57 protein-coding genes (1 of these 57 running past the window's edge) are annotated in these 55,103 nt (G+C 64.6%); 24 read left to right on the top strand and 33 right to left on the bottom strand.

Annotation, left to right across the window (positions count from 1 at the left end; all coding sequences use genetic code 11):
- A protein-coding gene (locus JQ586_RS23300) for a C-terminal binding protein (RefSeq protein WP_212396949.1) crosses the window boundary here: on the bottom strand, nucleotides 1-885 show its 5' portion. 159 nt of this gene lie to the left of the window's left edge; only the first 885 of its 1,044 coding nucleotides appear in the window; it begins with the start codon at nucleotides 883-885; its stop codon lies beyond the left edge, outside the window.
- Between the two features lie 274 nt (nucleotides 886-1,159).
- On the opposite strand from JQ586_RS23300, the gene JQ586_RS23295 reads away from it, so the two are divergent.
- On the top strand, nucleotides 1,160-2,845 hold the full coding sequence (locus JQ586_RS23295; protein ID WP_212396948.1) for a methyl-accepting chemotaxis protein: 1,686 nt from the start codon (nucleotides 1,160-1,162) through the stop codon (nucleotides 2,843-2,845).
- Nucleotides 2,846-2,910: 65 nt separating this feature from the next.
- On the opposite strand, the gene JQ586_RS23290 is transcribed toward JQ586_RS23295, so the two are convergent.
- Both JQ586_RS23290 and JQ586_RS23285 read right to left on the bottom strand, forming a co-directional pair.
- Entirely contained in the window at nucleotides 2,911-3,858 is a 948-nt protein-coding gene (locus tag JQ586_RS23290; protein ID WP_212396947.1) for a DMT family transporter, read from the bottom strand.
- A 114-nt stretch (nucleotides 3,859-3,972) separates the two neighbouring features.
- Complete coding sequence (locus JQ586_RS23285) at nucleotides 3,973-4,818, bottom strand: metal-dependent phosphohydrolase (protein ID WP_212397010.1); 846 nt, start codon at nucleotides 4,816-4,818, stop codon at nucleotides 3,973-3,975.
- 130 nt (nucleotides 4,819-4,948) lie between these two features.
- Between JQ586_RS23285 and JQ586_RS23280 the strand changes: the two genes are divergently transcribed.
- On the top strand, nucleotides 4,949-5,350 hold the full coding sequence (locus JQ586_RS23280) for a DUF1330 domain-containing protein (RefSeq protein WP_212396946.1): 402 nt from the start codon (nucleotides 4,949-4,951) through the stop codon (nucleotides 5,348-5,350).
- A 54-nt stretch (nucleotides 5,351-5,404) separates the two neighbouring features.
- Here the strand turns inward: JQ586_RS23280 and JQ586_RS23275 are convergent, their stop codons facing one another.
- Nucleotides 5,405-6,022, bottom strand: coding sequence for a TetR/AcrR family transcriptional regulator (locus JQ586_RS23275; protein ID WP_212396945.1), 618 nt, complete (start codon nucleotides 6,020-6,022; stop codon nucleotides 5,405-5,407).
- Nucleotides 6,023-6,093: 71 nt separating this feature from the next.
- Here JQ586_RS23275 and JQ586_RS23270 point away from each other — a divergent pair, with 71 nt between their 5' ends.
- Entirely contained in the window at nucleotides 6,094-6,498 is a 405-nt protein-coding gene (locus JQ586_RS23270) for a hypothetical protein (protein ID WP_212396944.1), read from the top strand.
- A gap of 5 nt (nucleotides 6,499-6,503) precedes the next feature.
- On the opposite strand, the gene JQ586_RS23265 is transcribed toward JQ586_RS23270, so the two are convergent.
- From JQ586_RS23265 to JQ586_RS23245, 5 genes are all read right to left on the bottom strand, one after another.
- Nucleotides 6,504-7,658 carry an alpha-hydroxy acid oxidase gene (locus JQ586_RS23265; protein ID WP_212397009.1) on the bottom strand — a complete coding sequence of 385 codons (1,155 nt, stop codon included), beginning with the start codon at nucleotides 7,656-7,658 and terminating at the stop codon, nucleotides 6,504-6,506.
- 101 nt (nucleotides 7,659-7,759) lie between these two features.
- Nucleotides 7,760-8,569: an MlaD family protein gene (locus JQ586_RS23260; RefSeq protein ID WP_212396943.1), complete on the bottom strand. Its 810-nt coding sequence runs from the start codon at nucleotides 8,567-8,569 to the stop codon at nucleotides 7,760-7,762.
- 224 nt (nucleotides 8,570-8,793) lie between these two features.
- Nucleotides 8,794-9,720 carry a DMT family transporter gene (locus tag JQ586_RS23255; protein ID WP_212396942.1) on the bottom strand — a complete coding sequence of 309 codons (927 nt, stop codon included), beginning with the start codon at nucleotides 9,718-9,720 and terminating at the stop codon, nucleotides 8,794-8,796.
- A 345-nt stretch (nucleotides 9,721-10,065) separates the two neighbouring features.
- Nucleotides 10,066-10,455: a hypothetical protein gene (locus JQ586_RS23250; RefSeq protein ID WP_212396941.1), complete on the bottom strand. Its 390-nt coding sequence runs from the start codon at nucleotides 10,453-10,455 to the stop codon at nucleotides 10,066-10,068.
- A 21-nt stretch (nucleotides 10,456-10,476) separates the two neighbouring features.
- On the bottom strand, nucleotides 10,477-11,523 hold the full coding sequence (locus tag JQ586_RS23245; RefSeq protein ID WP_212396940.1) for a LysR family transcriptional regulator: 1,047 nt from the start codon (nucleotides 11,521-11,523) through the stop codon (nucleotides 10,477-10,479).
- 96 nt (nucleotides 11,524-11,619) lie between these two features.
- On the opposite strand from JQ586_RS23245, the gene JQ586_RS23240 reads away from it, so the two are divergent.
- The 4 genes from JQ586_RS23240 (at nucleotide 11,620) to JQ586_RS23225 (ending at nucleotide 14,943) form a co-directional block, all read left to right on the top strand.
- The gene (locus JQ586_RS23240; protein WP_212396939.1) at nucleotides 11,620-12,834 is read left to right on the top strand and encodes a GNAT family N-acetyltransferase; all 1,215 of its coding nucleotides are present in this window, start codon (nucleotides 11,620-11,622) and stop codon (nucleotides 12,832-12,834) included.
- A gap of 4 nt (nucleotides 12,835-12,838) precedes the next feature.
- On the top strand, nucleotides 12,839-13,432 hold the full coding sequence (locus tag JQ586_RS23235) for an isochorismatase family protein (protein ID WP_212396938.1): 594 nt from the start codon (nucleotides 12,839-12,841) through the stop codon (nucleotides 13,430-13,432).
- A complete protein-coding gene (locus tag JQ586_RS23230) occupies nucleotides 13,425-13,661 on the top strand; it encodes a hypothetical protein (RefSeq protein ID WP_212396937.1) in 237 nt (78 codons plus the stop codon). Before JQ586_RS23235 ends, JQ586_RS23230 begins: the two co-directional genes overlap by 8 nt.
- Before the next feature lie 76 nt (nucleotides 13,662-13,737).
- Nucleotides 13,738-14,943: a CynX/NimT family MFS transporter gene (locus tag JQ586_RS23225; RefSeq protein ID WP_212396936.1), complete on the top strand. Its 1,206-nt coding sequence runs from the start codon at nucleotides 13,738-13,740 to the stop codon at nucleotides 14,941-14,943.
- An 80-nt stretch (nucleotides 14,944-15,023) separates the two neighbouring features.
- On the opposite strand, the gene ybaK is transcribed toward JQ586_RS23225, so the two are convergent.
- Nucleotides 15,024-15,506 carry a Cys-tRNA(Pro) deacylase gene (gene ybaK / locus JQ586_RS23220; protein WP_212396935.1) on the bottom strand — a complete coding sequence of 161 codons (483 nt, stop codon included), beginning with the start codon at nucleotides 15,504-15,506 and terminating at the stop codon, nucleotides 15,024-15,026.
- 345 nt (nucleotides 15,507-15,851) lie between these two features.
- Between ybaK and JQ586_RS23215 the strand changes: the two genes are divergently transcribed.
- The 4 genes from JQ586_RS23215 (at nucleotide 15,852) to JQ586_RS23200 (ending at nucleotide 20,038) form a co-directional block, all read left to right on the top strand.
- Nucleotides 15,852-17,144, top strand: a complete 1,293-nt coding sequence (locus JQ586_RS23215; protein WP_212396934.1) for an adenylosuccinate synthase — start codon at nucleotides 15,852-15,854, stop codon at nucleotides 17,142-17,144.
- 34 nt (nucleotides 17,145-17,178) lie between these two features.
- A complete protein-coding gene (locus JQ586_RS23210; protein ID WP_212396933.1) occupies nucleotides 17,179-18,768 on the top strand; it encodes a hypothetical protein in 1,590 nt (529 codons plus the stop codon).
- Nucleotides 18,769-18,942: 174 nt separating this feature from the next.
- A complete protein-coding gene (locus JQ586_RS23205) occupies nucleotides 18,943-19,374 on the top strand; it encodes a DUF5413 family protein (RefSeq protein WP_212396932.1) in 432 nt (143 codons plus the stop codon).
- A gap of 118 nt (nucleotides 19,375-19,492) precedes the next feature.
- Nucleotides 19,493-20,038, top strand: coding sequence for a DUF4112 domain-containing protein (locus tag JQ586_RS23200; protein WP_249147993.1), 546 nt, complete (start codon nucleotides 19,493-19,495; stop codon nucleotides 20,036-20,038).
- A 72-nt stretch (nucleotides 20,039-20,110) separates the two neighbouring features.
- On the opposite strand, the gene JQ586_RS23195 is transcribed toward JQ586_RS23200, so the two are convergent.
- The 10 genes from JQ586_RS23195 to napE form a co-directional block, all read right to left on the bottom strand.
- Entirely contained in the window at nucleotides 20,111-20,401 is a 291-nt protein-coding gene (locus JQ586_RS23195; RefSeq protein WP_212396931.1) for a hypothetical protein, read from the bottom strand.
- Between the two features lie 225 nt (nucleotides 20,402-20,626).
- Nucleotides 20,627-20,791 carry a DUF3309 family protein gene (locus JQ586_RS23190; protein ID WP_212396930.1) on the bottom strand — a complete coding sequence of 55 codons (165 nt, stop codon included), beginning with the start codon at nucleotides 20,789-20,791 and terminating at the stop codon, nucleotides 20,627-20,629.
- A 259-nt stretch (nucleotides 20,792-21,050) separates the two neighbouring features.
- Complete coding sequence (msrB, locus tag JQ586_RS23185; RefSeq protein ID WP_212396929.1) at nucleotides 21,051-21,464, bottom strand: peptide-methionine (R)-S-oxide reductase MsrB; 414 nt, start codon at nucleotides 21,462-21,464, stop codon at nucleotides 21,051-21,053.
- 150 nt (nucleotides 21,465-21,614) lie between these two features.
- Entirely contained in the window at nucleotides 21,615-22,328 is a 714-nt protein-coding gene (msrA, locus tag JQ586_RS23180) for a peptide-methionine (S)-S-oxide reductase MsrA (RefSeq protein WP_212396928.1), read from the bottom strand.
- A gap of 198 nt (nucleotides 22,329-22,526) precedes the next feature.
- Nucleotides 22,527-23,636 (bottom strand): ATP-dependent RecD-like DNA helicase, encoded by a 1,110-nt coding sequence (locus JQ586_RS23175; RefSeq protein ID WP_212396927.1) that lies wholly within the window; start codon nucleotides 23,634-23,636, stop codon nucleotides 22,527-22,529.
- Nucleotides 23,637-23,725: 89 nt separating this feature from the next.
- Entirely contained in the window at nucleotides 23,726-24,364 is a 639-nt protein-coding gene (locus JQ586_RS23170; protein ID WP_212396926.1) for a NapC/NirT family cytochrome c, read from the bottom strand.
- Nucleotides 24,361-24,861: a nitrate reductase cytochrome c-type subunit gene (locus JQ586_RS23165; RefSeq protein ID WP_409334526.1), complete on the bottom strand. Its 501-nt coding sequence runs from the start codon at nucleotides 24,859-24,861 to the stop codon at nucleotides 24,361-24,363. Before JQ586_RS23165 ends, JQ586_RS23170 begins: the two co-directional genes overlap by 4 nt.
- Entirely contained in the window at nucleotides 24,828-27,338 is a 2,511-nt protein-coding gene (gene napA, locus JQ586_RS23160; RefSeq protein WP_212396924.1) for a nitrate reductase catalytic subunit NapA, read from the bottom strand. The genes JQ586_RS23165 and napA overlap by 34 nt, the downstream gene beginning before the upstream one ends.
- The gene (locus JQ586_RS23155) at nucleotides 27,319-27,693 is read right to left on the bottom strand and encodes a chaperone NapD (protein ID WP_212396923.1); all 375 of its coding nucleotides are present in this window, start codon (nucleotides 27,691-27,693) and stop codon (nucleotides 27,319-27,321) included. The genes napA and JQ586_RS23155 overlap by 20 nt, the downstream gene beginning before the upstream one ends.
- Before the next feature lie 19 nt (nucleotides 27,694-27,712).
- Nucleotides 27,713-27,892, bottom strand: coding sequence for a periplasmic nitrate reductase, NapE protein (gene napE / locus JQ586_RS23150; RefSeq protein WP_212396922.1), 180 nt, complete (start codon nucleotides 27,890-27,892; stop codon nucleotides 27,713-27,715).
- A 284-nt stretch (nucleotides 27,893-28,176) separates the two neighbouring features.
- Between napE and JQ586_RS23145 the strand changes: the two genes are divergently transcribed.
- The 8 genes from JQ586_RS23145 to JQ586_RS23110 all read left to right on the top strand — a co-directional run bounded on the left by JQ586_RS23145 (nucleotide 28,177) and on the right by JQ586_RS23110 (nucleotide 35,180).
- Nucleotides 28,177-29,382, top strand: a complete 1,206-nt coding sequence (locus tag JQ586_RS23145) for an LLM class flavin-dependent oxidoreductase (protein WP_212396921.1) — start codon at nucleotides 28,177-28,179, stop codon at nucleotides 29,380-29,382.
- A gap of 217 nt (nucleotides 29,383-29,599) precedes the next feature.
- A complete protein-coding gene (locus JQ586_RS23140) occupies nucleotides 29,600-30,550 on the top strand; it encodes a sulfonate ABC transporter substrate-binding protein (RefSeq protein ID WP_212396920.1) in 951 nt (316 codons plus the stop codon).
- 32 nt (nucleotides 30,551-30,582) lie between these two features.
- Entirely contained in the window at nucleotides 30,583-31,536 is a 954-nt protein-coding gene (locus JQ586_RS23135; RefSeq protein WP_212396919.1) for a sulfonate ABC transporter substrate-binding protein, read from the top strand.
- Nucleotides 31,518-32,699 (top strand): FMNH2-dependent alkanesulfonate monooxygenase, encoded by a 1,182-nt coding sequence (gene ssuD, locus JQ586_RS23130; RefSeq protein WP_212396918.1) that lies wholly within the window; start codon nucleotides 31,518-31,520, stop codon nucleotides 32,697-32,699. The genes JQ586_RS23135 and ssuD overlap by 19 nt, the downstream gene beginning before the upstream one ends.
- Nucleotides 32,696-33,502, top strand: coding sequence for an aliphatic sulfonate ABC transporter permease SsuC (gene ssuC, locus JQ586_RS23125; protein WP_212396917.1), 807 nt, complete (start codon nucleotides 32,696-32,698; stop codon nucleotides 33,500-33,502). The genes ssuD and ssuC overlap by 4 nt, the downstream gene beginning before the upstream one ends.
- 9 nt (nucleotides 33,503-33,511) lie before the next feature.
- Nucleotides 33,512-34,357 (top strand): ATP-binding cassette domain-containing protein, encoded by an 846-nt coding sequence (locus JQ586_RS23120; protein WP_212396916.1) that lies wholly within the window; start codon nucleotides 33,512-33,514, stop codon nucleotides 34,355-34,357.
- Between the two features lie 7 nt (nucleotides 34,358-34,364).
- Nucleotides 34,365-34,955: a flavin reductase family protein gene (locus JQ586_RS23115; RefSeq protein WP_212396915.1), complete on the top strand. Its 591-nt coding sequence runs from the start codon at nucleotides 34,365-34,367 to the stop codon at nucleotides 34,953-34,955.
- Nucleotides 34,956-35,024: 69 nt separating this feature from the next.
- Nucleotides 35,025-35,180, top strand: coding sequence for a hypothetical protein (locus JQ586_RS23110; protein ID WP_212396914.1), 156 nt, complete (start codon nucleotides 35,025-35,027; stop codon nucleotides 35,178-35,180).
- 31 nt (nucleotides 35,181-35,211) lie between these two features.
- Here the strand turns inward: JQ586_RS23110 and JQ586_RS23105 are convergent, their stop codons facing one another.
- From JQ586_RS23105 to JQ586_RS23075, 7 genes are all read right to left on the bottom strand, one after another.
- Nucleotides 35,212-36,597 (bottom strand): sigma-54-dependent Fis family transcriptional regulator, encoded by a 1,386-nt coding sequence (locus JQ586_RS23105; protein WP_212396913.1) that lies wholly within the window; start codon nucleotides 36,595-36,597, stop codon nucleotides 35,212-35,214.
- Nucleotides 36,598-36,650: 53 nt separating this feature from the next.
- Nucleotides 36,651-37,001, bottom strand: coding sequence for a flagellar motor switch protein FliN (gene fliN, locus JQ586_RS23100; RefSeq protein ID WP_212396912.1), 351 nt, complete (start codon nucleotides 36,999-37,001; stop codon nucleotides 36,651-36,653).
- Between the two features lie 18 nt (nucleotides 37,002-37,019).
- Nucleotides 37,020-37,643, bottom strand: a complete 624-nt coding sequence (locus JQ586_RS23095; RefSeq protein ID WP_212396911.1) for a FliH/SctL family protein — start codon at nucleotides 37,641-37,643, stop codon at nucleotides 37,020-37,022.
- Nucleotides 37,643-38,725, bottom strand: a complete 1,083-nt coding sequence (gene fliG, locus JQ586_RS23090; RefSeq protein WP_212396910.1) for a flagellar motor switch protein FliG — start codon at nucleotides 38,723-38,725, stop codon at nucleotides 37,643-37,645. Before fliG ends, JQ586_RS23095 begins: the two co-directional genes overlap by 1 nt.
- A 1-nt stretch (nucleotide 38,726) precedes the next feature.
- Nucleotides 38,727-40,370, bottom strand: a complete 1,644-nt coding sequence (gene fliF / locus JQ586_RS23085) for a flagellar basal-body MS-ring/collar protein FliF (RefSeq protein ID WP_212396909.1) — start codon at nucleotides 40,368-40,370, stop codon at nucleotides 38,727-38,729.
- 172 nt (nucleotides 40,371-40,542) lie between these two features.
- The gene (locus JQ586_RS23080) at nucleotides 40,543-40,818 is read right to left on the bottom strand and encodes a DUF1153 domain-containing protein (RefSeq protein ID WP_002714638.1); all 276 of its coding nucleotides are present in this window, start codon (nucleotides 40,816-40,818) and stop codon (nucleotides 40,543-40,545) included.
- Between the two features lie 150 nt (nucleotides 40,819-40,968).
- Nucleotides 40,969-41,829 (bottom strand): LysR substrate-binding domain-containing protein, encoded by an 861-nt coding sequence (locus JQ586_RS23075; RefSeq protein ID WP_212396908.1) that lies wholly within the window; start codon nucleotides 41,827-41,829, stop codon nucleotides 40,969-40,971.
- A gap of 105 nt (nucleotides 41,830-41,934) precedes the next feature.
- On the opposite strand from JQ586_RS23075, the gene mdcA reads away from it, so the two are divergent.
- From mdcA to JQ586_RS23060, 3 genes are read left to right on the top strand one after another with little or no spacing between them, the layout of a single operon-like run.
- On the top strand, nucleotides 41,935-43,563 hold the full coding sequence (mdcA, locus tag JQ586_RS23070) for a malonate decarboxylase subunit alpha (protein ID WP_212396907.1): 1,629 nt from the start codon (nucleotides 41,935-41,937) through the stop codon (nucleotides 43,561-43,563).
- A 23-nt stretch (nucleotides 43,564-43,586) separates the two neighbouring features.
- On the top strand, nucleotides 43,587-44,882 hold the full coding sequence (locus tag JQ586_RS23065) for a malonyl-CoA decarboxylase (protein ID WP_249147989.1): 1,296 nt from the start codon (nucleotides 43,587-43,589) through the stop codon (nucleotides 44,880-44,882).
- On the top strand, nucleotides 44,879-45,658 hold the full coding sequence (locus tag JQ586_RS23060; RefSeq protein ID WP_212396906.1) for an alpha/beta fold hydrolase: 780 nt from the start codon (nucleotides 44,879-44,881) through the stop codon (nucleotides 45,656-45,658). The genes JQ586_RS23065 and JQ586_RS23060 overlap by 4 nt, the downstream gene beginning before the upstream one ends.
- Before the next feature lie 412 nt (nucleotides 45,659-46,070).
- Here the strand turns inward: JQ586_RS23060 and JQ586_RS23055 are convergent, their stop codons facing one another.
- Complete coding sequence (locus JQ586_RS23055; RefSeq protein WP_212396905.1) at nucleotides 46,071-46,250, bottom strand: hypothetical protein; 180 nt, start codon at nucleotides 46,248-46,250, stop codon at nucleotides 46,071-46,073.
- Between the two features lie 229 nt (nucleotides 46,251-46,479).
- Between JQ586_RS23055 and JQ586_RS23050 the strand changes: the two genes are divergently transcribed.
- Complete coding sequence (locus tag JQ586_RS23050) at nucleotides 46,480-46,746, top strand: DUF3551 domain-containing protein (RefSeq protein WP_212396904.1); 267 nt, start codon at nucleotides 46,480-46,482, stop codon at nucleotides 46,744-46,746.
- Nucleotides 46,747-47,047: 301 nt separating this feature from the next.
- Here JQ586_RS23050 and JQ586_RS23045 read toward each other — a convergent pair whose 3' ends face one another.
- From JQ586_RS23045 to JQ586_RS40600, 3 genes are all read right to left on the bottom strand, one after another.
- Nucleotides 47,048-47,773 (bottom strand): hypothetical protein, encoded by a 726-nt coding sequence (locus JQ586_RS23045; protein ID WP_212396903.1) that lies wholly within the window; start codon nucleotides 47,771-47,773, stop codon nucleotides 47,048-47,050.
- A gap of 131 nt (nucleotides 47,774-47,904) precedes the next feature.
- A complete protein-coding gene (locus JQ586_RS23040; protein WP_212396902.1) occupies nucleotides 47,905-48,855 on the bottom strand; it encodes an AraC family transcriptional regulator in 951 nt (316 codons plus the stop codon).
- A 152-nt stretch (nucleotides 48,856-49,007) separates the two neighbouring features.
- Nucleotides 49,008-50,531 carry an ion channel gene (locus JQ586_RS40600; protein ID WP_249147986.1) on the bottom strand — a complete coding sequence of 508 codons (1,524 nt, stop codon included), beginning with the start codon at nucleotides 50,529-50,531 and terminating at the stop codon, nucleotides 49,008-49,010.
- A gap of 410 nt (nucleotides 50,532-50,941) precedes the next feature.
- Here JQ586_RS40600 and JQ586_RS23025 point away from each other — a divergent pair, with 410 nt between their 5' ends.
- A complete protein-coding gene (locus tag JQ586_RS23025) occupies nucleotides 50,942-51,319 on the top strand; it encodes a hypothetical protein (protein ID WP_249147984.1) in 378 nt (125 codons plus the stop codon).
- Between the two features lie 308 nt (nucleotides 51,320-51,627).
- Here JQ586_RS23025 and JQ586_RS23020 read toward each other — a convergent pair whose 3' ends face one another.
- Entirely contained in the window at nucleotides 51,628-52,962 is a 1,335-nt protein-coding gene (locus JQ586_RS23020) for a serine hydrolase (RefSeq protein ID WP_212396901.1), read from the bottom strand.
- A gap of 104 nt (nucleotides 52,963-53,066) precedes the next feature.
- Entirely contained in the window at nucleotides 53,067-54,395 is a 1,329-nt protein-coding gene (locus tag JQ586_RS23015) for an adenylate/guanylate cyclase domain-containing protein (protein WP_212397004.1), read from the bottom strand.
- Between the last annotated feature and the right edge of the window lie 708 nt (nucleotides 54,396-55,103).

Below are 55,103 nucleotides of genomic sequence, written 5' to 3'. Positions count from 1 at the left end.
CGAGGCCGACGCGACATGCGCGGTCAAGGTAACATTGTCCATCCCGAGCATCGGGTTGTTGTGCGATGGTGGTTCCTTTTCCAGCACGTCGAGCGCGGCATGCGCGATCCAGCCGTCCTGCAGCGCCTTGATCAGCGCCTCCTCGTCGACAGTGGCGCCGCGCCCGGTGTTGATGAAAACAGCCGATTTTTTCATCTGACGGAAATGCTTCTCGGTCAGCATGTGATGCACTTCGGGTCGCGCCGGGGCATGCATCGAGACGAAATCCGATTGCGACAGCACCTCCGACAGCGTCGCCGGCATCACGCCGTGGTCGTACATCAGCGTTTCCTGGATGAACGGATCGTAGGCCATCATGCGCAGGCCGAACGGGGCGGCGCGCTTCGCCACCGCGCGCGCGACCCGGCCGAACGAGATGAAGCCGAGCGTCTGTCCCATCAGGCGTGGGATCTTCAGGAGTGCCGGGCGGCCCTCGGCCCAGCGGCCGCTGCGCACCATCTTGTCCTGCTCGACCAGGCGACGGAAGCCTGCGAGCAGCAGCATCATGGCGTGGTCGGCGACCTCCTCGATGAAGGTGTCGGGAATGTTGGTGACGGGGATGCCGCGGGCGGTCGCAGCCTTGACGTCGACCGAGTCGACCCCGACGCTGCCGAGCGTAATCACCTTGCAGTTCTCCAGCGCGTCGATGATCGTCTTCGTGATCGGCATGCCCTTGGCGTAGATCGCGTCCGCCGTCTTCGCGGCGGCGATGAACTCGGCTTCGTTGGCCGGCGCCTCGATGATCTCGGCGCCAACAGGGTCGAGCGCCTCCCTTTCATAGTCGTAGCCGCCGCCGGCGACGGTGAAGCTTGCGCCCTTCGGTGTGACCACTCTGAATTTCGCCATTGGCTGCTCCCGATATTTGCTCTGTTTTTGTTTGTTGCTGTTCGAGTCTTGTTGTTCCGGCCCGGGCTCAACCCGCCGCCACATATTCTTCTACGCGACCTGCGCTGCTCTCTCCACAATCGCTGGTTGGTGCATCGCTTGATCCTCCGGGCTTCTACGGGGAACCAGCGTAACCATCGGGTAAAGGTCTCACGTTACCGTGAGGGTCATCAAAATCTTGAATGTCATCAAATTCTCCTATCGCGCCGCGTCCCCACCTCGTCCGGAGATCCCTGTGAAGCTGTCAAATCTGAAGATTACCCCCAAGCTCGGCATCTTGGTGGGGGTGACCCTCGTTGGCCTGTGTGCCGCCGGCGTCCTCGCGATCAATCTGATCCAGCGCGAGATGACGAATGCGCGCGTCGACCAGGTCAAGGCGATGGTCGAGATGGTCAAGAACTACGCGGGGAGCCTGAAGAAGGACGTCGACGCCGGAAAGATCACCAAGGAGGCGGCGCTCGCCGAGCTCGGCAAGCGCGCCAACGCGATGACCTACGACAACGGCTCGGGTTATATTTTCGGCACGTCCTATGACGGCACCACCCTGATGGCGCCCGATCCGAAGCAGGTCGGCACCAACCGGATGGAGGTCGTGACCAACGGCCGCAAGCTGTCCTGGGAGTTGATGAACGGCGTCAAGGCCAATGGCGATATCCTGCTGTTCTATGAATATGTGAAGCCCGGCCAGGAGACGCCGATCCGCAAGATCGGCTATGCCGTCGCGGTGCCCGGCTTCGACATGTATCTCGGCACCGGCGCCTATCTCGAGGACATCGACGCAAAGATGCGGCCGATCGCCTGGCTGCTTGGCCTTGCCATCCTCGGCATCGGCATCATCTCCGGCTCGGTCGCCTGGCTGATCGGCCGCAGCATCTCCCGCCCGCTCAATCTGCTCGGCGCCCGCATGCGCGACATCGCCGACGGCAAGCTCGACGGCGCAATTCCGGGCGTCGGCCGCGGCGACGAGGTCGGCGCGATGGCCGCCACGGTACAGGTCTTCCAGGACAACGCAGTGAAGATCCGCGATCTCGAGCAGGCCGAGTCCGCAACCCAGGCCCGCGCCACCACCGAGCGCCGCAGCGCGATGGAGAACATCGCAAGCGATTTCGAGCGCAGCGTGAACGGCATCGTCCGCTCGGTCGCCTCCGCCGCCGCCGGCATGCAGACCACCGCGCAGTCGATGACCGCGACCGCAAGCGACGCCAGCGCGCGCGCCGCGACGGTCGGCGCGGCCTCCGACAGCGCCTCCAACAATGTCGGCACGGTTGCCGCCGCGGCCGAGGAGCTCTCCTCATCGGTGGCCGAGATCGCCCGCCAGGTGGCGCGCTCGAGCGAGGTCGCCAGCAAGGCGGTGGCCGATGCCGAACGCACCAACGCGACCGTGCAGGCGCTCTCCACCGGCGCCGAGAAGATCGGCGAGGTGGTCAAGCTGATCCATTCGATCGCCGCGCAGACCAACCTGCTCGCGCTCAACGCCACCATCGAGGCGGCGCGCGCCGGCGAATCCGGGCGCGGCTTCGCGGTGGTCGCATCCGAGGTGAAGGCGCTGGCCAACCAGACCGCAAAGGCGACCGAGGAGATCTCGGCGCAGGTCGCGGCGATGCAGGCCTCCACCGGCGAGGCGGTGACCTCGATTGGCGGCATCACCGAGACGATCGCGCAGATGAGCGAGATCACCTCGTCGATCTCGACCGCGATCGACCAGCAGGGCGATGCGACGCGCGAGATCGCGCGCAACATCCAGCAGGTCGCTGCCGGCTCGAGCGAGATCTCGGCCCATATCGGCGGCGTCACCACCGCCGCCGCCGCCACCGGCACCGCGGCGAGCGACGTGCTGTCGAACGCCCGCGAGCTCGACACCCAGTCGGGCATGCTGCGCAACGCAGTCGACGAGTTCCTGCAGAAGGTGCGCGCGGCGTAAGCGTTATTCGTGAATTGAGGTTGCGGCGATGCCCGGGCTTGTCCCGGGCATTCGTGCTTCTGGATCTACCCCTTCGCCGATCCCTGCCGCGAGGCGATCACGACGCCGGCGAGCACCAGCGCGTAGCCGATCAGATGAAACGGCGCGAGGGTCTCGCCGAGCAGGAGGATCGCCATCGCCGAGCCGAATACCGGCACCAGGTGGAAGAACGGCGCGGCCCGGTTCGGGCCGATCAGCGCGACGCCGCGGTTGAAGAACAGATAGGCGAGCGTCGAGGGGAAGATCAGCACATAGACCAGCGTCGAGATCGTCAGCAGGTCGAACTTCAGCGTCGCGCCGGCGAGGAATTCCCAGATCGCGGCCGGCAGCAGCATCAGCGCACCGCAGCAGGTGGTGAACGAGATCAGCGAGAGCTGGTGGATCTTCGGCCGGCGCGGGATCAGCGCCGAATAGAGCCCGAACGACACCAGCGAGGCGCCGAACATGATGTCGCCCCGGTTGAAGGAGATGCTGGCGAGCGCGGAGAAATCGCCGCGCAGGATGATGGTGAGCACGCCCGCCAGCGAGATCGCGATCCCGGCAAGCTGTGCCGGTGTCAGCCGCACGCCGAACAGCACCAGCGACCACAGCGCCACGAACAGCGGGCCGGCCGACTGGATCAGGAGCGCGTTCAGCGCCTCGGTATACTGCATCGCCCAGTAGGAGATCGCGTTGTTGAACGCAAATCCGACCGCGGACAGCAGCAGCATCAGCGGCAGCGCGCCGCGCAGCTTCGGCCAGTCCTGCTTCAGATGCGGCCAGGCGAACGGCAACAGGATCAGGAAGACGCCGAACCAGCGGATCGTGGTCAGCGTGATCGGCGGCACGTGGCTGCCGACATGCCGCGCCAGCACGATATTGGCGGCCCAGAACAGCGAGGTCAGGCTGAGCAGCAGGTAGGGCTGGTTGTTGAGCCAGTGCAGCGGCGAGCGATGCGTGGGTGCGGCAGGTGCAGGCAGGGCGCGGTCGGTCATTATTGCGCGATGTTGCGCCCGAATCTGTCGCGGCGACAAGACGAAAGAGCGGATTGGAGCCATGCGCGCCGTCACAACCACCGCAGTCGTCAGACCCGCGCCGTGCGTATCCGCCTATTTCTGCGGCCCGGACAGCGAGATGTCGCGCTCGGCGCGGAACACGTTGCCGTAGAGATTGGCGATCCATTGCCGGCCGCTGGAGGTGATGTTGAGATGGCGGATCGCCTTCTGCACATGCGGCGCGACGCTGTTCCAGTAGAACTGGGGATAGAGGTTGACGATGTCGGCCGGCGACCCGTAGCCGAGCTGGCGGTTGAGCCCGGCCTCCTCGAATTCGTGGTACAGCGCGTTGGCCTTGCGGATGTAGTGGGGATCGCCGAGCTGGCCGATCAGGTCGGCGGCGCGCAGCAATGCGGCCTCGTCACTGAATTCCCCGCTCCCGCCCGGGATGCTGTCCGGAAAGCGCGTGCCTTCGATGGCCTCGGCGATCCGGCTCTTGTCGAGCTGGGCGATGCCCTTGATGCGCTCCATCACGAACATCTTGGAGCGGTCGACGTGATAGGGCAGCAGGCCGGCATCCGACGAGCCGCGCGGCAGCGCGACCTTGCGGCCATCGGCACTGATCAGATAGCCGCTGTCCTTGTCGTCGGCCTCGAACACGCCGCGCACATAGCCGATGTCGTGCGTCAGGCAGGCGATGATGACATGGGCGTAGTCTTCCGCGGTCATGTGCGCGTGCAGGGCGCGGCCGCGCAGGATGTCGTGGCCGGCGAGCGTCACCAGCATGGTGTGCTCGACATTGTGATACAGCGCGTCGCTGTTGCCGATGCATTCGATCGCGATCCGCGCGATCGAGGGCACGGTTTCGACCAGCTGGGACTGCGTACCGAACCGGCGCTGCATGTAGTCGCCGAGAAACCTGCCGAGCGCATCGGCCGCAAGTTCGGGAAGGGTCATCACGGCCTTGACCTCCGACGTCGCGGGGAGGCCTGCAAGCGCCAGGCCGGAGCGCCACTTCAGGGTAACGCTGCCATGTGACATGATCTTTGCGGCCGAACCGCGGCCTCAATGCACCGGCAGGGAGCCAAGGATGGGCGTCGATCTCCTGAATGTCAAAGGCCTGAGCGGGCTCGACCGCGCGGCGCCGGTCGTGATGGTCAATCTGATGCGGTTTCGCGCGCGGTCGCTCGACGGCGACGGCTCGGGCTGGGATGCGTATGTGCGCTACAGCGCGCTGACCGTCCCCATGATCAAGGCGCGCGGCGGCACGCTGCTGTGGACCGGCAACGCCGAGACGGTCGCGCTCGGCGAAGCCGACGGCCAGCAATGGGACTACATCGCGCTGGTCCACTACCCGAGCGTCAATGCCTTCATCGATATGATGACATCGGCGGACTACGAGAATCTCTGCGACCCGCATCGCCGCAATGGCTGCGAACGGCACGTCATCATCGCGACGCGCGAGGCGTACAGCAAGCTCAAGCTCGGGTAGCCGTCGAGCAGAGCTCGCGCACCGTCATTGCGAGCGAAGCGATGCGCGATGGCCTCAATCTGGACGGTCTGACAGCGGTTCGATCGCCGCGCGGCAGGCGGCCTGGACCACGCGGCACACGTCATCCCTTGATCGCCCCGGGCTCAGCGCGGCATAGGTCGGGTAGCCCGTCAGCGCGAAGATCAGATCGACCGCGTCCTTGCGTGCGTGAGCCGAGGCGGTCTTCGCGGCGAGGCGATCGATCAGCACGGTGAGGCTCTTGCGGCGGCGCTCGTTGCGTTCGCGCACGGCCTCGGCGAATTCGGGATCGGTCGCCATCGCGTCGTTGAGCCGGCCGACCGCGGCGTCCCCGCTCCAGAATGCACAGAAAATCTCGGCCAGGCGATCGAGCGCGGCGCGCGGGTCGCCCATCGTCATGATGTCGGCGAGCCGATGCAGCCCGCCGGACCTCCCGATCTCGTCGAACACGGCTTCCAGCAGCCCGCGCCGCGAGCCGAACTGGTTGTAGACGGTCAGCCGCGTCACGCCCGCCGCCTTCGCCACCGAGTCCAGCGAGAAGCGGGCGATGCTCTCGCCTTCGCGCAAGGCCTGCGAGGCGGCCGCGATCACGCGCTCGCGGGTCTCGGCGGCGGCGGCACTGCGCGCCGGGCTCACATAGCTGCGCGGCGGCATCGGCTTGCCTTGCTTTCGTCAAATTGAATATACATTATGTATATCTAATCTCAAGAATCCGGAGCGACATCATGCAGGCCGCCCTCATCATAGCCCTGTCCCTGCACGTCCTGTCAGCGGTGTTTTGGGCCGGCTCGAGTTTCACGCTGGCGCGCACCGGCGGCCTTGGCGGCGAAAAGCTGCTGGTCCCGCAGCTCGGGGCGGCCACGGTCGCGATCGTGACCGGCGCCACCCTCTGGCACCTCGTCCATGAGGGCTCGTTCGCCCTGTCGGAGCAGATCCTGGCCGCCGGTGCCGGCGCCGCGCTGCTCGCAATCGCGGTGCAGATCATCGTCGGCGGCGGTGCCGTCAGGCAACTCCGCAACGACGCAGCCGACGCGTCAGCCGCGCGTTCGCGGCTCGCGGCGGCCCAGCGCGTCGCCGCCGGGCTGCTTGCGATCACCGCGCTCTGCATGGGCGCGTCGCGCTATGCGTAATGCCGTCAGAATTTCCGCACCAGCTCCGGCGTGATCTCCCTGAGGCTGCGGATACCCAGCAGTGCGAGATCGCGGTCGATCTCGGCATGCAACAGCGAGATCGCGCGCGCCACTCCTGGCTCGCCGGCGACGACGGCGGCGTAGAGGAAGGGGCGGCCGATGAAGACGAAGTCGGCGCCGAGCGCGAGCGCCTTGATTACGTCGGTGCCGCGGCGGATGCCGCCGTCCATCATCACGGTCATGCCGCCCTTTTGCGCCGCGATCTCCGGCAGGGTGCGCATTGCGGAAACGGTGTAGTCGAGCTGGCGGCCACCATGGTTTGAGACGATGACGCCGTCGCAGCCGTGTTCGCGCGCCATCCGCGCGTCCTCCGGCGAGATCAGCCCCTTGACCACGAGCTTGCCGGGCCAGCGCCTGCGGATCAGTTCGACGTGCCTCCACGCGAGCTGGTCGCGGTTGCCGATGTTGCGCATCAGATTCTTCGACAGCACCGGCGGGCCCTGCTTGCTGTCCATGTTCTCGAAATGCGGCATGCCGTGATTCAATACCGTGCGTGCCCAGGTGTTCAGCAGCCAGTCGGGATGGGTGACGGTGTCCCAGAACACAAGCGGCGTGATCGCGAGCGGCACCTGGAAGCCGTTGCGGATGTTATTCTCGCGGTTCGGCGGCACCGGCACGTCGGCGGTGACCACGAAGGTGTCGTAGCCCGCGGCCGCGACGCGATCGATCAGCGGCTCTATGCGCGCATCGACGCCGGCGAGATAGGCCTGGTACCAGGCTTGCGGATTGGCGGCGCGGACGTCCTCGAGGGTGATCAGCGACGATGCCGACAGGATCATCGGGACATTGGCCGCGGCCGCCGCTTGCGCGAGTACGATGTCGCCGCGATAGGCGCACAGCGCTGACGAGCCCATGGGCGGAATGCCGAACGGCGAGGCGTAGGTCCTGCCGAACAGCGTCGTGGTCTGGTCGCGGCCGGAGACGTCCATCAGCACCCGCGGCACGAAGCCGTATTCGTCGAAGGCACGGCGGTTGTCGGTCCGCGCCATGTCGGTCTCGGCACCGCCCGAAATGTAGCCGTACAGGAATTTCGGCAACAGTCGCCGCGCCTGAAGCTCGAAATCGTCGAGCGTGAGATAGCGGCGCAGGCGCCTCGGCACCGAGCTTGTGGCGCGGGTCACGGTGGCGGGAGGCGGGGAGGGCGCGGCGGAGCGGTCGTGCACGTCAGGCGTTTCCGTTGTTCTTGCTGTCAGGGCCTACGTTAGCGCCTGCCGCCGGGCCCGACAATTTTCTCATTGAAAGCGTTGACGGACTGGCTGACGTCATTGAGCGTCTTGCGGGTGTCGGCGATGAACACGCCGGACTTCTTGTCGAAACTCTGGATCAATTCACGCAGCGAGATCACGGTCGGCAGCAATTGCCCGCCGTATTTGTCGCTGCCGAGACTGTTCAGGTACCTGTCGGTCGCGGTGATCTTGTCGTCGACCGCATTGACGCCGGCCTCGGCGGCGTCGATGAAACCGGCGACCAGCTCGCCATTGCCCGACAGCGAGTTGGTGAAGTTCTCAAAGCCGCGCAGCGTGTCCTTGATCTCACCCTCGTTCTCGGTGATGGCGCGGTCGACATTGCGCAGTGCGTTGCGCAGCTTCTCCGACACGCCCATGGTGCCTTCGGGATCGGCGGTCAGTTCAGGAACGCCATCGGTGCCGAGCGGCGGCGGCGACGCGTCGTCGGTGCCGCCGGTGAAGGAGATCGCGGCGATCCCGGTCAGGCCCTGGAATTCGAGCCCGACCTGGGTGTCCTTCCTGATCGGCGTATTGCCCTCGATCCTGGTCATCGCGACCACGCGGTGACGAAGCAGTCTGAGCGACACCACTTCGCCGACGCGCACGCCGGCGAAGTTCACGCTGGCACCGCGGCGCAGGCCCGAGGCCGAGCCCTCGAAGATGACGCGGAACGGCACCATGCGCTTGATGCCGGCATAGCGCTGATAGCCGAGCCAGCCGCCGAGCGACCCCGCGATCAGGGCCAGCGTCACCGTGCCGATCATCACATTGCTGGCGCGTGCCATAAGTCCTGGATCCGTTCGCGAAGCAGGTCGTCAAGATAGAGGATTTGCAGCGCTTCGTCACCGCACCGTCGCTTACCTCGTCCCGCGCCTGCGGGGAGAGGTCAGATCGCATCGAAGATGCGATCCGGGTGTCTCCGCGAGCTCTTCTATCAGCGTTGTGTGCGGAACCAGCCCCTCACCCTGACCCTCTCCCCGTAAGAACGGGGAGAGGGGAAGACGATGGATCAGGCCGCCTGCTTCCGCGACGCCGCAAACACGCCCGCCAGCACCAGCGCGAAGCCGATGAAGTGGAAGGCTTGCGGATTCTCGCCGAGGAACACCATCGACATCACGGTGCCGAACACCGGAACCACGTGGAAGAACGGCGCGGCGCGATTGGCGCCGATCAGCTGGATTCCGCGGTTGAAACAGAGATACGCCACTGTCGAGGGGAAAACCGCGACATAGAACAGTGAGAGCAGGTTACCGGTCGTCAGTTGCATCACCGGGCGCGCATGGAGTTCCCAGACGAAGAACGGCACCAGCGACAGCGCGCCGCAGCCGAAGGTGAAGCTGGCGACCGAGAGGCCGTGGATGTTGGGCCGCTTCAGCGTCAGCACCGAATAGAGCGCGAAGATGATCAGCGCGACGATGAAGATCAGATCGCCCTTGTTGAACTCGATCTTCGACAGCGTCGTGACGTCGCCATGCAGCAGGATCACCAGCACGCCACAGAGCGACAGCAGCACGCCCAGCGCCTGCGCCACCGTCAGCCGAACGCCGAGCAGGATCAGCGACCACACCGCGACCACCAGCGGCGCGGCGGATTGCAGTAGTAGCGTGTTCAGCGCCTGGGTGTGCTCGAGCGCCCAGTATTGCAGCGTGTTGAAGGCGCCAATGCCTGATATCGAGAGCAGCACCATGATGCCGAGATTGTTGCGGATCGTCCCCCAGTCACGCTTGAGGTGCTGCCAGGCGAACGGAAGGATGATCAGGAAGGCCGCCGACCAGCGCATGAACGACAGCGTCACCGGCGGAATGTGGCCGGCGGCGAGCCGGCCGACGATCGCATTCCCGGCCCAGCACATCGCGGTGATGCAGAGCAGTATGTACGGCTGGTTGACGATCCAGGAGGCGGACGCAGGCGTTGAGGCGGATTCGGAAGCAGACATTCGCAGGCCGGATTCTTGACGCCGCGGCTCGCCCGGCGCGCAATTGCCGGGCCGGAATAAACCCGGCCCCATATCAGAGACACGGATTCCGACGCGCTATCAATGGCGGTAATGCATCGCGACCATGCGCCAGGCCGCTCTTGCGGATCGGGCAGGGGTTTGCGCAACGGAACCATTCGCGCGGACACGACGCTTCGGATGGTGGAACAAGGCAGCCGGTCTTTCTCGACCAAGGCCCGTCGGCGTCCAGGGCTTCGTGCGACGTGGATCCCGGTTCGCGTGACGACAATGCGTCAAGACAAGAATCCAGAGCTCCGCTCCGCTTCCCTCGGAACGGAGATAGCTCTAGCCGGCCTCGGGCGGCGCGGCCTGGCGCTTGACGATCTGCTCGGCGAGCTCGACCAGGACACGCCTGGCATCGGGATTCTGTACCTCGCGAAACACCCGCATCATGCGCAATTCGAGCAAGGACTGCAGCGATTGGGACGCCTGGATCCTCGCCCGCGCACGTGCCGCCGGGGCGGCCTGCGGGTTGGCGACGTCCGCGGCGATCCCGAGCACCTCGGCCAGCGTCGCCAGGCGGCCGCCGTCGATCTTGGCGGACTCGCTGGCGCCGTCGACGGTCCGGGCTGAATTCGTGCGCAGCACCGCGGCAAGATCGGCCTGCGAAAGGCCGATCGCGAGCCACCGCGCCTGCACTTGTTGCTCGATGTGTTCGTCCTGCGAGGTGCTCATGGTGCGCTCAGGCGGTCTCCATCAGGCGATCCTGGAACGTGGCTCCTTGACGAAGCCGGCGAACAGATTGACGAGCGGCTCGCCCTTGTAGGACTTCTGCAGATCGTCAGGATGAACGAACTCGTCCCGGAACCAGGGATATTTGCGGCCGTCGAAGGCCTGGATCGTCCAGTCGATCAGCTGTCTTACGCGCGGGATGCGCTTGGCGTCGGGATGATAGGCAAGCCAGATGTCGAGCGAGAATGTGATGTCGATATCGAGCGGGATCAAAGGTCCGGCGACCGCCGGAATGTAGGTCGGGAGCCAGCCGACGCCCGCGCCCTTGGCCACTGCCCAGACATGCGCACTCGAGACGTTGTTGCGCATTGCGACGAAGCCGACCGGATCGCGGCCCGCGTACTGCTCATACATCTGCGGCGCTCGGGTCTGGTCCGCATCCTGCAGGACGATGCGATGGTTTTGCCTGATGTCCTCCTGGTCCCTTGGCATGCCGTAGATCTCGATATAGGAGGGACTCACGAACGGCATCACATGCAGTCGCCCGATCTTGGCGCGCTTGAGGTCGGGCTTGTTCGGCTCTTCCAGCTGGACCGCCACGTCAGCCTCGAGCCGCAGCACGTCGGCGGAACGCATCTCGCATTTGAGGTCGACGAGCAGACCCGGGTAAGCGCGCTGGAATTCGATCAATCGCGGCGCAACCCAGAAGGTGCCGAGCCCTTCGGTGATGGCAAAGCGAACCTCGCCGGAGAGTGCGGGGGTGGTCTGGCTCAGTGCGCGGTCGAGCCCGAAAGCCGCCTCTTCCATCCGACGTGCCGCGTCCAGCACCTTCTGGCCTTCCGGCGTCAGGCGGATGCCGTCGACATGACGCGTGATCAGGGTTGTCTTGTATGCACTCTCCAACTGCAGAATGTGCTTGCGCAGGAAATTGGCCGAGGCGTTGAGTTCGAAAGCGGCTGCGCGGAAGCTACCGATCCGGGCGACTTCCAGGAAGATGCGGACCGAGTCCCACTGGCCGATCCGGCCGGTGTGTGCACGCTGGTGAACACCCCTGCGCTCAGGTGAGTGCATACAATTTGCCTCGTTTGCAGCCTTCTAGAGTATCGGGACCGTTAATTCTATTCATGGCAGAAACGGGTCGGATTCACAACCCACGAGAGACGATCGATGACGGCGCTCGACCTCGATTTCGTACGGAAAGCTGCCAGCAAGCGTCCTTCGCCCGTGCGCTCGCTGGACCGCATGACCATGCTGCAGTTGGCTCGTCGCACGGTGATTTTTACCGTGGACGCAGCCGGGATTGCCGCTCTGATGGATGCAGCTCGGCACGATCTCCCCGGGATCACTACCAACCGCATCGTCCAGAGCGTCGCCAATCACAATCCGGACGTGTTCTGGGCGATCGCGCGCCGGGATCACTATGACGTCGAAGCTCCGAGGGGGGAGGGCTTTCTCGCAGCGCTGCCGTTGACGCATGAGGGTACGCGGCGGCTCATCGACGGGACGCTCGACACCAAGAATCCCGATCTCGCCTGCATCGCGCGGCAGTCCGAGCGACCGGCCGGCATCTACGTCTGGTGCATTCACGCCAAGGGTTCGCTGGTCGCCGCGATCCCGCTGGTGCTGCAGAAATTCTCGGCCCCCCTCTATCAGGGCGTCAGCATCTATTCGCGTCCCATCACCAAGGAAGGCCTGCGCGTTCTGGAGCCGCTCGGCTTTTCGCCGGGCGCGCGCTACGACGGATTGTACACGCCGCATCTGCAGATGCTCGATCGCACGCACGAACTGCCGTTGCCTGTCGCGGCGGAACCGGTCGATCCGGTGTCGGTGCAGGTCGTCCGCTCGATGGATGAAATGGCGCGTGTGATGGCCATCCGCAGCGCGGTCTACATGGGCGAACAGCATTGCCCGTTCGAGGAGGAGTACGACGGCAACGACTTCTCGGCGACCCATCTGATCTGCCAGGTCGGCCGCGAGCCGGTCGGCTGCATGCGTATCCGTTACTTCGCTGATTTCGCCAAGCTGGAACGCCTTGCCGTGCGCAATGAAAGCCGCAATGCGGGGCTGGCCGGCCGCATCGTCGACGCCGCGATCGAACTGTGTCGCAAGAAGGGTTACAGCACCCTTTATGCGCACTCGCAAACACGCCTCCTGAGCTTCTGGGAGCGGCGAGGCTTCCAGCGGATGCCCGGCGCGCGGGAGTTCGTGTTCTCGGATTTCGACTATGTCGAGGTCAAGCTCGAGGTCGAGCGTCATCCGGCGCGGATCACGCTCGCTGAAGATCCGTATGTCCTGATTCGTCCCGAAGGCCAGTGGGACGTTCCCGGCATCCTCGAAAGGTCGTCGGTTCGCGGCACGGCGCCGCTGGCAAACGCAGGTTAATCGCATGAGCACGGTGATCGACCTAAAGGCTTATGTCGGGTCCTCGAGCGAACGCTTCCTGGTGATCGTCGATCTCCAGGAGGATAATTGGCAGCGCCTGGCGCGCGACGATGCCGGCGGGCTCGATCGCGCGCTCGACAACTGCCGCGCCGCAATTCGCCACGCGCGCGAGAACCGAATTCCGATCGCGTTCACCCGCACCAGAGATCAACTCGGGCCTGTCGCGGGACGGCCGCAGTCTCCCTGGTTGTCGGGGTTCGAGCCCAAACGCGAAGACATGGTGTTCGAGCGCCGCCAGCCGTCCTGCTATGGCAACTCGTTGTTCAACGACGTGGTGTCGCGGGTCGAAGGCTTTGCGATCTGCGGGCTCGCGGCCGAGGAGGTCTGCCTCGCCACCGCAATTGACGCGGCGCATCACGGTCATCGCGTCACGTTTCTGAGCGATGCATCGGCGAGCCGTCAGCGACCGCATGCCGATGCAGACGCCGTACACAGCGCCGCCACCTCGGCCATCGAACTGTTCGGCGACGTGACCACGACGCGTCATTGGCTGGTTGCGACGTCGCCGCGGCCCGTGCGAGGGCGTCGCTATGGATGAGGCGAGCATCCGGCGCTTGCGAAGCGTCATCCCCGTACTGAACGAGCAGCGCAATATCCTCGTTGGCGCAGGCCTGTCGTTTGCCGGCCATTTGGTCGATCTGACCATCATGCAATTGCGTTTGAATTTGCATGACATTTCCGAGGAAGAACTGTCCGAATTCTCCAACCGGGTCAGCCTGGATATTGCTGGCAGCAAGTCATCGGACGAGACCCCCGTCGGTCGGTAACAGTGGTTTGCGCGGACTGTTGTCCCGCGAGCCGTCACCCGGCTTGCGCAAGGCGCCGTAGTCCAGGGAGGCACCAATGCCGAACTCGAGATGGACGATCCTCGCGGTCTTGTTTGCGGCCCGCGCGATGACCGGTTTTCAGTTCCAGTCGGTTGGCTCGGTCACCAGCGCGCTGATGGGCGATCTGGCGCTCAGCTATGCGGAAATCGGCATGCTGCTCGGTGCATATCTGTTGCCCGGCGTCGTCGTTGCGCTCCCGGCGGGGCTGATCGGACAGCGCATCAACGAGCGGACGCTTGGCGTGATCGGCCTCCTGCTGATGGCGTTATCAGGTGCAGCTCTCGGCCACGCCGACGGCCTCGTGACGGCGCTCATCGCGCGCGTGATCGGTGGTGTTGGTGCCACCATCATCATCCTGGTCGCCACCAAGATGACGACGGACTGGTTCGATGGCCGCGAGATCGTGCTCGCGATGTCGCTGTTGCAGATGAGCTGGCCGTTCGGCGCGATGGTGGCGCTTCCGGTTCAGACGTGGCTGCTGAATGCCTCGGGCTGGCCCGCGGTGATGTTGTCAGGTGCGACCGGCGCCGCAGCGGTCCTCGTCGTCTTCATGTTGTTGCCGCGCCAGGCCCCGCAAACTCAGGCGCAGGTCGCCTCGAAGCCCGGCGCACGGCTGCCGTCTGCGACGCTGCTGCCGGTCATCGTTGCGGGCACGATCTGGGGCGTGATGAATCTCTCCTGTATCCTTTTTTTCAGTTATGCGCCGCTGCTGCTGCAGGCGCAGGGCCTGACGTCGACGACCGCCGCTTCGCTGACAAGTCTGGCGATCTGGTTCACGATTGTTGCAATCCCGGTCGGCGGCTATCTTGTGCATCGCTCCGGCAAACCGGTCGCAGCCATCATCGGCTGCGGATTGGTCGCAGCCGTCTCGCTCACCTTGTTCGCCGCCGGCATCCATCCGGCGCTCATCGGTTTGATCTTCGGCGCGGCGATCGGTCCATTGTCGGGGGCGATCCTGTCGCTGCCGGCGCGGGTGCTGGAGCCGCAAGATCGTTCGCTCGGTTTCGGCGTATTCTACACCTGCTTCTATGTTCTGATGGCGCTCGGGCCCTCCGCCGCGGGACGGCTGCAGGATGCGTTGCACACGCCGGCGGCCGCGCTGTTTGCCGGTGCTGCCCTGCTGGCGTCGATGGTGCCGCTGGTGCTGCTGTTCTTGTCGCTGTCGTGGCGGCGCGAGGCCGCGGCCATCAGGTCCAAGCCGGAGCTGCGCGTGGCGTCATGACGCCGTAGTCTGCATCACCATCGGCCTCCGCGAGGCGCTTCTGCGGGTGCGGACGCTGCCCTGATCTGACGACACGGGTCTCACTCCCGCGCCGCCACAACTTCCATCATCCTGGCGCCGGCCGCCAGCGCCGCGTCGTTGGGATCGATCTCGATCTGCAGTCCGCGCTGGCCGCCATTGACGAACACGGTGGCGTGGGTGAACGCGGATGCGTCGATCGCGGTCGGCACGCGCTTCTTCTGCCCGAACGGGCTGATGCCGCCGACGTGGTAGCCGGTGAGCCGCTCGGCGTCGGCCGGTCGCATCATCTTCGCCGATTTGCCGTCCATCGCTGCGGCGAGCTTCTTCATGCTGACCTCGCAGTCCGACGGCACCACGGCGCAGACCGGCATGCCGTCGACCTCGGCCATCAACGTCTTCAGCACCCGGTTCGGCTCGACACCGAGTGCCTCGGCGGCCTGCAGCCCGATGCTGTCGGCCGTGGAGTCGTAGACATAGGTGTGCAGCCTGAAGGCGATGCCGAGCTTCCGGAGCGCCATTGTCGCTTGCGTCGAATTGGGCATGTTGGCCTGCTTTGATGCGCCCGATGATCGCCGTTCCGCCGGCCGCGATCAACCATCGCCGCGGCGGGCCACGGTTGCGCAACATTAAATTCGCAAGCCGTCGCCGCGCGCCCCGACTTGTCCGGATTTTCAGGGGATATCAAAGGGTTGGACCTATCCAAAAGGCGTAATACGTGGCCTTCTTGCTTGCGCAGCCGGGCCGCTTCCTTTATCCGGTAGGCGCCTTGCGTGCGCGGCCTTGCGGCCGGCGATATCAGCCGGGCGCGCGAAAGCATGATCTCTGTGGGCGGACGTGTTTCTGCCGCGATCATGGTCTCTGAAACACCTGAAGGGAACAGCTTCGAAATGGCCAATGTTGTCGTCGTCGGCGCCCAATGGGGCGACGAGGGGAAGGGCAAGATCGTCGACTGGTTGTCGGAGCAGGCCGACATCGTCGTGCGCTTCCAGGGCGGCCACAATGCCGGCCATACGCTCGTGATCAACGGCGAGACCTACAAACTGGCGCTGTTGCCCTCAGGCGTGCTGCGCCCCCACAAGCTGGCCGTGATCGGCAACGGCGTGGTGTTCGATCCGCAGGCCTTCCTCGATGAGGTGACCAAGCTGAAGGCCCAGGGCGTTGCCGTCGGGCCCGAGAACCTGCGGATCGCCGAGAACGTCACATTGATCCTGCCGCTGCATCGCGAACTCGACGCCCTGCGCGAATCCTCCAACGCGATCACCTCGATCGGCACCACCCGCCGCGGCATCGGCCCGGCCTATGAGGACAAGGTGGGCCGCCGCGCCATCCGCCTGATGGACCTCGCCGACCTCGACACTCTGCCGCACAAGATCGAGCGCCTGCTGGCACATCACAATGCGCTGCGCCGCGGCCTCAGGCTGGAGGAGATCGACGGCAAGGGCATCCTGGCCGAGTTGTCGGCGCTGGCGCCAAAGCTGTTGCCCTATGCCGAGACGGTGTGGCGGCTGCTCGACCTCAAGCGCCGCGAGGGCAAGCGCATCCTGTTCGAGGGCGCGCAGGGCGCACTGCTCGACGTCGACCACGGCACCTATCCGTATGTGACCTCGTCCAACACCGTGGCGGCGCAGGCTGCGACCGGCACCGGCATGGGGCCGGGTGCGGTCGGCTATGTGCTCGGCATCTGCAAGGCCTACACCACCCGCGTCGGCCAGGGTCCATTCCCGACCGAGCTGAACAATGAGATCGGCGAGGAGATCGGCCGTCGCGGCAAGGAGTTCGGCGTCAACACCGGGCGCAAGCGGCGCTGCGGCTGGTTCGACGCGGTGCTGGTGCGCCAGACCGTGCGGACCTGCGGCATCAGCGGCCTGGCGCTGACCAAGCTGGACATCCTCGACGGCTTCGACACCATCGAGGTCTGCACCGGCTACCGTCTCGACGGCAAGGAGATCGACCATCTGCCGGCCGGCGAGGGCGCCCAGGCCCGGGTCGAGCCGATCTACGAGACCATCGAGGGCTGGAAGCAGCCGACCGCCAATGCGCGGTCCTGGGCGCAGCTGCCGGCCCAGGCCATCAAATATGTCCGCCGGGTCGAGGAACTGGTGGGCTGCCCGATCGCTCTGTTATCCACCAGTCCGGAGCGTGAGGACACTATTTTGGTACAGAATCCGTTCGAGGCTTAACGGGATATTACCTATATCCCACGATTGTGTGGAAATGGCTGACTACTACCCGCTGATCGCCCGCGCCATTGCCGGATTGGATCCCAACGCCCCCGGCGAGAGCCGCCGCGCGCTCTATGAGCGGGCTCGAACCGCGCTGATCCAGCAGCTGCGGAGCGTGCAGCCGCCGCTGTCCGAGTCAGAGATCACCCGCGAACGGCTGTCGCTGGAAGAAGCCGTCCGCAAGGTCGAGTCCGAAGCTGCCCAGCGCGCCCGCGAAGCCTCCCGTTCGGGAGGCGGCGGCGCAACCCGCGGCGGCGAGGCGTTCCGTCGCGCCAACGTCCGGCCGCCCGATGCCGGTTCCGCGACCAACCCGCCACCAGCCGCGCCTCCGCCTGCACGGCCGCGCATGTCGAATCCGCCGACCGGCGAGACCCGTCCGCCGCGCAATCTGCGCGCCGACCCGCCGCGGCCGCAAGGCGCCCAGCCCCCGCAGCCGCCGGCCCTCGATCCACAGCTCCCGCCTTCGCGGCCGGGAGCGCCGCGCCGTGGGCCGGAGGCCGCGCCGCCGCCTGTCCCGCCGGCATCGCCAGGTGTGCGCGGCTTCCGCGACATCACGGCGGACGCCGACGATCTCGGCCGCGCCGCGGCGCAGGCCAGCCGCAACGCGCGCAAGACCTACGCCAACGTGCCGTCGCCGTCGCCGGAGTTCGACCGGCTGGAGCCGAGCCTCGAGAACCGCGGCGCCGATCCCGACGCGGACTACGGCTACGACGAACCGGTCGAGGAGGCCGAGCGCTACGCGCCGCAGGCTCCCCCGCCGCAGCGTTCGCGGATCGGCAATGGCGATCGCGAGCCGAGCAAGCGCCCGCGGCTCGGCTTCCGGTTCCCGTTCAAGAGCGCGATCGTGGTCGGCATCGTGCTGATCCTGGTCGGCGCCGGCATCCTGTGGGGCAAGCCGGCGCTCAGCTATGTCAGCACTCTGTTCAAGTCCGCGCCGCCGCAGACGACCGAGGCGCCGAAGGATGCCTCCGCGCCCGCGACCAAGCCGAAGATCGCCGACCGCGTCGGCCAGCCGTCGTCGTCGAGCGAACCGGTTGCGCCGGTGGCACAGCGCGTCGTGCTGTATGACGAGGATCCGTCCGATCCGAAGGGCAAGCAATATGTCGGCTCGGTGGTGTGGCGCACCGAGCAGATCAAGGCGTCCGGCAACCAGGCGCCCGATATCGCCGTGCGCGCCGACATCGATATCCCCGACCGCAAGTTCAAGATGACGATGTCGTTCCGCCGCAACACCGATACCTCGCTGCCCGCGAGCCACACCGCGGAGCTGACCTTCATCCTGCCGCAGGACTTCGCCAATGGCGGCGTCGGCAACGTGCCCGGCATCCTGATGAAGTCCAACGAGCAGGCGCGTGGCACGCCCCTGGCCGGTCTTGCCGTCAAGGTCACCGACGGCTTCTTCCTGGTCGGCCTCTCCAACGTCGACGCCGACCGCTCGCGCAACATGCAGCTCCTGAAGGAGCGTTCCTGGTTCGACGTGCCGCTGGTCTACACCAACCAGCGCCGCGCCATCATCGCCATCGAAAAGGGCGCCCCGGGTGAGCGTGCGTTCAACGAGGCGTTCGCGGCCTGGGGGGAGTGAGGAGAGCTTTCGCGCTCACCTCTTTCCCCAACCGTCGTCGCGCGGTCTGACCGGGCGGCTCCCCGCCCGAAGCCGGGCATGACGGCTGAGGAACGTTGTCGATCTCCATCGAATTTCCGATAGAACCGTTGCCGGACTGCGCTAGACTGATCGCCTGGATCTTAAAGGCGCGCCATGAAACGCTACCTCATCTTCGCAGCAATCGGGCCGTTCATCGGCGGCTTCCTGCTGCTGCTCGCGACGACCTATCAGTCCGGCTACTGGACCGAGACCAATGGCGGCGAGGTGGTGAAGCTGTTCGTCGTGTTCGGCAAATCGCTGCAATACAACTACCTGTTCGGTATCGTGCCGGCGATGATGTTCGGCGCGATCGACGACATCCTGATGCATGTGCGGCGGATCACGCCCGTGGTGCGGATGCTGATCCTAGGCGTGGTGGGGTTCTTCGCGGCGGCGCTCATGTATGCCTCGCACGGCTCGGAAAGCGGCGTGGCGCAGTTCATCCTTTACGGGCTCGTCGGCCTCGTGCCGGCCGTGATCTCGTCCTGGGTGGCGCATAAATACGCCGAGGAGCCGCAGCAGCCGGCGACTTCGGTTCAGCACTGAGAACGGCTGGTTTCGTCGCGCATCCGCGGTCGCCGGCGCGCGGCAGCGGCCGCAAAGGTGACACAGTGGTAATGTGAGGCAACTTGCACCGCGCAATTGCGTTACCCATGTGATCATCATGACCGAGGACGACATCTTCACGCCCAACGGAGCGCGATCGCGGCCGCCCTTCGGCAGCACGCAGGCGCGCGGCAAGGTCATCGACCAAGAGGGGCGTGAAATCCCCGGGCGCGAATTCGCGGACGGTGCGCCGCATTCCCGCTTCGACGGCTTTCACTTCGATTTCCGCACCTCCACCGCCAATCCGTTCGGCAATCTGACGCATGAGCAGCGCCTCGTGCGGCTGGAGGCGATCGCGAGACTGCTCGACGTCGCCTTCATCCTGCCCGGCACCAATATCCGCTATGGCATCGACGGGATCATCGGCCTGATCCCCGTGATCGGCGACCTGATCACGACCGCGATCTCGCTGTGGCTGGTGCGCGAGGCGCGCGCGCTGGGGGCGCCCTGGCACATCACGGCGCGGATGCTCGCCAATGTCGCGGTCGACGGCGTGGTCGGAATGGTGCCGGTCGCGGGCGATGCGTTCGACGTCATGTTCCGTGCCAACATCCGCAATGTGCGGCTGCTGCGCCGCTGGCTCGACAAGCAGCCGCGCCTGTAGCGGGTGTGGAGAGCAAAAACAAAAGCCCCCGGAAATGTCCGAGGGCTTTTCGTTAAGGGCAGGAGAGACTGATCAGGCCGCGTCGGCGTCGGTCTGGGCCGGGGCAGGGCGCGGACGGCGCGGCAGCGGGAAGGCCTCGCTCTCATAGAGCGATCGGATGCCGTTCTGGTCGAAACGCGCTTCCTCGACCTGCAGATAGGCGCCGTTCAGCGAATCCGCCGGCAACTGCTCCATCGCGAACTGCACGGCCTCGGCGGCAGTGCCGAAGCGGCGATAGGCAAACCCGGCGCGCTTCTTCTTGCGGATCGCAGCGGGGAACAGCTCGGCAGATGTGTTGTAGTTGAACGGACGCATAGGACGCATGGTCGACGACCTCATATCTTCATGGCGGCTAGAGCGGGCGAAGTGGATTTTTGGGGGACGGTAGGCCGCTACGGGCGGCGCGCCGTACGCATCATTTCGACCCCTAATATAGGCTTCTTTGACAAAAATGCGACCCCAGAACCGGCCCGGCAAGGCACATGCCGAATCCGCGCATAGCATCGGAACCGATTTTGTAAATCGTTATATTTCAATGGCTTGCAGCTTTTACAGCTTGTCGAGCCACGCGAGGATCACGACCACGATCAAAATCACCCCGAAAAGCCCCATTCCGGAGTGGCCGAGGCCGTAGCCATAGCCCCGGATACGGCCGCTATAGCCGCCGAGCAAGATGATGAGCAGGAGGATGATGAGGATCAATCCGAGCGACATGGCGCCCTCCTCGTTCAGGGCGGCGGCCGCACGGCGAGACGCCGACGGCCCCGCTGAGGAGATCAAAGCACAATTCGGGCTGATGTCCGATAATTTTCGTCGTCATTCCGGGGTGGTCCGCAGGACTGAACCCGGAATCCCGAGATAATTCGATGCGGCGCATGCCCCGGAAAATGATGCAGCCAAACAAGAATCCCGCACGACCGGTCCTTGGTCGTGCGGGGCGGGAATGCGTTCGAAGCCAAGCCGGTCGGCGGTGCTACTTCTTCTCGTTCAGCTTCAGCGCGGCCGAGTTGATGCAGTAGCGCAGGCCGGTCGGGCCTGGGCCGTCGTCGAAGACGTGGCCGAGATGGCCGTCGCATTTCGAGCACAGCACTTCGGTGCGGATCATGCCGTGGCTGACATCGCGCTCCTCGTCGATATGGCCTTCCGCCGCAGGCCTGGAGAAGCTCGGCCAGCCGCAGCCGGAGTCGAACTTCTGGTCGGACTCGAACAGCACCTGCCCGCAGCCGGCGCAGACATAGGTGCCCTTGCGGGGATCATGTTCGTATTCGCCGGTGAAGGGGCGCTCGGTCGCCTTTTCACGCAACACCGCATATTGCATCGGCGTCAGCTCCTTGCGCCACTCGGCCTCGCTCTTGCGGACCTTGCCGTCAGTCTTGGTGTCGGACATGGAAACTCCTTTGTTGGTCGTCATTGCGAGAAGCGAATCGACGAAGCAATCCATCTTTCCGCTTGCGGCGGCATGGATTGCTTCGCGGATCTTGTCATCCGGCGCGGCTATGCCCCGACGGTTGGCTCGCAATGACGGAAGATTGCTCCGTCAGTTGGTGACCTTCGCGCTGCTCACCAGCGTCGGCTTCTCGATGTAGTTGTCCGCGAAGATCTTCTTCAGGTTCTCGACCTTCGGGATGTCGTTATAGGCAATATAGGGCTGGTTCGGGTGCAGCGTGAGATAGTCCTGGTGGTAACCCTCCGCCGGATAGAACCCCTCCAGCGTGCCGACCTTGGTCACGATCGGCTTCTTGTAGACCTTCGCCGCATTGAGCTGGGCGATATAGGCATCCGCCACCTTCTTCTGCTCGTCGCTGGTCGTGAAGATCGCCGAGCGATATTGCGTTCCGGTGTCGGGGCCCTGGCGGTTGAGCTGGGTCGGGTCGTGCACGACCGAGAAGAAGATCTGCAGGATCTTGCCGTAGGAAATCTTCTGCGGGTTGTACTTGATCTCGACCGATTCCGCGTGGCCGGTGGTGCCGGTCGAGACCATGTTGTAGTCCGCGGTCGCCTTGCTGCCGCCGGAATAGCCGGACACCGCGCTGGTGACGCCGGCGGTGTGCTGGAACACGCCCTGCACGCCCCAGAAGCAGCCGCCGGAGAGCACCGCGGTCTTGATGCCCGTCTCCTGCGCATCGGTCGCGGGCGGCGGAATGATCACGGCATCCTCGGCTGCGCGCGAGGGTGCAACGGCAAAGGCGGCGACGGCCAGCGCGCCGATCGCGGCGGCGCAAAGCGAGAGGCGGCTGAGGGAGCGGGACATGGGTTCCTCGTGGGAAAAGCGGTTGGGGCCAGTTTAGAGCGCAGACCTGAGTTCGCAATCGGTCCGGTTCGCGCTGACGTCCCAAGATACGCGGCAAAGGACGTTTTGTTACGGCTGAAGCCACACGGTTTCGTGAGGAAACGGTGCCGGTTCAAGGAGGTAGCGCGACTGCTTCGAAACCGCCCCGGAATGACTGCGTCAGACCACAATACTCAATCTTTTCGCCGCCCGCGTGATGCCCGTGTAGAGCCACCTTGCGCGCGAGTCCTGGAACGCAAAGCTCTCGTCGAACAGCACCACGTCGTCCCATTGCGAGCCCTGCGACTTGTGCACGGTCAGCACATAGCCGTAGTCGAACTCGTCATAGGGCTTGCGCTGCTCCCACGGGATACCCTCGATGCCGCCGTCGAAGCATTCGCCGCGCACCGAGACTTTTGTGACCTTGTAGCCGAAGTCCTCGTCCGGCATCACGCGCATGGTGATGATCCTGGATTTCGACTGCGCGCGTGCCTTGACCCGCCACAGCCCGCCGTTGAACAGGCCCTTCTTGCGGTTGTTGCGCAGGCAGACCAGCTTGTCGCCGGCGACGGGCAGAGGATCCTCGATGTTCTGTCGCTGCCGCACCCGCATGTTGTAGGCGCGGCGGGTGTTGTTGCGGCCGACCAGCACCTGATCGGCGCCCATCACGCGGTCCGGATCGAGCTCCTTGCGCGAAACCACTTCGCTCTCGCCATGGCGGCCGATCTCGAGGTCGCGGCCCTCGCGGACATCCATCGACATCCGCACGATCGGATCGTCCTGGGCCTGGCGGTGCACCTCGGTCAGCATCGCGTCCGGCTCGGCATCGGTGAAGAAGCCGCCGCCCTGGATCGGCGGCAATTGCGCGGGATCCCCGAGCACGAGCAGCGGACAGTCGAATGACATCAAATCGCGGCCAAGCTCGGCGTCGACCATCGAGCATTCGTCGATGACGATCAGCTTGGCCTTCGAGGCCGGCGCATCGTCCCACAGCTCGAAGCTCGGCTGCTCGACGCCGGACTCGCGGGCGCGGTAGATCAGGGAATGGATGGTGGAGGCATTGTCGCAGCCCTTGTTGCGCATCACCAGCGCCGCCTTGCCGGTGAAGGCCGCGAATTTCACCTCGCCGTCGACGCCCTCGGCGATGTGGCGGGCCAGCGTGGTCTTGCCGGTTCCGGCGTAGCCGAACAGGCGGAACACCGGCGGCGTGCCGTTCTTGCCGGGCCTGGCTTTCAGCCAGTCGGCAACGGCGTTCAGCGCGGAATCCTGGTGCGGCGTAAAGGTGGTCATGGGGCTCGGTGGAGAATGAGCCAGCGGGCATTGCCGCGACTCAGGTCCTCAACCTAACCATTCGGGCGACCCGCGCAAGACGGCGGACCTCACTGCCAGCCCGGAACGCCGCGCATGTCCGGCAATTGGTGCGCAATGCCCTTGTGGCAATCGATGCAGGTCTTCTCGCCCGTGAACAGGAAGCGCTGGTGGGCAGCCGACGCGCGCGGCGACTGCTTGGTGATGTCCATGGACTGCGCGCTGTGGCAATTGCGGCATTCCAGGGAATCATTGGACTTGAAGCGCGCCCATTCATGCACCGCGAGTTCGAGCCGCCGGTCCACGAACTTGTCGCGCGTGTCGATGCTTCCGAACAAATGGCCCCAGACCTCCTTCGATGCCTGCATCTTGCGGGCGATCTTGTCGGTCCAGTCGTGGGGCACGTGGCAGTCCGGACAGCTCGCGCGGACGCCCGACCGGTTGGTGAAATGAATGGTGGACTTCAGCTCCGCGAACACATTGTCGCGCATCTCGTGACAGCCGGTACAGAACTTCTCGGTATTGGTCAGTTCGAGGGCGGTGTTGAATCCGCCCCAGAAGATGATGCCGGCCACGAAACCGGCCAGCACCAGGACGCCGAGACCGAACACCGAGCTTGGGTGGATCAGCACGTCCCACAGTTCGAGGGCAAAACGCTTCGCGCGAACGAACCGCGTCTCTTGCGCGAGAGGTTCGGTCTGCTCGCTCATCGCCGTCCACCGGGTGTTGCATGGCCTAACATCGTGTCGATGTCGACGAAGTCGTTGCTGACGGGTGGATTGCTGACGCTCTGCGGGACGTGACATTCGGTGCAGAAGAAGCGCCGCGGCGACACCGAGGCGAGGAACTGGCCGTCACGGTCCATGAAGTGGGTGATGGAAACCATCGGCGCCTGCGATTCAGCGGTGCGGGCGCGGGCATGACACGACAGGCATTTGTTGCCGCGGATGTCGATCTGGTAGCCGTCGATGGAATGCGGAATCACCGGCGGCTGTTCCGGGTAGTTGCGCGCTTCCCGTTCGGCCGTGTTGCGGGTTGGTGCCAACGGCGGCGCGGGCCCTTCTTCGTTCAGCGGGGTAGGGCCGCGCAGACCGGAATTGATGGTCTGCGCTGCGAGCGAGCCCGCGGCAACGGCGAGCGCGGCGACGAGCAGAATACTTCCGAATGACCTGATCATGTCGACACCCGCTCGATGCGGACGGCGCATTTCTTGAAGTCGGTCTGCAGCGAGATCGGATCCGTGGCGTCGAGCGTCACCTTGTTGATCAGCTTGGATTCGTCGAACCACGGCACGTAGACAAGGCCGCGCGGCGGCCGGTCGCGTCCCCGGGTCTCGAGGCGAACGCGGATGAAGCCGCGGCGCGAGATCACCTTGACCTCGTCGCCGCGACGCAGCTTCGCGTCCTGTGCATCGTCGGGATGCATGAAGCAGACCGCTTCCGGAAAGGCGCGATAGAGCTCCGGCACGCGGCGCGTCATGCTGCCGGAATGCCAGTGCTCCAGCACGCGGCCGGTCGACAGCCAGAACGGATATTCGCTGTCGGGAGATTCCGCAGGCGGCTCGTAGGGCAGCGCGAAGATGCGCGCCTTGCCGTCGGCGTGGCCGTAGAACTGGAAGCCTGTGCCCTGCTTCACATAGGGGTCGGTGCCCTCGTGAAAGCGCCATCGGGTCTCTTGCCCGTTGACCACGGGCCAGCGCAGGCCGCGCTCGCCATGATAGGTGTCGAACGGAGCGAGGTCGTGGCCGTGGCCGCGGCCGAACTGGGCGTATTCCTCGAAGATGCCCTTCTGGACGTAGAAGCCGAACGCCTTCGACTCGTCATTGGCATAGCCCGCCTCGATCTCGGACAGCGGGAATTTGTCGATCTGCCCGTTCTTGTAGAGCACGTCGAACAGCGTCTTGCCGCGCACCTCGGGTTTCTTCGCGATCAGCTCCTCCGGCCAGACCTCCTCGATCCTGAAGCGCTTGGAGAACTCCATGAGCTGCCAAAGGTCCGAGCGGGACTCGCCGGGGGCGTTGACGAGCTGGTGCCAGAACTGGGTGCGTCGCTCGGCATTGCCGTAGGCGCCTTCCTTTTCGACCCACATCGCGGCCGGCAGGATCAGATCGGCTGCCAGCGCCGTCACCGTCGGATAGGCATCCGACACCACGATGAAATTCTCCGGATTGCGGAAGCCCGGATAGATCTCCTCGTTGATGTTGGGGCCGGCCTGCAGGTTGTTGTTGACCTGAACCCAATAGGCATTGAGCAAGCCGTCCCGCAGCATCCGGCTTTGCAGCACCGCGTGATAGCCTGGCTTGTCGGGAATGGTTCCTTCGGGCACCTGCCAGATCTTCTCGGTCTTGTCGCGGTGCTCCTTGTTGTTCACCACCATGTCGGCCGGCAGCCGGTGCGAGAAGGTGCCGACCTCGCGCGCGGTGCCGCAGGCCGAGGGTTGGCCGGTGAGCGAGAACGGGCTGTTGCCGGGGGTCGAGATCTTCCCGGTCAACAGATGCAGATTGTAGACGAGGTTGTTGCACCAGACGCCGCGGGTGTGCTGGTTGAAGCCCATGGTCCAGAAACTGACCACCTTGGTCTTCGGGTCGGCGTAGAGCTCGGCCAGCGCCTCGATCCGGTTGAGCGGCACGCCCGCCATTTTCGCCGCCTTCTCCAGCGTAAAGTCAGCGACGAATTTGGCGAACTCGTCGTAGCTCATGTCGGTCGAGTCATTGGCCTTGGCCGCGCCGGTCGCCTTCTTCTGCAGCGGATGGTCGGGACGCAGGCCGTAACCGATGTCGGTCTGGCCGCGCTTGAACACGGTATGCGCGGTGACGAAGTCCTTGTTGACGCGTCCCGTCTTGACGATGTGGTTGGCAATGGCGTTGAGGAGATAGAGATCCGCGTGCGGGGTGAACACGATCCCGATATCGGCAAGATCGAACGAGCGGTGCTCGAACGTCGACAGCACCGCGACCTGCACCTGCGGCGCGGACAGACGCCGGTCGGCCACGCGAGTCCACAGGATCGGGTGCATCTCCGCCATGTTGGAGCCCCACAGCACGAAGGCGTCGGCCGCTTCGATATCGTCATAGCAGCCCGAGGGTTCGTCGATGCCGAAGGTCCGCATCATGCCGGCGACCGCAGACGCCATGCAGTGACGCGCGTTGGGATCGATATTGTTGGAACGGAAGCCGGCCTTGAACAGCTTTGACGCCGCATAGCCTTCCCAGATCGTCCACTGGCCGGAACCGAACATGCCGACGCCGCTCGGCCCGCGCTTCTTCAATGCGGCCTTGAACTTCTCCGCCATCACGTCAAAGGCCTCGTCCCAGCCGACCGGCGTGAACTCGCCGTCCTTGTCGTACTTGCCGCCGGTCTTGCGCAGCATCGGCTTGGTCAGGCGGTCGTGGCCATACATGATCTTGGAAAGGAAGTAGCCTTTCACGCAGTTCAGGCCGCGATTGACTTCCGACTTGATGTCGCCATGGGTGGCGACCACGCGGTTGTCCTTGGTCGCGACCATCACGCTGCAACCCGTGCCGCAGAAGCGGCAAGGCGCCTTGTCCCATTTCAGCTCGGCTTCGTTGCGTTCGGTCACGACGTTTGCGGCCGTCGCCGCGACCGGAATTCCTCCGGCGAGTGCGGCCATTGCGGCGGCTTCCAGCTTCAGGACCTGGCGACGATCAAGCTTGGGCACGGTCATGGCTCGTCCTTTCGCCGGAAGCCGGTCGATCAGATGCCGCGGCATCGACGGCGTGGAACACGAGAGAGGCGGAGTAGACATCCGGCAGCGTCGAGATCGTATTGACGGTCGAGCCGAGTGAACCCGCGTCCGGTGCATCCACGACGACAACAAGCTTGCCCCTGTCATCGCGGCCGAAGATTTCGCAGCCACGCAAGGCCATGATCGCCGAGGCGACGGCGTTGAGGCGATCGGGCCGCGCCTGCACGAGGATGCTGGCAATTTCGCCCCCGGGCGGCGACACGATGGCGTCGGCCGGCAGCACGCGCCCGGTGATCAGGGCGCGGCGATCGATGGCGTTGTGGCGTTTGTTCAACTTGCCCCTCCCGTTATCGCTAATGCGGCGGCGGAGGACCGGGCGGACCGGCCATCATCTGGTAGATCCACACTGCAAGGCCGTAGCTGCCCACCGTAGCGACCGCCAGGGCAGGCATCAGAAAGGCCGTCAGAAACAGAAACGCGAAGATCTCCATGCGCGTTCGGCGTGGCCTCTCGCTGTCGCGAATGGCTGACATGCGTCGTCTCGTTTCAAATTGCGGGTGGAGGGCCTCGTTGCCCTGCGGAACAGGTATCTGGCCGTCCAGGGAAAGCTCTGATCTAGATCAATGAATCTCGGCCGACGGCGCGATGGATTCGACGTGTGCAACGCTGTTGCCGCGCTTTCAGGCGATCTTGCTGTTGCGCCTGACATGACGCTCCTCCCGCCAAGCGGAATTGGCGGAGGGTGGACTTCCATTGCCCGCGCAATACACTGGCCAAAACAACAAAAGGCCTTGCGGAAATCCCTGGGAGTGACGTCATGAAATTCGGCATCTTCTACGAGCTGCAACTGCCGCGTCCGTGGAGCGACGGCGACGAGCTCAGGCTTTACCAGAACGCGCTGACGCAGCTCGAGACCGCTGATCGCCTCGGCTATGATTACGCCTGGGTGGTGGAGCACCACTTCCTCGAGGAATATTCGCACTCGCCGGCGCCGGAATCCTTCCTCGCCGCCGCAAGCCAGCGCACCAGGCAGATCCGGCTCGGCCACGGCATCTTCCAGCTCACCACCAACCATCCCGCGCGCGTCGCCGAACGCGTCGCGGTGCTCGATCTGCTCAGCAACGGGCGCTGCGAGTTCGGCATGGGTGAGAGCGCCTCGATCACCGAGCTGACGCCGTTCGGCCGCGACATGGAGACCAAGCGCGAGGTGTTCGAGGAAGCCGTCGAGGCGATCTTCCCGATGTTCACCAAGGTCGGCACCGAGCATCACGGCAAGTATTTCGATATCCCGCTGCGCAATGTCGTGCCGAAGCCGGTGCAGAAACCGCATCCGCCGCTGTGGATGGCGTGCTCGCAATTGCCCACGATCGAGCGGGCCGGGCAGAACGGCTTCGGCGCGCTCGGCTTCCAGTTCGTCAGCGCCGATGCGGCGCATGCCTGGGTGCACGCCTATTACAACGCCATCACCAAGCGGCTGAACAAGCTCGCCGACTACGAGATCAATCCGAACATGGCGCTGGTGTCGTTCTTCATGTGCGCCGAGACGGATGAAGAGGCGCGCCGGCGTGCCGATGGTGCGACCTTCTTCCAGTTCGCGCTGCGCTACTACGGCCAGGCGCAGAACCGGCAGCGCCCGGCGCCCGGCACCGTCAACATGTGGGACGAGTACAACAAGTGGAAGCGCGAGAATCCGGAGGCGCAGGAGGCCGCGCTGCGCGGCGGCCTGATCGGCTCGCCGGAGACGATCCGCAAGAAGCTGCGACGCTTCCGCACCTCGCATATCGACCAGGTGATCCTGCTCAATCAGGCCGGCAAGAACACGCATGAGCATATCTGCGAGTCGCTCGAACTGTTCGGCAAGGAAGTCATGCCGGAGTTCCAGAACGATCCCGAGCATGATGCCTGGAAGCAGGGCGTGCTCTCGGGCGCGATCCAGCTCGAGGAGATCGACACCGAGGCGTTCACGGACCGCTACGGCAAGCTCGCGGTCAGTGTCGCGCCAAGATCAGCGGCGGCGGGCTGATCGAATTTTGTGCAGCGTGATCGCGCTTCCGTGAAGAAAATAAATCGCTACACGCGATCTACGCCTTAAAAGAAACGATGTGCGCGATGCCTGCACCGAAGTGCAGGCATCGCTATTTTTGTGCGGTGCTCGACAGCTCCGTTCGCACGCCCCATCATCCTGACAACACATGATCGCGTCGCGTCATCGCGCGTGATCGTCGGGAGAATTGCGTGAAATGAAGCGTCGTGAATTCCTGGGTCTATCGCTCGCAACGATCGCAGCTGCCGCGCTGTCGCAGCGCGCGCAGGCACAAGCTGGTGTGAAGGAGATTCGTATCGGCTACCAGAAGAATGGCGTGCTGGTCATCGCGCGGCAGCGCGCGGTCCTGGAAGATCATTTCAGGCCGCAGGGCATCGAGGTGAAATGGGTCGAGTTCTCCTCCGGCCCGCCGATGATGGAAGCAATGAATGTCGGCAGCGTCGATTACGGTGCGGTCGGCGATTCGCCGCCGGTGTTCGCGCAGGCCGCGGGCGCGGCGATCGTCTACGCCGCAGGGCAGCCGATCACGAACGGCCAGGGCATCCTCGTGCCGCAGAATTCCCCGATCCGGACGATCGCGGATCTCAAGGGCAAGCGCGTCGGGTTCACCAAGGGATCCAGCGCCCACAATGTGATCGTGCGGACGCTGGAGAAGGCCGGCCTGACCTATGCCGACATCACGCCGGTCTATCTGACGCCGCCGGACGCCGGCCCCGCCTTTGCCAACGGCAGCATCGATGCCTGGTCGATCTGGGATCCTTATTTCGCGATCGGCGAATCCAGGCAGAACGGCCGGGTGCTGGTCAACGCCGGGGAGATCACCAGGACCAATTCGTTCTACATCGCCAACCGCGAGTTCGCGAAGACCAACGCAGCTGTTCTGCAGCAGGTCATCGACGTCACCGTGTCGACGGCGGCGTGGGCCGAGGCACACCGCGACGAGGTGGCGAAGTCGCTGAGCGCGGTCACCGGCATCGCGCTGGACATTCAGACCATCGCCGCCAACCGTTCATCATTCAAGGTCGGACCGATCACCGACGACATCATCGCGACCCAGCAGGGCGTCGCCGATCGCTTCTTCAAGCTCGGGCTGATCCCGAAGCAGATCGCGGTCCGCGACATCGTGTGGCGCAACACCCAAAGCTGATCGCGGTCACTTTCAATTCAGGGGATGTCATCATGAGGCGTTTGTTTCGACGCTGGATCGCCCGCGCCGTGCTGTCGCTCAGCATGGTCGCGGCCACGGTCGGCGTGTCCTACGGACAGGACAAGGTCGTCCGCATCGGCTACCAGAAATACGGCAAGCTGGTGCTGCTGAAGAGCAGGGGATCGCTCGAGGAGAAGCTGAAGGCGGCGGGCACCCGGGTGGTCTGGACCGAGTTTCCGTCGGGGCCGCCGCTGCTGGAAGCGCTCAATGTCGGCGCGATCGATTTCGGCAACACGGGCGAGGCGCCGCCGATCTTTGCGCAGGCCGCCGGCGCGCCACTGCAATACGTCGCCTATGAGCCGGCTGCGCCGAAGGGCGAGGCGATCCTGGTGCCGAAGGACAGCCCGATCAAGGCGGTCGCAGAGCTGAAGGGCAAGAAGGTCGCGCTGAACAAGGGCTCCAATGTCCATTACCTGCTGGTCAAGGCGCTCGAGAAGGCCGGTGTCAAATATTCCGACGTCGAGGTCGCCTATCTCGCGCCCGCCGACGCACGCGCGGCGTTCGAGCGCGGCGCGGTCGATGCCTGGGTGATCTGGGATCCGTTCCAGGCCGCGGCGGAGGCCGCGACCGGCGCCCGCACGCTGGCCGATGGCACCGGAATCGTCGCCAATTACCAGTTCTATTTTGCTTCGAAGGCGTTCCTGCAACGCGACCCGAAGATCATCGATCTCGTGCTGGCGCAACTCGGCGAGGTCGACGACTGGGCGAAGGGTGACATCCACGCCGTGGCCGAGCAGCTTGCGCCGAGCACCGGTCTTTCGGTGCCGGTGGTGGAGGTCGCGCTGAGGCGGCAGGCCTATGGCATCAAGCCGGTGACCGATGCCGTGGTCGCCGATCAGCAGCAGGTGGCCGACACCTTCTTCGCGCTCGGCCTGATCCCGAAACAAATCAAGATTTCCGACGTCGCATGGAGACCCGGCACGTGAGCAATCCGACCAACGCCAATATCCTCTGGTTCCTGCCGACCCACGGCGACAGCCGCTATCTCGGCACGTCGACCGGCGGTCGCGAGGTGAACTTCAACTATCTGCGCCAGATCGCGCAGGCCGCCGACCAACTCGGCTATTACGGCGTGCTGCTGCCGACGGGGCGGAGCTGCGAGGATTCCTGGGTGGTGGCCTCCGCCGTCGCGCCCTGGACCGAGCGCCTGCGCTATCTCGTGGCGGTCAGGCCCGGCCTGCAGTCGCCGGCCGTCGCTGCGCGCATGACCGCGACGCTGGATCGGCTGTCAAACGGCCGCCTCCTGGTCAACGTCGTCACCGGCGGCGACCCCGTCGAGAACAGGGGCGACGGCATTTTCCTTGATCACGACGAGCGCTACGCGGTCACACGCGAGTTCCTCAACGTCTACAGCGACCTGCTCGCCGGCAAGACCGTCAATGTCGAGGGCAGGCACATCCGCATCGAGGATGGCCGCCTGCTGTTCAATCCGGTGCAGTCGCCACGTCCGCCGCTCTATTTCGGAGGCTCGTCGGATGCCGGCATCGATGTCGCGGTCGACACCGTCGACAAATACCTGACGTGGGGCGAGCCGCCGGCGCAGGTCGCCGAGAAGGTCGCGCGAGTGAAGGCGGTGGCCGCTGAACGTGGCCGCAAGCTCTCGTTCGGCATCCGCCTCCACGTGATCGTGCGCGAGACCAATGCCGAGGCGTGGAAGGCCGCGGACGAATTGATCCAGTACGTCACCGACGACACCGTGGCCGCGGCCCAGAAGATCTTTTCGCGGATGGATTCGGTCGGCCAGCAGCGCATGGCGCAGCTGCATGGCGGGCGGCGCGACCAGCTCGAGATCAACCCGAACCTGTGGGCCGGCGTTGGCCTGGTGCGCGGCGGCGCGGGCACCGCGCTGGTCGGCGATCCACAGACCGTCGCGGCACGGATCAGGGAGTATCAGGAGATCGGCATCGATACCTTCATCATGTCCGGCTATCCGCATCTCGAGGAAGCCTATCGCTTCGCCGAGCTGGTGTTCCCGCTGCTGTCGCTCGGGCATGGCAGCAACGTCACGTCGATCCGCGTCAACACCGGGCCCTTCGGTGAGACCATCGGCAACGAATATCGCCCGCACAAACAGGCTTCGCAATCATGAGTCTCATCGACAGTCTTCCGCGCGTCAGCGCGCCGAAATTACCTGGGCTCGACGGCCTGATCCCCTGGATCGTGCCGCTTGCCATCGTCCTGGTCTGGCAGCTCGCATGCGTGACCGGCTTCGTGCCGTCGCGCGTGTTGCCGGCGCCGACCGATGTCGCGCTGGCGGGGTGGAAGCTATTGCTGTCGGGTGAGCTGATCCGCAACATCTGGGTCAGCTTCTGGCGCGCTTCGATCGGCTTCCTGATCGGCGGCAGCATCGGCTTTGCCTTCGGTCTCGCCAACGGCCTGTCCCAGCTCTCCGCAAGGCTCACCGACACCACGCTGCAGATGGTGCGCAACATCCCCCATCTGGCGCTGATCCCGCTCGTCATCCTGTGGTTCGGCATCGACGAGTCCGCAAAACTGTTCCTGGTCGCGCTCGGCGTGTTCTTTCCGATCTATCTCAACACCCTGCATGGCATCCGCACCGTCGATCCGCAGCTGATCGAGATGGGCCGCATTTACGGCATGACCGATGGCGAGCTGTTCCGCCGGGTGATCTTTCCCGGCGCCTTGCCGTCGATTTTCGTCGGCCTGCGCTTTGCGCTCGGCATCATGTGGCTGACGCTGATCGTGGCAGAGACCATCGCGGCTTCCTCCGGCCTCGGCTACATGGCGATGCAGGCGCGCGAGTTCATGCTGATCGACGTGGTCGTGCTCTCGATCCTGATCTATGCCCTGCTCGGCAAGCTCGCCGACAGCGCCTCGCGGGCGCTGGAGCGCCTGACCTTGTCATGGCATCCCGCCTTCCAGAAGAAGTGAGAGTTGAGAATGCAAGAAGTGCTTCGTTTCCAGAGCGCGGACGCCGAGCCGGTCGCGCGTGCCGACTTCATCGCAGAGGCGCAGCAATTGCGGCGCGGCTCGGAAGCCACCTCGCGCGGGCTGTCGCTGACCATCCGCGGCTTGCGCAAGTCGTTCGGCGACAACGAGGTGCTGCGTGGCATCGACCTGCACGTTCCCGCCGGCCAGTTCGTTGCGATCGTCGGCCGCAGCGGCTGCGGCAAGAGCACCCTGCTCCGCCTGATCGGGGGTCTCGAGGCACCGGGCGGTGGCGGCATCGCGTTTGGCGAGGGGCCGCGTGCGCAAGACGTCCGTGTCATGTTCCAGGAGCCGCGATTGCTGCCGTGGGCGCGGGTACTCTCAAATGTCGAGGTCGGGCTCGGTGGTGAGCGTTCGTCCGCGGATGCACAGGCCCGGGCCGAGCGTGCGCTGGTCGAGGTTGGCCTTGGCGACAAGCGCGGGCAGTGGCCGTCGGTGCTGTCAGGCGGCCAGAAGCAGCGCGTGGCGCTGGCGCGCGCGCTGGTCAGCCAGCCACGCGTGCTGGCGTTCGACGAGCCGCTCGGCGCGCTCGATGCGTTGACGCGGATCTCGATGCAGCAGCTGCTGGAGCGGGTCTGGCGCGACCAGGGGTTTACCGCGATCCTGGTGACGCATGACGTTGCCGAGGCGGTCGCGCTCGCCGACCGCGTGGTTGTGATCGAGGATGGCCGCATCGCGCTGGACGTCACGATCGACCTGCCGCGACCACGCCGGCGCGGCTCGGCCGAACTCGCCGCGCTCGAGGGCGAGATCCTCAAGCATCTTCTCGAAGGCAGCGAAGACACGTCCGATCTGTGAGGCCGTCATGAACACCATCGTCCGCAATGTCTCCGTCGAGCCTGCCATCACGGCCACGGATTTCCGCAATGCGATGCGTCATCTGACCGGCGGGGTTGCCGTCATCACCGCCGGCCGTGGCCGGGAGATTTCCGGAATGACCGTGACCTCGGTGTCGTCGCTGTCGGTCGATCCGCCGTCCTTGATCGTCAGCATCAATCGGGCAGCGTCGTCATATCAGCTGATCAAGCGGCGTGGCATGTTCGGCGTCAACATCCTGACGGCGGATCAGCTCGACATCGCCGAACGCTTCACCGGCAAGGGCGGCCTGAAGGGCGCAGAACGTTTCGCCGGCGCCGAATGGACGACGCGGGCCTCGGGCGTGCCGCTGCTGGTTGGCGCGCTTTCGGCGATCGACTGCGAGGTCGAGGAGACGATCGAGCGGCATTCGCATGCGATCGTGATCGGCCGCGTGCTCGATGTCGTGGCCTCACGGCGGACCGCCGCGCTGGCCTACTGGCACGGCGAATATGTCGCGATCGACAAGGAGGAGGACGCCGCCCGGCTCGCCGAGGTCAGCCTGCCGTCGCGCCATGTCCACGCCAGGGGACCGCGCTAGAAAATCACTCACGCTGTCCCGGATCATGCCCTAGAAGGTAGAGATGGTCTTTCAGGACGTGACCGTTTGATGAAGCGCGCGGCAACCTGGCTGTTCTATCTCGTCGGCGCACTCGCGGTGGGCTATCTCGCGCTGTATGCCTATGCGGCGTTCACGGGGCGCGAGCTTGCGCCCGGCGATCCCATCCACATCTTCCGCCGGCCGGACGCGCCGAGCTATTCGTGATGCGAGGCGATCGCCCGGACAGGCCGGCAGCCTAACCCGTCGGTGCCAGCCGCTGATAATCCGCCGCGCCGTTGCCGGCCGGCGTGATCGGGATGCCGCCGTCGGCATATTCGTTCAGCTTGTTGCGCAGCGTACGGATCGAGATGCCGAGGATGTTTGCGGCGTGAGTGCGGTTGCCGAGGCAGTGCTTCAGCGTCTCCAGGATCAGGTCACGCTCGACGTCGGCGACGGTGCGGCCGACAAGTGCGCGGGTGACCTGCTCGGCGGCGAATGTCGCATGCGCGACCGCAGGCGCAGTCTTGGCGAGGTCGAGGCGATCTCCGTCGGGGGTCAGGATCGCGTCGGGTCCGATCTCGTCGCCCTGCGCCATCAGCACCGAGCGATGAATGGTGTTCTCGAGCTCGCGGACGTTGCCCTGCCAGCGGTTGGTGGTCAGTACCGTCCGCGCGTCGGGGGAGATCGGGCGCACCGGCACGCCGTTGGCCTCGGCGTATTTCCTGGCGAAGTGCTGCGCCAGCTCGAGGATGTCGGCCGGGCGGTCGCGCAGCGGCGGGATCTTCAGATTGACGACGTTGAGGCGGAACAGCAGGTCCTCGCGGAAGGTGCCTTCGCGCACCGCGTCATTGAGGTTGCGATTCGAGGTCGCGATGATGCGGATGTCGACCGGAACAGGCTTGGTGCCGCCGACGCGGTCGATCACGCGCTCCTGGATCGCGCGCAGCAGCTTGGACTGCAGGCGGACGTCCATCTCGGAGATTTCGTCGAGCAGCAGCGTGCCGCCGGTCGCCTCCTCGAACTTGCCGATACGGCGGGCGACCGCGCCGGTGAAGGCGCCCTTCTCGTGGCCGAACAGCTCGGATTCCAGCAGGTGCTCGGGGATCGCCGCGCAGTTGATCGAGATGAACGGCCGCTTGGCGCGGGCCGAGCGGGAATGGACGTAGCGTGCCAGCACCTCCTTGCCGGTGCCGGATTCGCCGGTGATCATGACGGAGGCGTCCGAGCCGGCGATCTGCTGCGCCAGCTTTATCACCCTGCCCATCGCCTCGTCGCGCCAGACCAGCTCACGGGCGTCGTTGGCGACCGCGGCGAGCACGGCCGCGATCAGCTCGGGGTCCGGCGGCAGCGGGATGTATTCCTTGGCACCGGCGTGGATCGCGGCGACCGCGGCGCGGGCGTCGTTGGAGATGCCGCAGGCGACGATCGGAACGTGGATGTGCTCGGCCTCGAGCCGCATCACGAGGTCGCGGATGTCGAGACCGACATCCACCAGCAGCAGGTCGGCGCCCCTGCCGCCGCGCAGGACACCCATCGCCTGCTCCGCCGCCTCCGCGTGGGTCACGGTGGCGCCGTTCTCCATCGCGATCTTGGTCGCGGTCGTGAGCTGGCCCTTCAGGGTGCCAACGATGAGAAGCCGCATGATAGTCTCCTGTTCGTCTGATCGCGCCGTCGTCGCGCGGTATCGTTGGATGGTTAAGCGCGTTCCGCCTTGATGATTTCGGTCATGGTCACGCCGAGCTTGTCTTCCACCAGCACCACTTCGCCGCGCGCCACCAGGCGGTTGTTGACGTAGATGTCGATCGCCTCGCCGACCCGGCGGTCGAGCTCGAGCACCGTGCCCGGTCCGAGCTTCAAGAGGTCGCCGACGTCCATCTTGGAGCGGCCGAGCACCGCCGACACCTGCACCGGAACGTCGAACACCGCCTCGAGATCGGCGGCAATGCGCGAGGCATGCTCGTCCTCGTTGTAGCCGATGTCGTCGATATCGGGCGCGTCGGACGAGTTGAGGTCGGGAAGCGGGACGTGTGCGTCGGTGTCGCTCATGGTTCAGCCCTCATGCCGTCAGCCGGCCTGATCGCGGGACGCCAGGTAGCGCCCGACGAGTTCGTTGATCTTTGCCTCGATCGCCGCACGCTCCAGCACCACACCGCCGTCGGCCCACTCGATCCGGCAGTCGCCGGTCGCGATCGTGGGCTCGGCCAGGATCACCAGCCGGCCCTGGAAGCCGCTCTGCGCGGCCATCCGCTCGATCTGCTCGCGCCCGGCCTCGTAGAGCTCATCGTTGATGCGCACCACGAGGTGCGGCGTCGCCACCAGGTGCGAGAAGCAGTCGCTGACCAGCGCGGTGATCTCGCCGAACGGCTCGCGCGCGATCAGCTCGGCGCACAGCTTGCGCGCCACCGCGACCGCGACGTCGACCGCCTCGGTCTCCATCCGCGTCTCGATGCCGGCAAAGCGCGCCGCAATGCCCTTGATCGCCACCGCGATCTGCTCCAGCGCCAGCGCCGAACGGCGGTCGCTCTCGACCTTGGCCTCGCGCAGCGCGGCCTCGTGGCCGGCGCGGTAGGCGCGGGCCTCGGCGTCGGCGATCTTCTGTGCGATTTCCGCCGGCGTCGCCGCGCGCTCCCGCGAACGGTCCGGTGTCGAGAAGTCGGTGTCGAACAGGAATTTTGCGGGCGCGGCCATCAGTACACCAGCTCGTCGTCGGCGCGGTTCTTGGTCAGCGTGATCTCGCCGCGGGCGGCGAGATCCTTGGCGAGGTTGACGAGCAGCGCCTGGGCCTCGTCGACGTCGCGCAGGCGGACCGGGCCCATCGCAGCCATGTCGTCCATCAGCATCTTGCCGGCGCGCGAGGACATGTTGCCGAGGAAGAAGCTGCGCACCTCCTCGTTGGCGCTCTTCAGCGCAATGCCGAGCTTGTCCTTGTCGATGTTGCGCATCAGGGTCTGGGCCGAGCCGGCGTCGAGCTTGATCAGATCGTCGAAGGTGAACATCAGCGCCTTGATGCGCTCGGCGGATTCGCGGTTTTCCTCCTCCAGCGAGGTGATGAAGCGGGTCTCGGTCTGGCGGTCGAAATTGTTGAAGATCTCGGCCATCACCTCATGGGCGTCGCGGCGGCGGGTCTGCGACAGGTTCGACATGAACTCGGTGCGCAGCGTCTGCTCGACGCGCTCGATGACCTCCTTCTGCACCGCTTCCATCCGCAGCATGCGGCCGACGACGTCGAGCGCGATGTCCTCGGGCAGGATCGCCAGCACGCGTGCGGCATGCTCGGGCTTCAGCTTCGACAGCACCACCGCGATGGTTTGCGGGTATTCGTTCTTGAGGTAGTTGGCGAGCACCTCTTCCTGGACGTTGGAAAGCTTCTCCCACATGTTGCGCCCGGCGGGACCGCGGATCTCGTCCATGATGCCGGTGACGCGCTCGGCCGGCAGATATTGCTGGAGCAGGCGTTCGGTGGCGTCGAAATTGCCCATCAGCGCGCCCGACGCCGACATCCGCGACACGAATTCGAGCATCAGGTCCTCGACCACCTCGGGCTCGACGGTGCCGAGCGTCGACATGTGGACCGACAACTCGCGGACCTCGTCATCGTCGAGCATCGCCCAGATCTTGCCGCCGTACTGCTCGCCGAGCGCAAGCATCAGGATCGCGGCGCGCTTCGGCCCGGACAGCGGCTTGCTCTTCGGCCGGTTGGTCTGCCGGCTCGCCAGCGTCGAGAGGACGCTCGAGATGTCATTGTGGTTCGTGGTCTGCGGTACGGCCATGTCAGTGCTCGGCGGGCTCACTCAGCCATTGACGGACGATCGAGGCGGTCTCGTTCGGATTGCGCTCGGCCAGTTCGCCGACCCGATGCACGGCCTGGGCGTGCACCTGGCCCTGGATCTGGGCGACGTCGATCAGCTGTGCGGCCGCGCTGCTGCCGCTGCCCGGCAGCAGCGCCTGGCCGGTTCCGCCCGCCGCGCCGTCGCCGGCATGCGCCTCGGCGAAGGCGGGGGCTGCGGCCGCACCGCCCAGCGAGGGCATCGCGTCGGTCGCGACGATGCGCCTGACCAGCGGACGGACCACCATGAACAGCACGACCAGGCCGAGCAGCATCATCACGCCGAGCTCGATGACGTACATGACGTCGTCCTTGGTGAACTGCAGCATGCCGAGCAGGCCGGTCGGCTCGGCGATCGGCGTCGTCATCGGCGGCTCGGCGAAGCGGAGGTTGACCACCTCGACCTGGTCGCCGCGCTTCTGGTCGAAGCCGATCGCGGAGCGCACCAGAGCGGCGATGCGGTCGAGCTGCTCCTTGGGACGGTCCTGGTAGACCATCTCGCCCTTTTCGTTCTTGGCGTAGCTGCCGTCGACCAGCACCGCGACCGAGATCCGGTTGACCCGGCCCGCCTCGGTGACCTCGGTCTTGGTGGTGCGGGAGATCTCGTAATTGTTGGTCTCCTCGCTCTTCTTGCTCTGGTCCTTGGCGCGCGCCGCGTTGTCCTGGTTCTGGTTGCCCGGCAGCTCGTTGTTGACCGAGACCTGGCCGGAATTGTCGGCGGTGAGGCTGCTTTCCTCCCGGGTCTGGCTCGAGCGCAGCACGCGGCCTTCGGGATCGAAAGTGTCGGAGGTCTGGGTGATCTTGTTGAAGTCGAAGTCGGCGGAGAGCTGGACGCGGGCCCGTCCGGCGCCGACCACCGAGGAGACGATGTCCTCCACCTCCTTGCGCATCCGCTTCTCGAAGGCGACGCGGCGATCATCGCCGAGGGCGGCATCGGCGTCGTTGCTGGCGCCGTCGGCGAGCAGCGCGCCGGCCTCGTCGACGATCGAGACGCGCTGCGGCTTCAGCCCGTTGACCGCTGAGGCGACCAGGTGACGGATGGCGCGGATCTGTTGCGGCTCCAGCGCGCCGCGCACCCTGAGCACGATCGAGGCGGACGGCTCCGGCGTCTCGCGCGAGAACAGCGGCTTCTCCGGCAGCACCAGGTGGACGCGGGCGGCCTGGACGCGGTCGATGGCGCGGATGGTGCGGGCAAGCTCGCCTTCCAGCGCGCGCAGGTGATTGATGTTCTGGACGAAGCTGGTGGTGCCGAGCGCGTCCGACTTGTCGAAGATCTCGTAGCCGACGCCGCCGCCCTTGGGCATGCCGCCCTCGGCGAGCTTCATCCGAAGCCGCGTCACCCTGTCCTTCGGCACCATGATCGCGGCACCGTCATTGCGCAGCTCGAAGGGGATTGCCTGGCGCTCCAGCTCCTTGACGATGGCCGAGGAATCCTCGGTCGAAAGATCGGTGAAGAGGGTGGTCATCTGCGGCGTCGTGACGCGCATGATGACGAAAGCGAAGAAGCCGATCAGGGCGGCGGTGACCGCCACCATTGCCGCAAGCCGGGCCGCACCTAGACCTCTCAGGAAAGCAACCAGACTTTGCACTAACGGCCCCCAGGGATTCGGCCCACGCGGGTCCGACTGGGCAAATATTGCCTAGGGTATGGTTTCCATCTGGTTAACGAAGATTAAGAACCGCGGCAAAACCGCGGACATGAAAAAAACCGGCTTCGCAAACCGAAGCCGGTTTTCGTCAAATGCTGCCGATCGGCGAAACTTACTGCCGGTACTGCTGGATCCGGGTGGTGCGCAGTCCGGCCAGACCGTGCTGGTCGATCGAGAACTGCCAGGAAAGGAATTCATCGACGGTCAGCGTATAGCGGCTACAGGCTTCCTCGAGGGAAAGCAGGCCGCCGCGGACCGCGGCTACGACTTCGGCCTTGCGGCGGATGACCCACCGTTTGGTTCCGGGGGCCGGGAGGTCCGCAATCGTCAAAGGGCTGCCGTCAGGCCCGATGACGTATTTCACCCTCGGGCGATGGGGTTCTGTCATGGCGTACTCACAAACTCTCAACCACTGAACTCGCAAGAGGTAACCTACGCCTGCCGGTTTAAAATTTGCCTAAGCCCAAGCGTTCAATACGAATCTCGTTGGACGGGCCGGGAACAGGGGCGAATGTCCGGACAGGCGGCTGCGGCGCGCTCAAATGGTGGGCCGCAGCGGACCCCGCGCGAGCGCGAGCAGGGCCGTGGCGAGTGCTTCGGAGGCCTGGTCCGGCCGCCTTTTTTCGTAGATCGCGAATTCGAGGTCGGGAAGCGGCGGCAGGCCGTCGTCGGGGCCGAGCACGCGCAGACCGGCGACAACAGCGCTCAGGGGCAGGGGTGTGATGGCCAGGCCCGCGACGGCGGCGGCGCGAACGCCGGTCAGGCTCGGGCTGGTGTAGACGATCTCCCAGCTCAGATCGCCGTCGCGCAATGCGGCAAGCGCCGCATCGCGCGACACCGATCGCTCGCGATAGAGTGCGAGCGGCAGCGGTGCGCCCGGCGTTGGAGCGAACGTCTCGGCCGCGGCCCATACCAGCGGCTCGCGCCACACCAGCCGTCCTTTCGAGGTCCCCAATGGGCGCTTGGCGAAGACGAGGTCGAGCCGCCCCGCATCGAGCTGTGCGATCAATTCGGCACTGACGCCGATCAGCACCTCGAGCTTGACCCCGCGATGCAGCGCGGCGAAACGTCCCAGCGCCAAGGGCAACGAGCCGCCGGCCACTTCCTCGACCACGCCGAGACGGACCGAGCCGGACAGGCGCGGCGCCACCAGCCGCTGCCGCGCCGCCTCCTCGAGCTGAAGCAGGCGCCTTGCATCGCCCAGCAGCATCTCGCCCTCGTCGGTCAGCGCGACGCTGCGCGTGGTGCGCCGGAACAGCGGCCGCCGCGTCTCGAGCTCCAGGCGCTTGATCTGCTGGCTGATCGTCGACTGCGTCAGGTTGAGCTGTTCGGCCGCCCGGTGGAAGCCGCCGCAATCCGCCACCGCAACGAACGCGCGCAGGAGTTCGAGCTCAAGCATCCAATTAATCCATTTTCATTATCAATCATATTATAGAATATCGTTTCTATTATCAATGATGCCCTCCTACCTTCGCGAAAGGCCACGAAGCGAGGAGAGGCTCAGATGCCGGAGACACTGCAACGGACGGATCGTGCGGCGCGCCTGGCGCGCGCCCGGGCCATCGTCGGGGCGGGAAAGATCTGCCCTGCCGAGCGCATCACGGACCTGCTCGAAGCTGTAATCGTTTCGGGCGATCGCGTGGCGCTCGAAGGCGACAACCAGAAGCAGGCCGATTTCCTGGCTGCGTCGCTGGCGAAGCTCGATCCTGTGCGCGTCCATGATCTGCACATGGTGCAATCGGTGCTGGCGCTGCCGGATCACCTGGCGGTGTTCGAACGCGGAATCGCCAGCCGGCTGGACTTCGCCTTTGCCGGTCCGCAGAGCCGCCGTCTTGCCGAGCTCGTCGCCGCCAAATCGCTCAGGATCGGGGCGATCCACACTTATCTCGAGCTGTACGCCCGCATGCTGGTGGATTTGACGCCCCAGGTCGCGCTCATTGTCGCCGACAAGGCCGACCGCGACGGCAATCTCTACACCGGTCCGAACACCGAGGACACGCCAACCATCGCCGAGGCCGCGGCGTTTCGCGGCGGCATCGTCGTGGCGCAGGTCAACGAGATCGTCGATCGCCTGCCGCGCGTCGACATCCCCGGCGACTGGGTCGACCTCGTGGTGCAAAGCCCGAGACCGTACGCGATCGATCCGCTATTCACGCGCGATCCCGCCAGGATCAGGAATGAAAACGTCCTGATGGCGATGATGGCGATCGCCGCGGTGTACGAGCCTTACCAGGTGGCGCGGCTCAACCATGGCATCGGCTACGCCACCGCCGCGATCGAATTGATCCTGCCGACCTTCGCCGCGCGCCGCGGGTTGAAGGGCAAGATCGCGCGCAATTTCGTGCTCAATCCGCACCCGACGCTGATCCCCGCGATCGAGGCCGGTTTCGTCGACAATGTCTATTGCTTCGGCTCCGAACTCGGCATGGAACGGTATGTCGCGAGCAGACCGCATGTGTTTCCGGTCGGCGCGGACGGCAATCTGCGCTCCAACCGGGCGCTCGCCCAGGTCGCCGGTCAATATGCCTGCGATCTCTTCGTCGGTGCGACGTTGCAGATCGACGCACAGGGCAACAGCTCGACAGCGACCAAGGACCGGATCACCGGCTTTGGCGGCGCGCCGAACATGGGCGCGGATGCGCGCGGCCGGCGCCACCCCAGTCCTGCCTGGCTGCGCGCCGGCGAGGAAGCGGGCGAGCGCCTGCGTGGCCGCAAGCTGGTGGTGCAGATGGTGCAGACCCGGCAGCCGAACGGCGCGCCGAGCTTCGTCGAGCACCTCGATGCCTTCGATCTCGCAAGCTCGGCCGGCTTCGCACTGCCGCCCGTCATGGTTCATGGCGACGACGTCTCCCACGTCATCACCGAGCGCGGCGTCTGCAACCTCCTGCGTTGCCGGTCGCCACAGGAGCGCGAAGCCGCCTTGCGCGCCATCGCCGGCGATACCGATTTCGGCAAGCGGCAGGATGCCGACGCAATCGACGGCCTGCGCCGCCGCGGCATCGTGATGCTGCCATCCGATCTCGGCATCGACGTCGCAACGGCAACCCGCGACTGGCTCGCCGCGAAGACCATCGACGATCTCGTCTCGGCGTCCGGCGGCCTCTACGTGCCGCCCGCCAGATTTCTCAGTTGACAAGCTCCGCAGTCGAGGAGGCCATGATGATCAATCCAGACCAGGCGTCAGGCCGAGCACCGGCGTCTCTCGATGCTGCCAGGCAACTCGCCGTGGCGTTGTTATCGGAACGCGGCGAGGCGTCAGGCGCGTTGATCGCGCGCGAACTGCATCAGACCATCCGTGCGCTCGATATTGACGCACGGCACGGCTTCCAGCGCTTTCTGGCGAGCGCGTTTCAGCCCGACGAAACGGCGCTGCGTGCGGCGGCGCAGCGCTATCTCGCCGACAGCACGGCCGTGGCCGCTGCCGCACTCGCGCAGGCCGCCGATCCGCCGCGGCAGGAAGTGCTGCGGCGCATGAACATGGCGCCCGGAGGCACCGCTGCGCTGATCGCGATGCGCAGCGAGATCGCAAAGCGTTTCGGCGCCGAACCCGAGCTGAAGCTCCTTGATGCTGATCTCAAGCATCTGTTCGCGTCGTGGTTCAATCGCGGCTTTCTCGAGCTTCGCCGCATCGACTGGGAAGCACCGGCCGCCGTTCTCGAGAAGCTGATCGCCTATGAGGCGGTGCACGAGATCAAGGGCTGGGACGACCTGCGGCGCCGTCTCGCGCCGGACCGGCGCTGCTTTGCCTTCTTCCATCCCGCGCTTCCGGGCGAGCCGCTGATCTTCGTCGAGGTCGCGCTGGTGGAAGGGCTGGCGACCGCCGTTCCGCCTTTGCTGCTCCAGGACACCGACCAGGACGCCGCGCGGATGCGGGCCGCGCGTGCCGACACCGCGATCTTCTATTCGATCTCGAACTGCCAGGACGGCCTGCGCGGCGTTTCGTTCGGCAATTTCCTGATCAAGCAGGTGGTCGAGGAATTGCAAACCGAATTCCCGGGGTTGCGTCGCTTCTCGACCTTGTCGCCGGTGCCGGGATTCCGCCGCTGGCTCAGCCAGCGATCCGGATCCGATGGCGTCGACACTGCGATGCTGCGCGAACTGGACGGCGAGGGATGGTGGCACGACCGCGAGACGAGCGAGCGTTTTCGCCCGCGCCTCACGCGGCTGTGCGCAGCCTATCTCACGAGGTCACCGAGCCGTGAAAACCGGATCGATCCCGTCGCGCGCTTTCATCTCGGCAATGGCGCGCGGCTCGAGCGGATCAACTGGCTCGGCAACACCGCCGATCGCGCGATGCAGGAATCCTTCGGCATCATGGTGAACTATCTTTACGACCATGACAGCATCGAGCGTAACCATGAGGCCTTCGCCCACGTAGGAGAGATCGTGCGTTCGCCGCAGGTGGACGCGCTTCTGCGGCCGTCGCTGCATAACGATGGAGTGATATCATGATGATGAACAGACGCACCTTCTCGACCGCATTGCTTGCCGGAGCGTCGGCCTCGCTTGTCTCCACGCGTGGCATCGCCGCCACCCCGCCGCAGGCGAAGGCGCGCAACGTCGTGCTGGTGCACGGACTGTTCGCCGATGGATCGTGCTGGTCCGAGGTCATTCCGCGCCTGCAGGCCGCGGGGCTCAACGTCACGTCGGTGCAGAATCCGCTGACCACGCTGCCGGAAGCGGTCGCCTCGGCGCAGCGCGTGCTCGATCGCCAGGACGGCCCGACGGTCCTCGTCGGTCATTCGTTCTCCGGAATGATCGTGACCGAGGCCGGTATGCATCCGAACGTGTCGGCGCTGGTGTATGTTGCTGCGCGCGCGCCTGATGCGGACGAGGACTACACCGCGCTGGCCAAGACCTATCCGACGCCGCCGGCGAGCGCCGGCATCGTGTTCGATGGCGACGAGGGCAGGCTGTCCGAAGAGGCCTTCCTGCGTGACTTCGCCGGTGACCTGCCGGAAGCCAGGGCCAGGGTGCTCTATGCCGTGCAGCAGCCGTTCCACAAGGCGCTGTTGACCGGCAGGACCAGCCATGCGGCCTGGCGCAGCAAGCCGAGCTACTATGCGGTCTCGACCGAAGACCGCACGATCAATCCGGATCTCGAGCGCTTCATGGCCAAGCGCATGGGCGCCACGACGATCGAGGTCAAGGCAAGCCATCTTGCGCTGATCTCGCAGCCAGACGCGATCGCGCGGCTGATCGTCGACGCCGCGGGACAGCCGAAATGAGCGATGGAGGCTACGGAACGGCAGGCGCCTTGCAAGTCTTGCATCGAAAATCGCTGCCGCGCTCGCTTGTATAGATCTCGAATCCCTCCGAGACCCGATGAGTCCGGTTTCGCAGGGGCTCGATCTCGGAAAGCTCCGCGTGGCCGGTTCGCCCGCAGCTCGGGCACCGCAAGTGCTCAGTCCAGCCCGCTGTCATCCGCTGCGCCCTCGCAAGGGCGTCAAATGTACCGTGCTTCGGCTCTGACGGATTTGATCCAGCTCAAATTGACCCCATGGGCCGCCGGAAGGAATGCGAAGGTGAAAATGAAAACGCCGATCAACCGGAATATTCGCGTATGCCGCGAAGATACCGGTATCGGCGATAGGGCTGGATGCAGCTTAACGTCAGCGAAACTGACGTAGGTCCGGGGCGCTACGCGGCGGCCTCGATGGCCGCGATCACGCTGCGCATGTCGCCGGCCAGCTCGCGATAGCGCGCTCCCAGGCGCAAATATGCCTCGCGTCTGCTTCCATCCGCCGCCCGGTCAGCGATCGAGTCGCATTCGGTGGCAAGTGTCTCAAATCGTTCGAGCTTGGCCTGGAAAACGGTCATAGGCGGGGTCCCTGAAACACTTACTGAGGGACCCGGGAAACTACTCTCTGGATTAATTCATGGGGAACATTGTTATCGAGTATAACTAAATTTTTTTTGCCCACGACCGCGCCGCGGTTCGGAGCCGTGGAGCAGCCGACACGCCGAACCAAAGCGAGCCTGCCGGCGTTGTTGACTGAGATGACGACCTGGGTCTTGCTGCGCGGGTCGTCGGTGAAAGGACATGAAGATGAAAAAGCTGATCGGCGGCGTGGCCCTGGCAGTTGCTGCCCTGGCAGCGTCGGTTTCGGCGTCCCCTGCGCAATCGGCGCGTTACGTCCAGGCTCGTGCCCCCGACGTCAATAGCCGCTATTGCCTTCAGGGCCGTATCTGGGGTTATCCGGGCAACTGCAACTTCGCGACGTATGGCCAGTGCATGGCCAGTGCTTCCGGCACCGACGCCTATTGCGGGATCAATCCAGTCTACGCGTTTGCCCGGCGTGGCTATTACCGGTGAGCGGGCTGCCCAGGCCCGCCCGGCACCCGAAGTGAGCTGACGGAGCCGGTGCGGCTCGGTGTCCGCTCATGACCATCACGACAATAGCCACCGTCAATGTGATGACAGGTGCAAGAGTGATGGCGCCGACGTCCTGCTTGATGTCGTTGTCGTTCGTGATCCCTCCAACCGTGGTTGAACCCACCAGGTTCGCGGCAGCTTCCTGCCCACGTTGAGACCACCAGCGCGTTCCACGCCGGGCAGGCTCAGGGCAGTTCGCCCTGGGCACCTGCCCGCGCAACCTTCTTGCGCCGCATGCAAACTAATGAACGGCGTCGCGCTGCAAGCCGTCCGGCCTCAGATATTTGCGCTCGCCGGGGTCATGCCTGATCGGAACTGAAACCGTGGTGGAAACATCCCCATAGCCCGAGAGCTGCTGGACGATGCCGGTCCCCAACCAGCCCTGCAGCGCGTCGCTGTCGGCCCAGTGCGTGATCAGGAGATAGCGGACCGGTGCAAGGGCGGGAAATTCCTGAACCGGTCCGACGAACTGGTAGGGCTGCGTCTCGAACTCGCCGGTCAAGGTTTCGAATCTCAGCGCACCGTGCAGCTTCAGCGATGGATCGACCATCTCGTCCAGGATCCGGTCGATCCCGGCCTGCTCGAGCGGATCGCGCCGGGCAATGGCCAGTTCGAGCAGCAGCGGGCCGGTGAGGGCCTCGTTGTCGGCCGGCAGTCGCCATTTCCGAAGATAGACCGACGAGAACCAGCGCGAATGGGCCGCGTCCTGCATGGGCTTGTGTTTCGAGTCGGATTGCCACTTGTCCATGAGCTGGGGCGTCTGCCACTTTCCGGAGAAATAGAGCCAGCGCGAACGCTGGATCGGCCCGCCGATCACCGCGACGAAGCCGGGCGATGCGGCGGCGATCGGTCCCATGCGTTCCTGGTGACGCCAGAATTCTTCCTGCAGTTCCCTGCTCTCATGCAGCGTGAAGGCCGCTTCCATGGTCGTGAGCGTTTGTGGAATGCGATCCTGGGACGACATCATCGTTTCCTTCCTGCTGGACACCTCCGTTGCGGAGGCCTGGCAGGACTTTGCGCACGCCAGCGCGGCGCACTATCCGTAATGCGCAGCGCTATCCGATTTCCGAAATGCTTTTTTCCGGCCGCTGTCGTTCGTCAGGCCGCGCCGCCTCGGCAGCGCCGCAGCGTCTTGTTCGGCGGCTCGCCGAACGTCAGCCGGTAGTAGTTGCTGAAGCGGGCGAGATGCGGAAAGCCGCACGACAGCGCAACCGATGTGACCGACGTTGACGGGGTGGGATTGAGAAAGGCCTCGCGCGCGGCATTCAACCGGATCTGGCGGTGCGCCTGGGTCGGGGTCATCTGCCGCGCATCGCGAAAGCCGAGCTCGAGACTGCGGAGGCTTACCCGCAGCATGTGCGCCACTTCGCTGACCGTGACGGATGGGCCGCCGGTCCGCATCAGGTGCTCGGCTTCCCGAACCAGACGCGGATCGGCCGCGGACGATTCTTTTTTCAGCACGTCGGAGAAGTTGTGCGGGTGCGTCTCGAGGATCAGGGTGCCGAGAAATTCCTCGAAGTGCTTCCATGCATGCGTTGCCAGGGCAAGCCCGTCGCCGTCGCAACTGCGAATCGTCTGCAGCGACTGCCGCCAGGCCGCTTCCAGCTCTGCACTGAAGGGCGCAAGGAGAAACCGCAGCGGCACGTCGAGAGGCCTGTTGATGAGGCGGGAGCAGAGTGTCTCCACGAAGTCCTTGTCGAGCCGGATCGAGCTCTGCCAGAAGCGGCGGTCGAAAGTGAGTCGGCTGGGAACGTTCGGCGACAGCGGCAACGTCCGTCCCGTCCCCCACTGGACCGAGTGCCTTCCCTGTGTCGCCTCGGCGGCACCATCCACGCAGGTCATGAACAGCAACAGGTTCTCAAAGCTACCGGCGTCGATCTTGACGGGAGCGGCATAGCGCAGCGTGACGATTTGGCGGCCGGCGGCGCCCGACGACTCCAGCACGGCGTCGATGCCGCGATTGCTCTCGAGCACCTTGACGTCGTGGGGGCAATAGACACGGCTGACCGCCGCAATCGCCTCCTGCAGATCCGAAGTCACCACGCGCATCGGCAATCTCCGACGAACCAATCGGGGCAAGCACGCGAACTTAGCGCCTGGGGCGCAAGGCGGGAAGGGCCCGCCGAGCCCGGAATGCGCCAGGCATCCTTGCTTGGCTTCGGATATGACGTCGCTGCTGACATCGTGGCTCGGAGAGTCACCTACGGGCCTTGGTCTCTCAGTTCGAGTGCAACGAGCCTTGCCAACAGCGTGGCGGGGAAGAGCTGACCGACCACGCTCTCCATGTTGCACAGGCTGCGCGCCAACGGATGCACAGGGATGATGTCGCCAAAACCGGTGGATGTGAGCGTGACGAAACTCAGATAATAGACCGAGCTCGCAAGGGCCGAGTCGTCGGCAAAACTAATTCCCTTGAACGCATCCGGAAAGGACAGCCCAAGAAAGACAAACAGCGTCCCAAAGCCTAGTCCGATCAGGAGATAGAGCAGGATCGCGCCAATGATGCGGTGATACGTGACGCGGCCCCGCTCGAACACGGCATTCGCGACCACCGCCCCGAGGGCGATCGCGATCGCAAGCCAGCCACCAGACATCGCGACGATATTGAATACCGATGGCTTGTAAAGCAGGCGCAGCACCAGGACCGCAACGTTGGCGATGACGCCGACCGACATGATCGCAAGCGCGACCCGATGGTCGGAAATGACGAGCATGGCGGCGATCATGGCGAATAGCGTGACAATCGTGAATCCGTGAAACTCGAAGACGCCTGATGAATGCAGAGATGCAAATACGAACATATAGAGCGCGAGCAGTCCGGCCAGCAACGTGAGCAGCCAGTCGCCATGGTCTCGGCGGAGCTGTCGTATGCCGTCGACGAAGCTCGGCGTCACGCCGCCGCGCGCTGCGCTGTTCGTTGCGGGACTTCCTGGAGCATTAGAAGGAACGGCCACTGTCTTCTCGGCAAGACTGCTCTGACTTAGTTCAAGCGTGACAAGCCGCGCCAGCAAGGTCGCCGGATAAAGCTGGCCAATTATGCTTTCGATGTTGCACAGGCTTCGCGCGATCGGATGCACGGCAACGATGTCGCCGTAGCCCGTCGACGTCAGCGTGACCAAGCTTAAATAAACAGCCGCGCTGCCAACGCCCCAATCGTCCGCGAACGTTATTCCCTTGAAGGCGTCAGGAATCAGCATGCCGACAAATATGTATAGCGTCGCAAAAGCGAGCGCGATCAGCAGGTACAGCAGAATCGCGCCGATGATGCGATGGTAGGTGACGCGGCCCCTTCGAAAAACGGCCTCCGCGACCACCTCCCCGAACGCGATCGAGATCCCGAGCCAAGCAGCCGCCATGATGTAGAGATTGTATGGCCATGGCGGATAAAACAGATGCAGAAATAGAACGGCGCCATTGGCACCAAGCCCGATCGCCATCGTGTAGAGCGCCGTCGGCCGGTCTGCGATTTGCACCATCGCACCAATGATTCCGAACAAGGCGAAAGTGATGAAGCCGTGAAATACGAAGAAGCCCATCGCGTGAAGCGGGGCAAATACGAACATGTAGAGCGCAAGCACCAGGGCCAGCGCCGTAAGCAGATGATCGCCATATTTCCGTCGAAGCCCGCGCGCCTTGGCCAGGGGCTTCGTAGCCATCCGAGTTGTCTGAGAGTACACCCGGATCCTCTTCCGTTGGAGATGCGAGCCGGGTAGGGCGGCGCCCATGCCGGTCTGCCAAACAGGGCCTGCAGGTGGTGATCAAAAAAACAAGGCGGTGGTCGAGGCCACCGGCAATCGCACACCCATATCAACCCGTAGTGTCTACGAAGTGGGTACGATGGGATAATTTGACCAAACGATCGTTTCTTATTGATCTAGATCAACAAAGTTGACTCCTTTGCCCGTGAGTATGGACTTCGATTTACCTGGTCGCCTGATGTACTGAGAAACAGAATTTGTACCATTCATAATGGAGACGCAGGAACTGGCGAGAGAATTGCGTCTGCTTCCGCCGGTGTAGCGACCATCTCGCTACTACGCCTGGGCTCCAGCGTCGCATCTGGATTTTGCCGAAGCCTAGCGCGAGTTCGCGCTACAGCCTTCAACCCTCAATTCGGTGATCGCGGGAGGAGCCGATGATTGTCGCGTTCATATCAATCGTACTGTTCAGTCAATTTGGGAGTCCGTTGGTGACACAAGTGGCAGATCGTACACCGGTCATCAATGTCGAAAAAACCTGCAAGGATTCTGTGGCCGCAGAAAAAGAGGTCGGCATCTCTGTTGTCCAACCCTTTGATGATTGCATGCGCGACGAGAATGAGGCGAAACAACGGCTTGACGCTGTCTGGTCGACATATTCAGACCCAGTACGTGACCACTGCGAGAAGGAAGCGACTCTTCTCGGAGAAGGCAGCTATGTCGACCTGTTGACCTGTGTGCAAATGAGCGATCCGGCGAAGCTAACCCCAGCCAGGGACCTGAGGGGCGCGAGTAAAAATCGAAACAAGACCTGACGCGTCATTTGGCGCTCCGCAAACTGCTGTCAACTCGGAAGGCCCGGTTCGAGAGCGTTGAAACGCCCGCTCGGGCCTTCGGGCATGAGGCTCTCTGACGATGTCCGGGTTGCAGGAGCGCCTTGACCGCCACGGATGGCGTCACCGACCGTGCCTGTAGGGCCCGGTCCCGCCCTGGAGATCGGGCGTGCGTGGGACCGCAGCCATGAACGTCACGACAGGCCCGTCACAGCGAACCCTCTCGCGCGCCTGGCCCGACGGGCAAATCAGTCCCAATATCCATCAAGTCCCCTTCCGGTTTTGGCAGCCTACCTCACCATCGCATCGAAAATCAGCGGCGCCAACTCAGTCTCGATCCGCCCGCGCTGCGACGGTGACTGCATCATGCAGAGCACGAATAGATCGTCGTTCGGGTCAACAAAGAAAAAGGTGCCGGCCACGCCATCCCATCCATAGACGCCCGGCGGCCAGGGCCTCTTCGGCTGCGGCGATGTGAGCACGGCGACGCCCAATCCGAATCCGGCATGGACGGCCAGAAAATAGATGCTGGAGGGCGCGATTCCGCTCCCGGGGCCGACTTGGTCCGACGTCATCAGCGCCACCGTCTCCGGCTTCAGATAGCGTCGCCCGTCAAGTGTGCCGCCATTCAGGAGCATCTGCACGAAGCGTGCGTAGTCGCCGGTCGTCCCGACCATGCCGGCGCCACCGGATTCCCAGCGCCTGTGCAACATCGGGTCCCTGATTCCGGCGATGGGCGGCTCTATCAGATCATCCGGCAGGAACTGGGCAACCAGCGGGCGCTTGGCCTCGTCCGCGACAAAGAACGCGGTATGGCTCATGCCGAGCGGATCCAGTAGCCGTTCCTTCTCGAACTGAAACAGCGATTGTCCCGAAGCCACCTCGATCACCCTCCCGAGCACATCGACCGAATGGCTGTAGGTCCACGTCGTGCCGGGCTGCTCGGCGAGCGGCAGGTTCGCCAGGCGCGCAGCGAACTCGGCGTTGTCAAAATCGCCGCTGTAAAGGTCGGCCTGCCGGTAGAGTTTTTGCACGGGGCCGTCGCCGTAAAATCCGTAGGTGATACCGGAAGTCTGTCGCATCAGATCGAGTATGGTGATCGGACGCTCGAGCGGCTCCAGCGCAAACTCCGGCTTTCCGGTCTCGCCGGGCTTTTCCACGCCGACCTTTACATCGGCAAAGGCCGGAATGTATTTGGAGAGGGGATCATCGAGCGACAGCTTGCCGTCGTCGACCAGCATCAGCGCGGCAACCGACGTGATCGGCTTCGACATCGAATAGTACCGAAAGATGGTGTCATCCGTCATCGGTACCTTGGTTGTGACATCGCGCAGGCCGAATTTTTCATAATAGGCGGGTTTTCCGTGCTGCTGGATCAACAGGATCGCGCCGGGAATTTTACCGATCGCGACCTCTTGACGTAGATAGTCACCAACCCGCTGAAGGCCCGGTTGGGAAAAGCTCTGTGCGGCCGGTGTACCTCCAAACGTGGAGTTCAAACTTGCAGCGACAAGCGCGGCGACGAGCGCGAACCCCGCCCACCTTGCCGCCGCCTTGATTTGCCGGCCGGCCTGCGCCAGACCCTTGAAATAAGCCGAGGTATCGTGTGGCGGGGATATGCCCATGTGAGCCTCGCGAAAGGTGCCCTTTTATCGCTTGCGGGCAGGGGTTGAGCGCAACGAAGAGAAATTCATCTGAAATTGCCGTGCCGGGATGCCAAAGCAAAAGCCTATTGGACGGCAGCGAACAAATCCCAGGATCCCGGGATGCCCTTGAGATCGAACGAGCCGCGACCCGCAAATTTCAATCCGGCTCCCGCGACCAGGTCCGTCACGACGCGTGACACGAATACTTCATTGGCACCCGACTGCCCCATCACGCGTGCGGCGACGTGAACGGCTATTCCGCCGACGTCACTGCCGCGCATCTCGATCTCGCCCGTATGCAGTCCGGCGCGCACGGGCAGACCGAGCTGCCGCGCAGCTTCGCCGAGCGCGAGGGCGCAGCGAACACCGCGCCCAGGGCCATCGAACGTCGCCAGGATTCCATCCCCGGTGTTCTTCACCAGTTTCCCCCGATGCCGCTCGATGACCTGCGCTGCCACGCGGTCATGGGAATCGAGCAGCTCGCGCCAGCGGCGGTCACCGATCTGGATCGCCCTCGTCGTGGAGTTGACGATATCGGTGAACAGGACGGTCGCCAGCACGCGATCGACGTCTTCTCCCGTGTCAGGCCGGTGACCGGTGACAAATTCCTCGATGTCGCCGATCACTGCTTCGCCTTCGGGCGTAAAGAAGAGACCGTGCGGATGATCCTCATACTCGATGTATCTCGCGCCGGGAATTGCAGTCGCCAGTTTCCGCCCCTCCGCTACGGGCACCACGGCATCGGCCCGGCTGTGGAGCACGAGGGTTGGCACCCGCACGCTCTGCAGGATCGACGTCACGTCGATGAGCCGGTTCATCACCATGATCGCCTTGAATGCACCGGGGCTGCAGCTCATCCGCTCGAACTTGCCGAGCGCTGCAAGCTGATCCTGGGAGTCGTCCGCCAGACCGACGACGCGCTTCATCATTTGTCCTGAGCCCCAGTTTGCGACCACCTTGTCGACATAAGCCTCGAACTGGGCTGCCGGGACCGAGTAGCCCGCTCGCATGAAGCCGCCGACCAGCACCAGGTGGGAAACACGATCCGGATGCGTGGCCGAAAAGAGCAGGCTCATCGGACAGCCTTCCGAAAGCCCCAACAGCACCGTCTTGCGGGATCCGACCGCATCAAGCACGGCGCGAACGTCGTCCATTCGCTCTTCCAGCGACGGCACTCCCGACACACGATCGGACAGTCCCTGACCGCGCTTGTCGAAGCTTATGACGCGGGCGAAGTGCGTCAGGTGCTGAAAGTTGCTGCTGATGCACGGCAACTCATGCACCACCTCGAGGTGGGAGATCGAGCCGGGCACGACGAGAATGTCAACTGGTCCGTCCCCGGCCACCTGATAGGCAATATTGACGTCGCCGCTGCGCGCATATTGCGTATGGGGCATAATGAAATCGGCCATATCCAACTCCAACACCGCCGGAAGCCTGGACCTGTCGTGAAAAGCTTTCTGACCCCTCTTACGAATTAGGAAATCCTATCACATCGCCACGACGATACACGGTCTCCATCGAAGAAATGCTACCGATGCCGGCTTTGGGTCACAAGCGGGCGTCAGTCCCCTGCCATCGTGGAGTGCTCAACGCCCGAGCGGACATCGCGACCGCTAGGCAAGGTGCTTCAGGAGCCTCTCACAGCGAACCCTCTCGCGCGCCTGGCCCGACGGGCAAATCAGTCCCAAATCCGTCAAGCCCCCTTCGTAAAAATATTTCGGTTTATCAGTAGGTGAAATCAATGTATAGAATTTCCCGTCTCACCCGCTCGAGGGGCGCTTCGCGATCGTCACGAACGTTGTGGTGGGATGCGGTGGACGCTGATGTCGCGATTGACGGTCGCGGCGGATAGCGGACGGCGAAATCGTGCAGGCCTGACGCCCTAGTGGCAGGTGTCTCCCGCGAGATGCGAAAGCATCTTCGCGAGACGGTGACAAAAAAGCCCAGTCTCACCGGGGAGAGCACGTATAAGCCGTAACCCATCGCGCAGGGAAAGCCGGGTTGTTCCCGGTTACACCTGTGGTCCTACCCCCGTGCTTGCTACATTGCACGGGGCCCATGGGTGCGATCGGCACCCGGCTTTCCCTGCGCCCTCCGATCACAGAGCGGCGAAACGA

It is taken from the genome of Bradyrhizobium jicamae (assembly GCF_018130215.1).
Lineage (GTDB): Bacteria > Pseudomonadota > Alphaproteobacteria > Rhizobiales > Xanthobacteraceae > Bradyrhizobium > Bradyrhizobium jicamae_A.
The sequence above is the reverse complement of the archived record's forward strand: the minus strand, read 5'-3'. Positions and strand labels throughout refer to the sequence as shown.

Bases quoted from the DNA above. Each gene is read 5' to 3' on its own strand.
- ssuD (WP_212396918.1), top strand. From the start codon at position 31,518: ATGGAGACCCGGCACGTGAGCAATCCGACCAACGCCAATATCCTCTGG.
- fliG (WP_212396910.1), bottom strand. From the start codon at position 38,725: ATGGCCGTACCGCAGACCACGAACCACAATGACATCTCGAGCGTCCTC.
- JQ586_RS23040 (WP_212396902.1), bottom strand. From the start codon at position 48,855: ATGCGCGTGGTGACTTCGGATCTGCAGGAGGCGATTGCGGCGGTCAGC.
- JQ586_RS23065 (WP_249147989.1), top strand. From the start codon at position 43,587: ATGATGATCAATCCAGACCAGGCGTCAGGCCGAGCACCGGCGTCTCTC.
- napA (WP_212396924.1), bottom strand. From the start codon at position 27,338: ATGACCGTGCCCAAGCTTGATCGTCGCCAGGTCCTGAAGCTGGAAGCC.
- JQ586_RS23250 (WP_212396941.1), bottom strand. From the start codon at position 10,455: ATGAGCACCTCGCAGGACGAACACATCGAGCAACAAGTGCAGGCGCGG.
- JQ586_RS23170 (WP_212396926.1), bottom strand. From the start codon at position 24,364: ATGAGCGAGCAGACCGAACCTCTCGCGCAAGAGACGCGGTTCGTTCGC.
- JQ586_RS23060 (WP_212396906.1), top strand. From the start codon at position 44,879: ATGATGATGAACAGACGCACCTTCTCGACCGCATTGCTTGCCGGAGCG.
- JQ586_RS23210 (WP_212396933.1), top strand. From the start codon at position 17,179: ATGGCTGACTACTACCCGCTGATCGCCCGCGCCATTGCCGGATTGGAT.
- JQ586_RS23215 (WP_212396934.1), top strand. From the start codon at position 15,852: ATGGCCAATGTTGTCGTCGTCGGCGCCCAATGGGGCGACGAGGGGAAG.
- JQ586_RS23190 (WP_212396930.1), bottom strand. From the start codon at position 20,791: ATGTCGCTCGGATTGATCCTCATCATCCTCCTGCTCATCATCTTGCTC.
- fliN (WP_212396912.1), bottom strand. From the start codon at position 37,001: ATGAGCGACACCGACGCACACGTCCCGCTTCCCGACCTCAACTCGTCC.
- JQ586_RS23195 (WP_212396931.1), bottom strand. From the start codon at position 20,401: ATGCGTCCTATGCGTCCGTTCAACTACAACACATCTGCCGAGCTGTTC.
- JQ586_RS23055 (WP_212396905.1), bottom strand. From the start codon at position 46,250: ATGACCGTTTTCCAGGCCAAGCTCGAACGATTTGAGACACTTGCCACC.
- JQ586_RS23200 (WP_249147993.1), top strand. From the start codon at position 19,493: ATGACCGAGGACGACATCTTCACGCCCAACGGAGCGCGATCGCGGCCG.
- mdcA (WP_212396907.1), top strand. From the start codon at position 41,935: ATGCCGGAGACACTGCAACGGACGGATCGTGCGGCGCGCCTGGCGCGC.
- JQ586_RS23140 (WP_212396920.1), top strand. From the start codon at position 29,600: ATGAAGCGTCGTGAATTCCTGGGTCTATCGCTCGCAACGATCGCAGCT.
- msrB (WP_212396929.1), bottom strand. From the start codon at position 21,464: ATGTCCGACACCAAGACTGACGGCAAGGTCCGCAAGAGCGAGGCCGAG.
- JQ586_RS23235 (WP_212396938.1), top strand. From the start codon at position 12,839: ATGAGCACGGTGATCGACCTAAAGGCTTATGTCGGGTCCTCGAGCGAA.
- JQ586_RS23080 (WP_002714638.1), bottom strand. From the start codon at position 40,818: ATGACAGAACCCCATCGCCCGAGGGTGAAATACGTCATCGGGCCTGAC.
- JQ586_RS23015 (WP_212397004.1), bottom strand. From the start codon at position 54,395: ATGGCCGATTTCATTATGCCCCATACGCAATATGCGCGCAGCGGCGAC.
- JQ586_RS23230 (WP_212396937.1), top strand. From the start codon at position 13,425: ATGGATGAGGCGAGCATCCGGCGCTTGCGAAGCGTCATCCCCGTACTG.
- JQ586_RS23075 (WP_212396908.1), bottom strand. From the start codon at position 41,829: ATGCTTGAGCTCGAACTCCTGCGCGCGTTCGTTGCGGTGGCGGATTGC.
- JQ586_RS23245 (WP_212396940.1), bottom strand. From the start codon at position 11,523: ATGCACTCACCTGAGCGCAGGGGTGTTCACCAGCGTGCACACACCGGC.
- JQ586_RS23025 (WP_249147984.1), top strand. From the start codon at position 50,942: ATGATTGTCGCGTTCATATCAATCGTACTGTTCAGTCAATTTGGGAGT.
- JQ586_RS23045 (WP_212396903.1), bottom strand. From the start codon at position 47,773: ATGATGTCGTCCCAGGATCGCATTCCACAAACGCTCACGACCATGGAA.
- JQ586_RS23110 (WP_212396914.1), top strand. From the start codon at position 35,025: ATGAAGCGCGCGGCAACCTGGCTGTTCTATCTCGTCGGCGCACTCGCG.
- JQ586_RS40600 (WP_249147986.1), bottom strand. From the start codon at position 50,531: ATGGGCGCCGCCCTACCCGGCTCGCATCTCCAACGGAAGAGGATCCGG.
- ybaK (WP_212396935.1), bottom strand. From the start codon at position 15,506: ATGCCCAATTCGACGCAAGCGACAATGGCGCTCCGGAAGCTCGGCATC.
- ssuC (WP_212396917.1), top strand. From the start codon at position 32,696: ATGAGTCTCATCGACAGTCTTCCGCGCGTCAGCGCGCCGAAATTACCT.
- JQ586_RS23175 (WP_212396927.1), bottom strand. From the start codon at position 23,636: ATGACCACCTTTACGCCGCACCAGGATTCCGCGCTGAACGCCGTTGCC.
- JQ586_RS23020 (WP_212396901.1), bottom strand. From the start codon at position 52,962: ATGGGCATATCCCCGCCACACGATACCTCGGCTTATTTCAAGGGTCTG.
- JQ586_RS23095 (WP_212396911.1), bottom strand. From the start codon at position 37,643: ATGGCCGCGCCCGCAAAATTCCTGTTCGACACCGACTTCTCGACACCG.
- JQ586_RS23260 (WP_212396943.1), bottom strand. From the start codon at position 8,569: ATGGCACGCGCCAGCAATGTGATGATCGGCACGGTGACGCTGGCCCTG.
- JQ586_RS23275 (WP_212396945.1), bottom strand. From the start codon at position 6,022: ATGCCGCCGCGCAGCTATGTGAGCCCGGCGCGCAGTGCCGCCGCCGCC.
- JQ586_RS23115 (WP_212396915.1), top strand. From the start codon at position 34,365: ATGAACACCATCGTCCGCAATGTCTCCGTCGAGCCTGCCATCACGGCC.
- JQ586_RS23255 (WP_212396942.1), bottom strand. From the start codon at position 9,720: ATGTCTGCTTCCGAATCCGCCTCAACGCCTGCGTCCGCCTCCTGGATC.
- JQ586_RS23145 (WP_212396921.1), top strand. From the start codon at position 28,177: ATGAAATTCGGCATCTTCTACGAGCTGCAACTGCCGCGTCCGTGGAGC.
- napE (WP_212396922.1), bottom strand. From the start codon at position 27,892: ATGTCAGCCATTCGCGACAGCGAGAGGCCACGCCGAACGCGCATGGAG.
- JQ586_RS23165 (WP_409334526.1), bottom strand. From the start codon at position 24,861: ATGCGCCGTCCGCATCGAGCGGGTGTCGACATGATCAGGTCATTCGGA.
- JQ586_RS23135 (WP_212396919.1), top strand. From the start codon at position 30,583: ATGAGGCGTTTGTTTCGACGCTGGATCGCCCGCGCCGTGCTGTCGCTC.
- msrA (WP_212396928.1), bottom strand. From the start codon at position 22,328: ATGTCCCGCTCCCTCAGCCGCCTCTCGCTTTGCGCCGCCGCGATCGGC.
- JQ586_RS23270 (WP_212396944.1), top strand. From the start codon at position 6,094: ATGCAGGCCGCCCTCATCATAGCCCTGTCCCTGCACGTCCTGTCAGCG.
- JQ586_RS23205 (WP_212396932.1), top strand. From the start codon at position 18,943: ATGAAACGCTACCTCATCTTCGCAGCAATCGGGCCGTTCATCGGCGGC.
- JQ586_RS23225 (WP_212396936.1), top strand. From the start codon at position 13,738: ATGCCGAACTCGAGATGGACGATCCTCGCGGTCTTGTTTGCGGCCCGC.
- JQ586_RS23290 (WP_212396947.1), bottom strand. From the start codon at position 3,858: ATGACCGACCGCGCCCTGCCTGCACCTGCCGCACCCACGCATCGCTCG.
- JQ586_RS23280 (WP_212396946.1), top strand. From the start codon at position 4,949: ATGGGCGTCGATCTCCTGAATGTCAAAGGCCTGAGCGGGCTCGACCGC.
- JQ586_RS23120 (WP_212396916.1), top strand. From the start codon at position 33,512: ATGCAAGAAGTGCTTCGTTTCCAGAGCGCGGACGCCGAGCCGGTCGCG.
- JQ586_RS23240 (WP_212396939.1), top strand. From the start codon at position 11,620: ATGACGGCGCTCGACCTCGATTTCGTACGGAAAGCTGCCAGCAAGCGT.
- JQ586_RS23105 (WP_212396913.1), bottom strand. From the start codon at position 36,597: ATGCGGCTTCTCATCGTTGGCACCCTGAAGGGCCAGCTCACGACCGCG.
- JQ586_RS23050 (WP_212396904.1), top strand. From the start codon at position 46,480: ATGAAAAAGCTGATCGGCGGCGTGGCCCTGGCAGTTGCTGCCCTGGCA.